This window comes from Bacillus sp. ISL-45 (genome assembly GCF_018613195.1).
In the GTDB taxonomy this organism is placed as follows: domain Bacteria; phylum Bacillota; class Bacilli; order Bacillales; family Cytobacillaceae; genus Mesobacillus.
This window is the reverse complement of the sequence record NZ_JAGGQQ010000010.1, coordinates 1-57,671: the sequence shown is the minus strand read 5'-3', so window position 1 is coordinate 57,671 and position 57,671 is coordinate 1. Positions and strand designations below refer to the sequence as shown.

The following is a 57,671-nucleotide window of genomic DNA, read 5'->3' as shown; positions in this document are numbered from 1 at the left end:
AGAAACAATTACAGGAATAAATAAAAAGGGTGCGGCCAATTGGTCCGCATCCTTTTCGTATTTTATGCCCTTGAGTTCTATCGTTATTTTAAATTCTCAGGGTTCAAGCCTTCGAGCTCAGGGATGACAAATCGTCCATCTTTACGAATCAGAACGTCATCGAAATAAATCTCGCCGCCGCCATATTCTGGGCGCTGGATGTTGACCATATCCCAGTGAATATTCGAATGGTTGCCATTGAATGCATTGTCATAGCACTGTCCAGGTGTGAAATGGAAGCTTCCGTCGATTTTTTCATCGAACAGGATATCCTGCATTGGATGGAGGATATATGGATTCACGCCAATCGCAAATTCTCCGACATAACGAGCTCCTTCATCTGTGTCAAAAATCTTGTTGATGCGCTCTGAATCATTTGCAGATGCTTCAACGATTTTTCCATCCTTAAAAGTCAGCTTAACATTTTCGAAAGTGAATCCCTGGTAAGGTGACGGCGTATTGTAGGTGATCACGCCATTGACTGAATCACGAACAGGAGCAGTATAAACTTCGCCATCAGGTATATTCAGCTCACCCGCACATTTTACAGCAGGGATATCTTTGATGGAGAAGGTCAAGTCGGTTCCGTCTCCGGTGATTCGTACCTTATCTGTACGGTTCATCAAGTCTGCCAGGCTGTCCATTGCCTTATCCATTTTTCCGTAATCGAGGTTACAGACGTCGAAGTAGAAATCTTCGAAGGCTTCAGTACTCATCTTCGCCAGCTGTGCCATAGCCGAGTTAGGGTAACGAAGAACAACCCATCTCGTTTTTGGAACGCGAATGTCCCTATGAACTTTCTTGCCAACCGTATTGCCATGAATCTTCATTTTGTCTGCTGGAACATCAGCATGTTCATTGATGTTATCTCCAGAACGAAGGCCGATGTATGCATCCATTTTACTCATCACATTAGCTTCAAACTCAGCAATCATGTCGAATTGCTCCTGCTGGGCACCCATGAGCAATGAACGATCCACCTGGTGGTCCTTCAATGATACAAATGGATAACCTCCAGCTTCGTATGCTTCTTTCACGAGAGCCGTAACAAGCTCCCGCTGAAGCCCGAAGTTCTCAATCAGGACTTTTTCCCCTTTTTGAAGCTTGACCGAATAATTGATCAGGTTCTTTGCCAGTTTTTGAATACGAGGGTCTTTCACCGAAATCACTCCTATGTATAAAAATAAAACACATAATCATATTGTAACCGAAACGCAGAACTTTGTGCTCATTCTATGGAATGCTGGATTTTTAAATTGCAGAAAGATATTCTTAATCAGGAAGGAAAAGGGTATGCTTTTATTGAAATACATATTAGACAAGGTGGTTTATGTCGTATTCTGCGGGGTAAAATGTACATATGCTAACGGAGGTGTTCAACAGTGGAAATTATTTTGTATCTAAGTGTTGCTGTTATAGCAATCGCGTTTTTGGTTTTGGTAGTCTCTTTATCCAAGACACTTAAATCATTACAATCAACTTTAGACAGTGTATCAGGCACACTTGATGGCCTGGAGAAGCAGTTGGATGGAGTGACTCGTGAAACGACGGAGCTTCTGCACAAAACAAACAATTTGGCAGACGATATTTCCAGAAAGTCTGAGAGCTTGAACGGTGTTGTTAATGCTGTGAGGGATGTAGGAAATTCTGTTCAGAGATTCAATCAATCTATTCACAATGTTCAGTCCATGGTTGATCTTCAGATTGACAAGAATAAGGACAAGATTTCACAGGTTGTTCAGTGGAGTAATGTATTCCTTGAACTGAAGGACAAGTGGCAATCAAAAAAAACAGCCAAGATTGACCATCGGCTTGAGAGCGAAGAGATGGTAACGAAGCAGCGTGAACGTGTTCGGTATTAATGAAAGGTGGAGATAGAATGAACAGGGAACAAAGCCAGTATGAGGTAAACGGATCAATGAGGGAGACAGACAGCAATTCCAGAGATTTTGTGACTGGAGCTATTGTTGGGGGGCTTGCCGGGGCACTGGCGGCACTATTGCTTGCTCCTAAATCAGGAAAAGAGTTAAGAGGCTCTCTAAATGAGCAAACTTCTTCCCTGAAGAACAAGAGTGCTGATCTTGCAACTGCAGCGAAGGAGAAGGCAAGCGGCTTGAAAGAAACGGTTTCGCAGCAGTCTTCAACCATTGTGAACAAGGTGAAGGATATGAAGAACAAGGGCGAAGATCCATCACAGAATACAGATGGCTACGAGGGAGAACTTCAAGAAGTGCCTACTTCAATGGCAGAGACAAGCTCAATGGAAAACACGCATACTGCCACTGGAGAAGAAATCCAAAAGAAGCTTGAAGAAACACAAAAAGCTTTCGATGATACAGAAAACAAGCTGAATCAGTAAAATTGTCAATGAAACGGTGAAGTGGTAAGATAACTTCACCGTTTTATTTTTTATAAAAAGCCTTTTCGCAGAAATTGCGACAATGGTATCGTAAAAAGCTAATAAAAGGAGAGAGTAGGATGAAAAAGCTTGATTCAATTGAACAATTTGACAAACTTGTCGATTCTGGAGAAACATTCTTCATGCTGAAGCACAGCACGACTTGCCCGATTAGCGCGGCTGGTTACGATGAATTCGCGAAGTTCGAAAACAATGGCAGCGATAACTTATATTATCTGACAGTCCAGGAATCTCGTGATCTGTCCAACCATATAGCTGAGAAATTTCATGTTAAACATGAATCACCGCAAGCTATCCTATTTGTGAATTCAGATGTTGCCTGGCATGCTTCCCATTTTAAAATTACTGCGAAATCATTGGCTGGCGCTAAAGAAGAAAATACAAAGTAAAAAACATCCGTGCTGGATGTTTTTTTACTTTGCTGCTATAGGGGTCTCAAAGGTTATTTTCAGCTCATCACCAGGTGCCAGACGATCGTCAAACGCCGCTTTTTCCCCATTTTTTAATAAGGTGAATCCTCGGCTGTCCTTTGGGATTTCAAACTGTATAAAGTTGAATAAATCCTGGAAGATGAAGTGCTGCACATCCTTTTGCTTAGTGGTTAAAAGGTCTCCGCTATGTATGCGTTCGTCCATTCCCAGTTTATTTTCCCCGCGGAAGAATTCGATTAATTCCTGCTTGAGCTGGACCTGTTGGCCGTTGAAAAAAATCGGCATGGATTCAGAAGCAGGGAGCCCCAATTTTTCTACTAGTCTTCCCAGGGAAGGTTCCTTCCCTTTTTCAAAACGGATATCATCTAGATGGTCAATTTTAGTTTGTAATTTTGCTTCCAGTCCATTAACATACATTTTTCCCATGAACTCTGTGACCTTGTGCTCGATTCCGTCAATCTTTATCAAAAATGGGCGAGTGTCATTAAGCAATTCTGCAAGGTTAAGTTCCTTTAGTATACTTTCGATCGTATCTGGCATTTCAAAAATGATCTCATCCCTGTCCTCAACTGGGTTGGACATCGATGCGGGGAGATTATTGCAGGTCATCTTCGCGCTGACTTCATACCTTTGGCCATTCATTATAACTATCTTGGATGGGAGCTCGCCGATTAAGTCGCCAAGACTCAATTCTGGTCTGACTCCATCCTCTCCCTTTTGGATAATGAGTTGATCTCCTCCATCCACTTGATCATCGAACGAGCAGGAAATCCCATTTTTCAGTAACACAGGCTGCTGCCCATGCTTACCTGGTATCGTCACATTTTTGCCGTTCAGGCTGACAATCATGGCGAGGCCCGGCCTGCCGTAAAGCTTATTCATCTTTATCCCGGCAGCCAGCAGACAGTCGCCCACTGTCAATTTGTTCACTTCGAAAAGCCTTACCGGCTGTCCATTCACATAAACAGTATGATATTGGACAGGAGATTGCTTGGCAGCAATGGCGATTCCAATTGGTGTGACAAGTTCTGGGCCTTTCGTAATATGTGCTGCAAAGGAAACAGAGTTGATGGCATCGAGACCACGGATGGCAACCCTGTTTTCCGGGAGGTTTAAAATAGCGGCGAGCCTTCTGGGTAAATCGGGCGTAAGACTTCCACCGCCAACAAGCATGACTGCTTTTGGCGATTTATTGCCATTCAACTTCAGGATTTCCTCCCCGATCGTTCCTGCCAAACGGTCAATCGCAGGACCAATTCGTTCAACGGCTTCATCCTTGCTGACCTCTGTTTCAAAGCCAAGTATGTCTGTGATCGAGATTGCTTGATTTACAAGCAAGTCCCGCTTTGCTTTTTCAGCAAGAGGGAAATCAAGCAGAAATTCATCACTAACAGCTTCCGTAATTTCATCTCCTGCCACTGGGACCATTCCATAGGCAATTACTGTCCCTGAGTCAGTGAGCGCGATGTCGGAAGTCCCTGCGCCTATATCAACAAGAGCGACATTCAATCTCCTCATTGAGGCAGGAATCAGCACGTTGATCGCGGCAATCGGTTCCAAAGTAAGTGCGTCCATTTCAAGTCCTGCCCTGTCCAGTGCAGCAAGCAAAGATTCAACGACAACTTTTGGCAGGAAGGTTGCAATGATTTCCACAGAGGCTTCATTTCCCCGCTGGTCAATCAGGCTGCCGATTCCTTCTCCATCAAGCTGGTAATAAAGAACGGAGTATCCGACACAATAATAGTGATGCTCATTGTTTTTTTCACCAGCAACAGCTGCTTGTGCCTGTTGGACTGCACTTAATTCAAGGTGGAGGATATCCTGCTTTGAAAACATCGGCTTGCCGGAAATATCAATTGCCGCTTTTGATTGTTCTGTTTTCAGCGCGCGGCCAGCTGCAGCGACACAGACCTTGGTCAAGGGGCCATGTGAAACTTCCAGTGCTTCTTTAATTTCAGTGATGATTTCGGAAACTGACAGGACATCATGGATTTGGCCGTCCAGCATCGACCTATCCTTGTGTTCCCGGATCATGATGTCGACCGCTTCATAATGACCATCCGTTTCCTCCAGGATTATTCCTACTACAGACCTGGTTCCTATATCTAGCGCAAACAATTTATTATTTACATGCACACCATGCACCCTCTAACTTAAGTTCTCATACGATGCTTTATCACTTAAAAGCGTTTAATTATTAAAGAATTTTGCGTGACAATCCAAATTATTTCAGATATAATTACCATTATCACATTATACAGCTTGATCCATAGTACTTTAACTGCGTTGTTGCACCACGGGCTCCTATACTAATATCGGCTTTATCATGTCATTGCTTTAGGCTGGGAGCCGCAGAAACCTGATTTTATACTTCCTGGTGCAGTAAAGAGATCAGGTTATACACAGCAGCAGTTAAAGAATTTGGTGCCTCTTTGTTTGAAAAGTCTTGGTGTCAGGGCTAAAATGTATTCCGAAAGGACGGGACAGAAAATGAGTAAAAATCTTGACCAGCTAAGAAATCGTGTGGATGAATTGAATTTAGAGCTTCTATCATTAATTAATGAAAGAGCCCTGCTCGTCCAGGAAATTGGCCGTGCAAAAGAAACTCAGGGTGTGTACCGTTATGACCCTGTGCGTGAGAGGGAAATGCTTGATTTGATCAAAGAGCAAAATAACGGCCCTTTTGAAAACTCCACAATTGAACATATTTTCAAAGAAGTTTTCAAGGCAGGACTGGAGCTTCAATCTGATGATCACCGCAAAGCACTTCTCGTTTCCAGGAAGAAAAAGCCGGAGGATACCATCATTGATATTAAGGGTTTAAAAATCGGTGATGGAACACCAGACTTTGTTTTTGGTCCTTGTTCAGTTGAATCATATGAACAAGTGGCAACCGTTGCTGAAGCAGTCAAAGCGAAAGGCTTTAAAATGCTGCGCGGCGGGGCTTTCAAGCCTAGGACCTCACCTTATGACTTCCAGGGTTTAGGAGTAGAAGGTCTGAAGATCTTGAAGAGAGTCGCAGATGAATATGATCTGGCAGTCATTAGTGAAATCGTCACACCTGCGGATATCGAAATCGCTGTCGACTACCTTGATGTTATCCAAATCGGCGCACGGAATATGCAAAACTTTGAGCTTCTAAAGGCTGCAGGTGCAGTGAATAAACCTATATTACTAAAGCGTGGACTGGCCGCGACCATTGAAGAATTTATCAATGCGGCGGAATATATCATGGCACAGGGCAATGGCCAAATCATCCTGTGTGAGCGGGGGATCCGGACGTACGAAAGAGCTACAAGGAACACACTTGATATCTCAGCAGTGCCAATTTTGAAAAAAGAAACACATTTACCAGTCATGGTTGATGTTACCCACTCTACAGGCAGGAGAGACCTGCTGCTGCCGGCAGCCAAAGCTGCACTTGCAATCGGGGCAGATGGAGTAATGGCAGAAGTTCACCCAGATCCAGCAGTAGCATTATCCGACAATGCCCAGCAAATGGATCTGAAGCAGTTTGATGAGTTTTTAGAAGGATTAAAATCCACTCCGTTCGTGAGAGTATAGAGTTCTTGAAACCTTCCTTTTTTTAGGAAGGTTTTTTTATTGTAGGTTTTAGGGTAACGTAAAAAGAAGCGATTTTAACAGAAATAGTGTTAAAAATGCATTAAATTAAGTTGTTCACATTGCGGGATTGATAAGGATGTCGTATGATTAATAACATAATTATGCTTGTACATATAATCACAAACTTAAAATATGATTATTGTGGCAATTTTTGCTGTAAACTAACTGAAAAGCGCCGTTTATTACCTTAAGGAGTGAAATAGATGAATATTACAATATATGATGTTGCACGGGAAGCGAACGTTTCAATGGCAACGGTTTCACGTGTTGTCAATGGAAACCCGAATGTAAAGCCAGCAACAAGGAAGAAAGTCATGGAGGTCATTGACCGTCTGGGCTACCGACCGAATGCTGTTGCCAGGGGACTGGCAAGCAAAAAGACGACGACTGTCGGTGTCATCATCCCTGATATTGCAAGCCCGTTTTTTGCTGAGCTGGCAAGGGGAATCGAAGATATTGCCACGATGTACAAATACAACATTATCTTGAGCAACTCAGACCAGAATATTGAAAAAGAACTGCATCTGTTAAACACAATGCTCGGCAAACAAGTAGACGGAATTGTTTTCATGGGCGGCAATATTAAGGCCGAGCATGTTGAAGAATTCAAGAAATCCCCGGTCCCGATTGTCCTTGCAGGCTCAATTGAGGAAACGGGTGAAATTCCATCAGTCAATATTGATTATGAGCAGGCAACTTTCGATGCTGTATCAACTTTTGTTGAAAAAGGCCACAAAGAAATCGCATTCGTCATTGGGCCTCAGATTGAGCCAATCAATAAGGATAAGAAGCTTGAAGGATATAAGCGAGCTTTAAAAGATGCAGGAATTCAGTATAACGAAGAGCTTGTTGTCGAAGGGGATTATACGTATGATTCAGGCCTCGAGGCAATTGAAAGAATCCTCGAGCTTAATCAGAAACCAACAGCAATCCTTGTCGGCTCGGATGAAATGGCCCTTGGGGTTATCCATGGGGCATTTGACCGCGGCTACAGCGTCCCTGATGATTTCGAAGTCATCAGTTCGGATAACACAAGGCTAACTCTTATGGTACGTCCGCAGCTTACAACAATTGTCCAGCCTTTATACGATATTGGAGCAGTTGCCATGCGCTTACTGACGAAGTATATGAACAAAGAAAACGTAGATGAGAATATCGTCGTCCTTCCGCACCGGATTGAGAACAGGAAATCAACGAAATAACAGAAGAGCCCCTTGCAGTTGATGCGAGGGGCTCTTTTCAGACAAAATCCCGAGTGGAAGCCGTAATTTTGTCTGAACTTGAGGTCACTTCAGACAAAATCGGGAGGGGAAGCCGCAATTTTGTCTGAACCTGAGGTCACTTCAGACAAAATCGGGAGGGGAAGCCGCAACTTTGTCTGAACCTGAGGTCACTTCAGACAAAATCGGGAGTGGAAGCCGTAATTTTGTCTGAACCTGGGGTCACTTCAGACAAAGTCAGGAGTGGAAGCCGTAATTTTGTCTGAACCTGAGGTCACTTTAGACAAAGTCAGGAGGGGAAGCCGCAACTTTGTCTGAACCTGTACTAATTTACTGACCTTTTTAAAAACAAACAAAAAAAACCGGGAACACAAATCTCCCGGTTACCGTACTTATACAGTTTCAGATTTTTTGTTGGACCTGATTGGATACAAGGCCTTCTCCACTGTTTGGGCATTTTTTTCCGTGATTTCCGGCTTTCGCGGAATTGGCGGATATAAATCTTCAGGATCGTCCCACTCTTGTGGCAATTTCACAGGGGCTGAATCCTTCCATTCTTCTATCCATTCCTGCGGCAAACTGCCATAAGAGTTTGAGTTTTCAATCATTTCAAGCCAGATCAGTGACCAGGCTCTTGGTACCACGCGCCAAATATCGTAGCCTCCGCCGCCTACAGCAATCCATTTGCCTCCGCAATATTTATGGGCGACTTCATGCGCAAGCTTTGGGATTTCCCGGTAGATTTTCATCGTAGCGGATAAATGAGTCAATGGGTCAAGATAATGCGCATCTGCACCATTTTGGGTAAGAATGACATCCGGTTTAAAAAACTCGGCCACTTCCATCAGAGCATGTCTATAGGCATCAAGCCAAGAGTCGTCTTCTGTGAAGGCATCGACAGGGATATTGAAAGAATATCCATAGCCTTTGCCCTGGCCGCGTTCATTCACATTTCCTGTACCTGGGAATAGGTAGCGTCCCGTTTCATGGATCGATAGAGTGCATACATCAGGATCATCGTAAAATGACCATTGTACGCCATCACCATGGTGGGCATCAGTATCGACATATAACACGCGGGCATTGTATTTTTTCTGCAGGTATTTTATCGCTACAGAACTGTCGTTGTAAATACAGAAGCCGGATGCTTTCCCACGGAAGCCATGATGAAGGCCGCCGCCAAGATTCAGTGCGTGGCTGGCTTTGCCGTTCATGACATAATCCACAGCTGTCAGGGTGCCCCCAACAAGCAGAGCACTCGCTTCATGCATATTTTCAAAAATCGGTGTGTCCTCCGTTCCCAGTCCATATCCTTCCGCGGATTCACCCTTAAGCTTTCCCTGGCCAGCAAGCTTAACAGCGTTTACAAAATTGGGATCATGAACGAGGTGAAGTTCCTCATCCGTTGCCATCCGGGGCGCAACTATATGTTCTTCATCAATGGCGCCCACTTTACGCAGCAAATCCAGCGTAAGCTTCAACCTAATCTGGTTGAAAGGATGGTGGCTGCTGAAGCGATAGTTCAGCAGCTCCTCTGAAAAGACGAATACAGAGCGATCGCTCATGATGAAACACCCGGCAGGTTTGGCCAGAGTACGTGATGTCCGGCCTTTTTCAAGTCCTCGATCACTGCGATCGGATTCATCGTCTGTATTCTTACAACAAGGATTTTATAACCTTCATCCTTTGGGTCAGGGTATACTAGCACGCTCTGGATATTGGCTTTCCTCAAGCTGATAACAGATGCAATTTCACAAAGCATGCCCGCTTTGTTTGGTACTTTCACTTCAATTTGCGATCCTGGCTGATGGGCACCTGTAAGCTCAACAAGTGTATGGAGCAAGTCCGTTTCAGTGACGATACCTACCAGTTTTTTATCCTTGGTGATCGGCAGGCAGCTGATATTATGTTCATAAAAGATTGCAGAAATTTCCTCGACAAAATCGAGGGGATGTCCAGTGATCACATTAGTCGTCATAATTGATTTGACAGGATTGTCAAGTTCACCCTTGTGCTCATCCCAATGAAAAACGGACGGAGCTGCATCTTTGATATCCCTGTCGGATACCAGGCCGATCACACCTTGGTCCTTATTCACGATCGGGATGTGGCGGATTTTTTTATCCGCCATTAGCTTAATTGCTTCGGCAATTGTATTTTCAGGAAAAAGTGTCGTGACATCCCTTTTCATAATTTCCTCGACGATCATGGTTCCTTCCTCCTTGCATGATGAGGCTTCTTATTAATCATCAATACATAAAACGGTTCATGAACCGCAGCTGGTCAAATTTCTGGATCGATTCCGGCCCAATCCTCTTGCCGATTCGCGCCATCAAACAGTTTGCTGGATGGGAGCTGATTTCCGGATCATCTGTCGCGTACCAGGTCAGGCCGCCGGCATTCATCATTTTTTCCATGACTTTGCGGTATTCCCAAACATTCAAGCCGGTTCCTTTCAGGTCCCAATGCCAGTAGTATTCAGTTGTGATAATGATATAATCTTCCATCGCGTCATCCATCATGGAAACCATCAGCAAATTCTTGCCGACTCGGCTGCCGCGGAATTCAGGAATGACCTCGATTGCACCAAGTTCTATTAAATCTTCCATTTTTCCTTCAGACCATCTTTCAAGAGGGTCAGGATAGAGATAAGTAACATAGCCGACAATCATATGGCCTGAGCGGGCTACGATGATACGTCCCTCCGGCAGACCGGCAATCTCAACCAATGCCTTGTGCTGCTGGGCAGGTGGACGAAAAGCCACTAAATCTTCATGGAATTCATAGCTTGCAAGTTTTTCCGGAGAAATCGGGCCTTCAATGATCAAACGGCCATGAGGAGTTTTTAATTCTGTTGCGTTATAAGTCTTTTTATGTTCCATTCAGTCACCACCAGTCAACAATTCAAACGATAATTCTATTATACATAAAATCTAACATATAAAAGCGCTTTCACAAAATTTTCTGTATTTAGTTTAAGACTTTCCTTGACGGAATCGCACTTCAAAGAGGAATGTTTTTATATTCTATTAATATTTTAAAAATTGAGAAAATCGAATTTTTATACTATAATGGATTTTAAATATAAAGCCAAGGGGGATGGATACATGAAAGTGGAAGCGCTACCAGTTACACAAGGGGATCATAACCTGAAAAATTATCAAGAGCTTCATGGCCAGTTTGATTGGACTGAAGCGGAGAAAGAGTTTTCCTGGTCTGAGACAGGCAGGGTCAATATGGCTTATGAAGCGATCGACCGCCATGCTGAAGGATTCAGGAAAAATAAAATTGCGCTTTATTATCAGGATGGGGTGCGCAAGGAAAAATATACTTTTAAAGAAATGAAGGAGCTTTCAAATAAAGCAGGCAATGTCTTTAAAACTTATGGTGATGTAGAAAAGGGGGACCGCGTGTTTATCTTCATGCCTCGTTCTCCAGAACTGTATTTCGCAGTTCTCGGGGCGGTCAAGCTGGGCGCGATTGTTGGCCCGCTTTTCGAAGCATTCATGGAAGGTGCTGTCCGTGACAGACTGCAGGACAGCGGGGCAAAGGTATTGGTGACAACACCTGAGCTGCTTGAGCGTGTTCCTGTTGATGAACTTCCTGACCTGAAGCACATTCTTCTTGTCGGCGATAATATTGAGGAGAATGACAAGTGCGTTGATTTCAAGCAAAAACTAGCTGAAGCCAGCAAAAAGCTTGAAATCGAGTGGGTTGACCGTACAGATGGGCTGATTTTGCATTATACTTCCGGTTCGACTGGAAAACCTAAAGGCGTCCTCCATGTCCATAATGCGATGATCCAGCATTATCAGACTGCTAAATGGGTACTTGACCTTAAAGAAGAAGATGTCTACTGGTGCACAGCAGATCCAGGCTGGGTAACAGGAACATCGTACGGAATTTTCGGTCCATGGCTTGCAGGAACGTCCAATGTCATCATTGGCGGACGTTTCAATCCAGAGACATGGTATAAGATGATCGAAGAGTACGGAGTGTCAGTCTGGTACAGTGCCCCAACAGCTTTCAGGATGCTGATGGGTGCGGGTGATGAGGTTGTAAAGAAGTTCGACCTTGGCTCACTTCGCCATATCCTGAGTGTCGGCGAACCGCTGAACCCTGAGGTAGTAAGATGGGGAATGAAGGTGTTCAGCCTGCGCATCCATGATACATGGTGGATGACGGAGACGGGGGCTCAATTGATCTGTAACTATCCAAGCATGGAAATCAAGCCTGGATCAATGGGTAAGCCAATCCCAGGCGTAAAAGCCGCAATTGTCGATGACCAGGGGAATGAATTGCCGCCATACAGAATGGGCAATTTAGCGATTAAGAAGGGCTGGCCATCGATGATGCATACAATCTGGAACAATCCTCAGAAGTATGAGTCCTACTTCATGCCTGGTGACTGGTACGTTTCCGGTGATTCAGCCTATATGGATGAAGATGGCTACTTCTGGTTCCAGGGACGAATTGATGATGTCATCATGACTTCCGGTGAGCGTGTAGGGCCATTTGAAGTAGAAAGCAAACTTGTGGAACACCCAGCAGTTGCTGAAGCGGGTGTCATTGGCAAGCCAGACCCGGTCCGCGGTGAAATCATCAAGGCGTTCATCGCCTTGCGTGACGGTTATGAGCAATCTGATGAATTGATCGAAGAGATTCGCCAATTCGTTAAAAAGGGCCTTGCTGCACATGCTGCACCAAGAGAAATTGAATTCCGCGACAAGCTTCCTAAGACACGAAGCGGTAAAATCATGCGCCGTGTATTGAAAGCCTGGGAACTTGATCTCCCAACTGGCGATTTGTCCACAATGGAAGACTAATAGAATCATACTAAAGAGCGTGAAGCTGGGCTTCACGCTCTTTAGTATTCACAGAAAAAAGAAACACCGCATCCGACAAGATGCGGTGTTTCTACTTATATTCATTTGCTAGTTTCCATTCCCATTCCCGTTACCATTCCCATTTCCATTTCCATCACCGTCGCCGTCACCATCTCCAGGTGGCGGCTCAGGAGGGTCATCCGGTTCAGGATCGGTTGGAGGAGGGTCTTTCGGTTTTGGATCCTTTGGTTTGTCTTCCGGAGGATCCTTAGGCTCTGGCTTCTGTCCGATTTCAATGATATTGGATGGAGCTGATTCTTTCCCGGCAATATCGACTGCCGTAACATAGAATGAACCGTCCCCTGCGTTGAAGCTCGAGGCTTCTCCTGCTTTAATGCTGCCGACCTTTTTCTTGTTGTTATAGATTCGGTAGCCGACAATATCATTTTCAGGGTGCTTGCTCCAGGTGATCGTTTTTCCGGAAAGCTTGATACCCAAAGCTGCTGGGGTCTTTCCGTTTTCACTCAGCTTATCATCCGCAACGAGAATATTATTCCAGGCATCATTTTTAGGGATCAGCTGCTGCGGATCTCTGATTTTATGCCCGATGATGCTTTCCATATACTCTGGATTCAATATTACTCCAGTATCCGTAAATTCAGCCGGAGTTGAATCAAGTGCTATATAGCGCTTATCGCCAACAGTAACGAATTTGTTTTCTACGAGACTGTCATCTACCTTGGTTGGTGCATACTTCGCAATGAAGTAATCCGATTCAACAAGTCCTGCTTTCGAGCAAGCGCTTGAAGGCAGCAAGCCGGATACTGCACAATAAGATCTCTTGACGATTCCGCCAGGCATCTTGAAGCGTTCTTCAGGATCGACTAGCTGAGGAGCGACATCATAAGCATCATTCATTAGGTCAGCCCAGATATATTGGGTCCGGACTCCATAAGATAGCCCCTTGTAACTTCTCTCTAGTGATTTGTTATGGTCATAACCGAGCCACACCCCGAAAGATACATTAGGGTTGGTGGCTACAAACCATGAATCATAATAATCATGACCTGTACCTGTTTTGCCGGCCCAGTCAGAGCCGAATTTCAACCGGCCTTTTAAGGCAGTAGCCGTTCCTCGGTTGATAACATCACGCATCATATCGATAGTCAAATATGAAGCTTGAGGACTAAATACATCTACAGGCTCGGCTTTATGCTGGAAAATGACATTTCCATTTTTATCGACAATTTTATCGATTAAATAGGCATCAACGAATTTCCCCATATTGCCGAAAGTTGCAAATGCATTGGTGTTTTCCTCAACGGTAACACCACCATCGATAGAGCCAATTGAAGCTGCCAGAATACCATAGTCACTTTTAACAAGGGAAGAGAATCCCATTTTATCTAAATAAGAAGCGGGTCTTTGACCCAATACGTTTTTGTATGCCAAAACAGCGGGAACGTTATATGACTTGGTTAACGCATGCCTAACTGAGGTTAAGCCCCTGTACTCTTTATCATAGTTGGTCGGCCAAGGTTTTCCCGGGCTTGCTGGGTTTAAACGAACCTCTACGTCTGGCAACACTGAACCAGGGTGCAATTTCCCCATGTCGATCGCTGGTGCATAGGCGAGTAATGGTTTCATAGTGGAACCATTCTGTCTTGGTGAATCGGTGGCGTGGTTTCTTTGTTGGATGTCAAAGTCACGTCCGCCAACAAAACTGATAATTTTACCAGTTTTGTTTTCGATCAACACAGCACCAATTTCAACCTGCTCGGAGATTGTGATTGTTTTGCTTGGATCATCCGGGTCAGGAACTTCCTGTGGTTTGTTCCTTCCATAATAAGGGTACTTATTCGCTGTTTCCTGGTGTTTTTCATAAATCTCTTTATTGATGGTCGTGTAAATCTTATAGCCATTCTGGCGGATGTCGCGGTCGGCCAGCGCGTGATACTCATCCATAAGTTTCTTATCTTTTTTCAGATCTTCAGGTTCATAGCCATCACGCTGAGCAAGAATTTCCGCCAGGATGTTAACCGAACGTTTCTCTATTTCAAACGTTAAGAATGGATATTCCTCAACAGTATTGTCACTTGGAACTTCTTTTACAAAGTCCTTTGTAATATCGTAGCTAATCGCTTCCTTGAACTCTTCATCAGAAATGAAACCAGCTCCATGCATCCTTGTGATGACTGTCTTGTATCTGGACAGGCCAGGCTCAAGTCCTTTCGGATCCTTCAGCTTGCCGCGGTCGCTGCTGAATGGAGTATAGCCGAACGGGCTTTGCGGAAGTCCGGCGATAAAAGCGGCCTGTGGCAATGTCAGGTCTTTCGCTTCCTTCCCAAAGATTCCTTTTGCTGCGGCCTGGACACCGGCAATGTTGCTGCCGTTAGCGTTACGTCCGAAGGTAGCTACATTTAAATAGGCTTCAAGAATTTCCTTTTTATCAAAGAATTTTTCGAGACGAAGGGCGAGAAGGATTTCTTTCGCTTTCCGCTCGAACGAAATTTCATTGGTCAGGATCTGGTTCTTGATGAGCTGCTGTGTTAGTGTACTTCCCCCTGAGGATGTCGCTGAATTTGTGACCTCCTGGAAAAGTGCACGCATGATTGCTTTTGGAACCACGCCGTCATGCTCGTAAAAGTACTCATCTTCGGTTGCGACTACTGCATTTACCAAATGCTTCGACATATCGTCAAGCTTCACTTCCTCACGGTAAAGGTCCGTTCGGAGCTTGCCAAGATAAACATCGTTATCAAAATATAAATCCGAGGTTTCTTCATAGTTGTATATATCTTTCCTCATATTTTCATAAGGTCGGATTTGTTCATCTTTGACAAGGGATGCGAAGTACCCGGCACCTGTGCCTGCGGCGAAGCCACCGCCGAGAACTAATACAATGATCAATAACAACAGCATGTTCCAGACAACCGAATAAGTAATCCGGGCTCCTTTTACGGTTTTTTTATTCGTAAAAAAAGCACCAAAGGATTTAAGCTTCTCTTTCCAAGCCTGTTTTCCTTCATGCATTCATATCATTCCCCCTAAAATCACATACATTATAGCATAAACAGGCTGTCGAATAGATGCTAATGTTAATTTTTCTGAAAATTACTGTCGAATTTGACAACAAGTAACGCTTTATGGTAAAAATGCTTTATTAACTTTATAGCAAAAAGCTGTGAAGGGAATGAGTAGTGCTTCTGTCACTGTTCCAGAAAGCCGGCGGCTGCTGTGAGCCGGTACAAACAGAAGGATGAATTACCTCCCCGAGCGCCGCAGTGAACTGTATACATAGTAGCCGCGGACGGTTTAACCGTTATTTTATTGAGTGGAAGACATTTTTTTGTTTTGTTTTCAAGCCGGGTGGTACCGCGCATACAGCGCCCCTGCATTTATTGCAGGGGCGTTTTTTATTGGTTCAAATCCGGTTGCGAAATATATTTTTGAATGGAGGAAGAAGAAATGGAATTACTAAAAGATCTCGAATGGCGCGGGATTATTTACCAGCAGACAGATGAAGAGGGAATGAAGGATTTGCTTTCAAAGGAGAAAATCTCTCTCTACTGTGGTGTCGATCCAACCGCGGACAGCATGCATATCGGACACCTTCTTCCGTTCCTGACGCTGCGCCGTTTCCAGAATGCGGGGCATCGTCCGATTGTTCTTGTTGGAGGAGCGACTGGCTTAATTGGCGATCCAAGCGGCAAGAGTGAGGAGCGTAAACTGCAGACGCTTGAACAAGTACAGGTAAATGTAGACGGAATCAGAAAGCAGCTGGAGCAAATTTTCAGCGTAGAAGGTGAAAACGGAGCGATGATGGTCAACAACTACGACTGGGCCGGTTCCATGGATGTCGTTACATTCCTGCGTGACTTCGGAAAGCATGTTGGCGTGAATTACATGCTGGCAAAGGATACAATCGCTTCAAGACTTGAAACAGGTATCTCGTTCACAGAATTCACTTACACAATCCTGCAAGCGATGGATTTCTTCCATTTATACGAAAAGCACGACTGCAAGCTCCAGATTGGCGGAAGTGACCAGTGGGGCAATATTACGACAGGTCTCGAATTGATCCGTAAAATGTCTGCAGAAGGGTCCAAGGCTTTTGGACTGACAATTCCGCTTGTCACAAAAGCAGACGGAACTAAATTCGGAAAGTCAGAAAGCGGAGCTGTATGGCTTGATCCAGAAAAAACGTCACCATACGAGTTCTACCAGTTTTGGATCAACACTGCTGATGCCGATGTAGTGAAGTACTTGAAATTCTTCACTTTCCTAGTTAAAGAAGAAATCGAAGCGTTGGAAAAGGCGGTTGAGGAAGAGCCGCATCTACGCAAAGCACAAAAAGCCCTTGCTGAAGAAATGACACGAATGATCCACGGCGAAGAATCCCTTCAGCAGGCAATCAGGATCTCAGCGGCACTTTTCAGCGGCGATATCAAAAATCTTAGCGCTGACGAAATCAAGCAAGGCTTCAAGGACGTTCCTTCTTTTACAGTAGAGGGGGGAGAAGAACAAGGGTTAGTCGACTTGCTGGTTGCAGCAAAAATCTCGCCTTCTAAGCGCCAGGCACGTGAAGATGTTGCAAACGGCGCTGTCTCCCTGAACGGAGAACGCGTCACGGACACTGCTTACGTACTAAGCGATGCAGACAAAATCGAAGGCCAGTTCACGATCGTCCGCCGCGGCAAAAAGAAGTACTTTATGATTAAGTACTAGAATGGACCGAAGTTAGGGCTATTCCAGGTATGACGGACAAAAATCGCTGGTGGAACGAGAAAACTGTCCGTCATCAGGGTATGACGGACAAAAATCACTGGTGAAACGAGAAAAACTGTCCGTCATCCAGGTTATGACGGACAAAAATTGCGGGTGGAACGAGAAAAACTGTCCGTCATCCAGGTTATGACGGACAAAAATCGATGATGAAACGGAAAAATTGTCCGTCATCAGGCTTACCACCGGATATAAGATTAATAAAACGGCCTTCCTGGTAAAACAGGGGGCCGTATTTTAGTTAAGTTATGAAGAATGCGAGATCAGAAAAAGAATATTTATAAAACAAAAACCCCAGCCAAGTCGGCTGGGGTTCTTTAAGCACTTTATTAACGAGAGTAGAATTCAACGATAAGAGCTTCGTTGATTTCAGCTGGAAGTTCAGAACGCTCAGGCATGCGAGTGAAAGTTCCTTCTAGCTTGTCTGCGTCGAAAGTCAAGAAGTCAGGTACGAAGTTGTTTACTTCGATTGCTTCTTTAACTACATCAAGGTTGCGAGACTTTTCACGAAGTGTGATTGTCTGGCCAGGAGCTACGCGGTAAGATGGGATATCTACACGTGCGCCATCAACCATGATGTGGCCGTGGTTTACTAACTGGCGAGCTGCACGACGAGTGCGAGCAAGACCAAGACGGTAAACAACGTTGTCAAGGCGTGCTTCAAGAAGAATCATGAAGTTTTCGCCGTGCTTACCAGGCATTTTGCCTGCTTTGTCGAACAAGTTACGGAACTGGCGCTCAGTAACTCCGTACATGTGGCGAAGCTTTTGCTTCTCTTGAAGTTGCAATCCGTATTCGGAAAGCTTTTTACGCTGGTTAGGACCATGAGGACCTGGTGCGTAAGGGCGTTTTTCTAATTCTTTACCTGTACCGCTTAGTGAAATTCCAAGACGGCGGGATAGTTTCCAGCTTGGGCCGGTATAACGAGCCATGAATGACTCCTCCTTAGTTTTTATTTTGTAAAATAAAAACAGATTGTGATTAAACATTTATGGGTATTTTGTTTTCATGTACCTTCGCCCTAGCAGCAGCGGGTTACGAGATACACCATCAAACCTTGTTTGAGGAACAAAATACATACATAATGTAGACCACATAGGCTGCGATATTTTACACAAAGAGTATTATATAATTTATTTTGTATTGAAGTCAAGTCTATATTGAAAATAAAGCCTCTTATTATCGATCTTTTCCTCTGAAAAGATTGTCTTTTATATCATACTATTTTACTAGGCCTATGGTATAATGAATAGTAATTGTTTTATTTTGGATATTACCTTGCCACGTGATGAATCATTTTAGTTTATTCAGGCTGCTGCCTGTCAAAACAGCTACTTACAAATCGCTGTTAAGTGATTTTAAAACAGGTGATATATATGGAAGAATTATTAGAACGGGAAATTATATTAGAACTGAAAAGCAAATTTTTCGATTTGATCAGCACAGGCAGATTATCTTTTTCTTCCTCAGATGTTCTCTCGCAAATGACGTCTATTTTAAAAGAACTCCTGCAAGCGGATGTGGTCGACTTTTACACCTGCCAGGAATGGAAGCAAAGGATGTTCCTGGAGGCTACAACCCGTCTCTCGACTAATGACGGTGAGTTGAAGACTATTCCTAATTGTCTGGTGAATGAACTGGCAGCGAAACCCTATGCCTTCATTAGATATCCAGAGTCCATGCCTCAGCATGAACTGTTGCTGGTTTTGACAGCGAATGAAAAACCAAAGGGCCTGTTTGGATTCCAAATGAACAGTGACTTTCTAAACCGATTATCAGACCGCTTCTTCAACAAACTATCTTATGAATGCAATGTGTTCGTTGAGAAAGTGCGCAGCCTGGCGGAAACAATGGAAGAAGAAAAAAGGTATAAGCAATTATTCCGGGTGACGAAGAAATTTCACTCAACTATGGACATGGATGCAGTGCTCGGTGAAATCATTTCCACCCTGAGGGAAGTTTATCCTTCCTTCACCTATTATCTGCTGTTGTCTCATGACCACAAGGGATATGGAGGGTTACCGGTTAGAGACCTTGAATACGATAGCGATAACCTGACTGCGATGCAGTCGTATGTAAGCGGGCAGATTCAGTTTGAGGACTCTGTTTTAGAGAAGAATTCAATCATGTACGCTCCTTTGAAAGGAAAACAGGGTGTTTACGGTGTTTTGCAGGTCATAGCTCCAAACTCACTGGTTTTTCCGCAAAATGAAGTAGAGTTCATCAAGCTGCTCGCCTATACTGCAGGTAGTGCGCTGGAAAATGCCAAGCTTTATGAGCAATCCAGGAAATTAATCGCTGATTTGCAGTTGATCAATGAAACTTCCCATCAGTTGAATACGAGTTTGCGCCTGACAGATACAATGAAATTTATCTGCGGGCAAATCATCAAGTCCTTTAATGCCCAGGAAGTCGGTTTCATTATGCTTGACGAGGAACATGATGATTACTCCGTCCTTCAGGGCAGCACAAGCTTTTTCTTTTCAAAGGATGCTTCCAACTATATATTGAACGTTGCCCATCGAATCCGACAGGATATGGAGCCATTGTTCCTGGGAGATATTTCTTCAGAGCGTGAGGACGCTCCCTTGCATTTCCACTCGATAATGGGTGTTCCGATGATCCAAAGCGGTGAACTAAAGGGATTTGCGCTTGTCATGCATGAAGAGCCTTATCACTTTGCGTTTGATACATTCAAGCTGCTCCAGTCTCTTATTCACCATTCAACTTTGGCTTTTACCAATTCGATGCTTCGAGAAGAGCTGGAGAAAATGGTTGTGACGGATCATTTGACGAAGCTGTATTCCCGAGGGTATTTGGATGAAAAGATGAATCTTTCCATGCTTGAAGATCAACAGGGAACCTTTATTTTGATTGATGTCGATAATTTTAAAAGTGTTAATGATCAATATGGCCACCAGGTTGGAGACGAAGTACTAATCCAGCTGGCTCGCCAGATTGCCAAAAATATCCGCGGAACAGACATAGGTGCAAGATGGGGCGGTGAGGAGCTGGCGATTTATTTGCCAGGTACCCCTCTCGAGACTGGTGTCAAAATCGCGAATAGGCTGGTAGATAAAGTTGAAAAAAATACGAGCCCAAATGTAACTGTTTCATGCGGTGTCTCCACATGGATCAAGGGACAGGATGACACTACCAAGACAGTGTTCAAAAGGGCCGACCAGGCTTTATATCTGGCAAAGGGATCAGGTAAAAATAAAGTAGTCGTCCAGAATGAAGAACAATTTACTTTTAACAGCACTCAGGAATGAGTGCTTTTTTCGTGGTTAAGGCATTTATAAAATTACTAAGTTGTTGACAACTCTATGAAGTTTTCTTAATCCAGCTCCAGCGCTTTTTGTTCTTTAATGAACCACAGGACTTTTTGTCGATGTGTGAGAGAAATTACTTTCAATAAAGGGGTAAATGTCATATCCTGATAATGGGGGTAAATTGTAAGCGTTTACAGAATATATAGGAGGAATCATAATGGGAGAGAAAAGATTCGAAACAGAAGTGATCCATTCCGGATATAAATCGGACGAATTCAGGGGCAGCCTTGCGCCTCCATTATTTCAGACTAGTACCTTCACTTTCGATACTGCTGAACAGGGAGAAAGGCGCTTTGCCGGGGAAGAGGAAGGATTCATCTATTCACGTCTTGGAAACCCTACGGTTGCGATGCTTGAAGAAAGGATGGCGACGATTGAAAAAGGGGAAAAAGCCCTTGCGTTCGCTTCAGGGATGGCTGCTGTCTCTGCGATACTGGTATCGCTGACACGCACAGGGGACCATATTCTCTGCTCACAGGGAGTGTATGGGTGTACGTTTGGACTTCTCCAGCTCATGAAAGAAAAATATAAGATCAACCATGATTTTTCGATGATGTCGACGAGAGAAGAAGTATTGGCTGCCATTACCCCAGAGACAAGAGTCATCTATATCGAGACGCCGATTAATCCAACAATGAGACTGGTTGACCTGGAGATGGTCGCGGACGTCGCCAGGGAAAAGGGAATTCCGGTAGTTGTTGATAACACATTCAGCTCACCTTATCTTCAGAATCCAATCGAGCTTGGCTGTGATTTCGTCATCCACAGCGCAACGAAGTATATTTGCGGACATGGTGATGTCATAGCGGGTGTAGCAGTCGGCCCGAAGGAAATTATGTCTAAAATCGCCATGACAACGCAAAAGGACATTGGCGGCGTAATATCGCCATTTGATGCGTGGTTATTGCTTCGCGGGTTGAAAACACTGCCGGTCAGGATGGACCGCCATTGTGACAATGCCGAAAAACTGGCAGCCTATCTTTCTGATCATCCCGCAGTCGAAGAAGTCATTTTCCCAGGCGACCCAAAACATCCTGATTACGCAATTGCGAAAAAGCAAATGCGCAAGCCGGGCGGTCTTATTTCCTTCAATATAAAGGGAGGCCAAAAGGAAGCTCAGGCATTCATCAACAAGTTAAAGCTCATTAAAATTGCGGTTAGCCTTGGAGATGCAGAAACATTGATCCAGCACCCGGCGACAATGACTCATGCCGTAGTGCCAAAAGAAGCAAGAGAAAAAATGGGCATCAAAGACAATATGCTAAGGCTTTCAGTCGGATTGGAAGCATGGCAGGATATCAGAGATGACCTTGAAGCAGCATTCGAAGCTGTAAGGAAAGAAAGTACCATGGAGACTGGATTGATTTAAGAGATTCATTACAAAAACCCTCCCGTGAATGGGAGGGTTTTTCAATGTCAGCTTATATACTGTAACAGCATGTCAACGAATTCCTCGAGTTTTTGCTGGTCCAATTCATCAAAGCGATTTTTTTCCGGTGAATCAATATCAAGAACGCCGATGACTTGACCGTCTTTGACCATCGGAACGACGATTTCTGATTGTGACGCGGCATCACATGCGATGTGGCCCGGGAAGGCATGGACATCTTCAACTCTTAATGTTTCCTGGCTCGATGCGGCTGTACCGCAGACGCCTTTGCCAAGCGGGATTCTCACACAGGCTGGAAGGCCCTGGAATGGTCCGAGGACAAGCTCTCCATCCTCCATCAGATAAAAGCCGACCCAGTTGACGCGATCGAGAAATTGGTTCAATAAAGCTGATGCGTTGCTGAAATTTGCTATCGCATTTTTTTCATCCTCCACCAATGCTTTAAGCTGCTTTATCAACAAATCATAATCTTTTTCACGGTTGTCGCTGTATGTTTCGACTTTAAACACAGTTTTTCCCCCTCATTCTTGAAGTTTTAATCTACATTGTATCAAAAATCGGCGAAACAATGGAGACTTTGTCGAGCTTTTTTTAAAGGAAATTTAAATGATTTCCAGAAAGGTAAACAGTAAGGTTAATTGCGGAAAGTGAGGGGCGGAGCAATGAGAAAAAATTCAAAAGCTGCGATTATTGATGCGGCCATCTACTTATTCAATACGAAGGGGTTCAATGGGACATCAGTAAGGGATATTGCAGCAAAGGCAGACGTAAATGCAGCGAATATCTCATACTACTTCCGGAACAAAAATGGACTCCTCGAAAATTGTTTTACCGTTTTTTTCGAAAGCTATATGGAAGAATTGGAAAAAGGCTTTTCATTGCTGGAATACGGTGCAGAATTATGCCTGAACGCAATGGTTGACAATGTATTGAGATACCAATGCCAGAACATCCAATTGACAAGGTTCATTTTAAGAGAAATGACGATCGATTCTCAGGTTGTCAGGGAGATTATGTCCACCTATCATGTAAAAGAACGCTATATGTTTAAAAAGGTGCTTGAGGCTGGGATGGAGAATGGGGAATTCAAAAAGCATTCCATCCAGTTCAGCATTTTACAGTTAAAAGGGCTGCTGTCGATGCCGTTTCTGAATACCCATTATGTGACAGAGGTTCTGCATGTACAGCCGCATGAAAAATACTTTGCTGACAAGTACAACCATGAGATCTCACAATGGATCAAGGGAACCCTTGGTAAAGGCCATCAAATGCATGAAAAAATGTTGATTAATATATAGGAAACCGGTCAAACTGCCGGTTTCCTTATTTTGTCACCATCATCAAATCAAGTCCCTGTCCCAATTCCTTCGCCTGATGCGCATCAGAGCCGTACACAAGCCTGATCCCGAGCTTTTTGGCTTCGCTGACTACCCAATCCGGCGGATATGGCTCACGGCATAAAGGCTTTGCGGTTCCCGCCCCGTTATAATCCAGCTCATAGCCATGCTTCGAAACGGTCTCCAGTATTTCAATGATTTCGTCAGCACATTCCTGCGCAATTGGATATTTTAAGCGGAATTTATTCGCAAGGGTAATATGCCCGATTCGTTTAGGCTTATATGGCCCCAGATCAGCATGAATGGATTTTAAGACGGTCTGATAGTAGTGTCGATGGATCAGTTCCGCAGAACCATACTCTTTAACCATCTTCCCGAAGTTATCTGGGCTGTAATCAAGACAATCATATTCCCCGGCAGGACTTTTCAAAAAATGCACCGATAGAACGGCATCGTCTAGCCGAGGTCCGAATTCACTGAGGAAATTGGCCGTTTGAACCTCGTATCCTTCGATAAAATCAATCTCGAAACCAGTATTGATTTTTATTTTTCCGCGATATCTTTCCTTTGCTTCTTCGATACTCTGAAAATATGCTTCCAAATCCTCAAAACGCATTGCGCTATCCTGTAATGGTGTAGGATCTGTGAATCCTTCTGGTAAAGGGGCGTGCTCGGCAAAGGTGATTTCCTTGCAGCCAAGCTCAAGTGCTCTCTGGACGTAGTCATCTAACGAATCTTTCGTTCCATGCGGGCAAAAAGATGTGTGGACGTGGCCATCCCTCATGATTCCCGACCTCCTAAAGTAATATCTAAGGCAAAATTTCAAGTTAAATCGGCTTATTTCGGATAATTTCAACAAAAAATATGAATTTATTAGTCAAAAATTGTCGGTTACATGGTAATATAAATACATTATACACGCATTTATAAATTCATTTTAAATAGAAGGATTCAGAACTTGGAAATTGTGAGGCCAGGGGGATAACAATGGAGTACATAATTGGCGGAATAGCTTTATTAATAATTCTTTTTTTAAGCGGATATTTTATGAAACGCAAGTATTACAGTGAGGTCGACAGGTATGAATCATGGAAAATTGATATCATGAACCGTCCTGTACTTGATGAAATGTCAAAGGTGAAACAGTTGAACATGACTGGCCAGACAGAGGAGCTTTTCGAGCGCTGGCGGCAGGAGTGGGATGAACTTGTGACATCCAAGCTGCCCGGCATCGAAGATTATTTATTTGACGCTGAAGAGTATATCGATAAGTACCGGTTCAAGAAGGCGAAGGAATCTCTGGCAGTCATTGAGCGAAGGCTTACGGAGACAGAGGATAAGATTAAAAAGATCCTCGGCGAATTAAATGAACTTGTTGGAAGTGAAGAAAAGAACCGTGAGGAAATCGATGGCCTCAAGGAGCAATACAGGGATAACAAGAAAAACCTTCTTTCGCACCGTCACAGCTTCGGAAGCGCTGAGGCAAGTCTTGAGGCGATGCTTGAAAACATCCAGGTAAAGTTCGTTGAGTTTGATGAAAAAACAGAGAATGGCAACTACCTTGAAGCAAGGGAAATTGTGCTGTCCATCCAGGCAATGCTTGAACAGGTATCCAGTAAAATGGAATCGATTCCCGTGCTGCTGCATGACTGTCAATCAGTCATACCTTCCCAGGTCAGCGAGCTGAAGGACGGAGTCAGAGAAATGACTGTACAAGGATATGTTCTTGACCATCTGAACGCTGATAAAGAGGTTGAGGAAATCAGCAAAGAATTGACTGAATATATAGCTTATCTGGAAAAAGGCGATGTTGAAGCCGCTGAACAGGGTATCCAGGGGTTGAAGGAACGTGTCGAGAACCTATTCGATATCCTTGAAGAGGAAGTCATGGCTAAACAATACATTACGAAGACGGAACATGAAGCGAAGGAAATCCTCGTAAAAGCAATAACAGAAAGCAAGACGTTAAAAGAAGAGACAAAGCATATACAGGAGAGCTACCACCTTAATGATAAAGAGCTCTCAGCACAAACGAATGTAGAGCAGCAGCTCAAGGGCCTGTTAAAGCGGTTCGAGCTGATCGATCACAGAATCACCGAAAACGATACAGCGCAAAGCCTGATTAAACAGGAGCTTGAAGAAGCGAAAGAGCAGCTTGATAAGCTGGTCGAAGAGCAAAAAGTATTGATGGAGAAGCTGAGTGCCCTCAGGAAGGACGAAATGGCGGCAAGGGAAAAAGTCAGGGACCTTTCCAAAAAGATTTCTGAGCTGATCCGCACCGTCTCAAAAAGCAATATGCCTGGTCTATCACAGGAATATAAATACCTTCTTGAAGATGCCAATGAGAGCATCAAACAAGTCAATGAAAAGCTTGAGCAAAAGCCGCTTGATATTCCTGTTGTCCAACAGTATCTTGAAATCTCTGTGCTGACAGTTGAAAAGCTGGAAGCATCGACTGAAGAAATCGTTGAGACCGTCATGCTGGCCGAGCGGGTCATCCAATATGGCAACAGATACCGAAGCCGATATCCTTCGGTTGACCGCGGACTTCGGGAAGCAGAAGAACATTTCCGCAATTACGATTATCGTGAAGCCCTTGAACAGGCGGCCACTTCAATCGAAGAAGTGGATCCTGGTGCCTTGAATAGAATTGAACAAATGATATCTGAAAAAGAGTGATGGGTCTCCGGATGGAGGCCTGTTTTTTTGGGTGACAACTGCTTCAGGGCATACTAATCAAAATGTCCATTCCATTTATTTTTCAAGGCTGTTTTCGTATAGATTGTTGTACGTGACAAAAAGCCAATTTGTAGAAGTTTGCAAGCTCTTTTCTTATAATAAGCTTTAATTTTATAGAGAAACATTGGTCATTCAATCCTATTTTGTAGTCACTAGCAACAAAGTTTGAGAAAAGAGCGTTTTTCAATGATTACTTCTTATGATAAGATTTTTAGTTAGCATGAACGACAAGGGGGGGGATACGATGATTTACTTAGACAATAGTGCCACAACGAAACCCTATAAAGAAGTATTGGACTCATTTGTAAAGGTCTCAGAGGAATTTTTTGGGAATCCTTCATCACTCCATAAAATCGGCGGCCAGTCGGAAAAGCTGCTGCAGCAGGCACGTTCCCAGGTCGCCAGGCTGCTGAATGTAAAAGAAGCAGAAATCCTGTTCACATCCGGAGGAACGGAAAGCAATAATCTAGCGGTAAAAGGAATCGCTATGGCCCACCGCGAAAGAGGAAGGCATATCATTACCACAAGCATTGAACATGCTTCAATCCAAAATGCCATGGGACAGCTAGAATCGCTCGGCTTTGAGATCACGTATGTGAAACCCGATGGCAATGGCTTTATCAGCGCGGATTCCATCGAGAGAGAAATTCGTGATGATACCATCCTCGTTTCCGTGATCCATGTCAATAATGAAGTCGGCACAATTCAGCCTATAGAGGAAATTGGAAGCTTGCTTAAAAAGTATCCAAAAGCATTTTTCCATGTTGACTATGTTCAGGGAGCAGGGAAGGTGCCATTAAACTTTTACGAAGCCGGGATCCATTTGTCCACCATCTCTGGCCATAAATTCCATGGCCTGAAAGGGACAGGCGCTTTGTTCATCAAAGAAGGGGTCACCCTCTCCCCACTATTTTCCGGCGGGAATCAGGAATGGAAGCAGCGGAGCGGCACAGAAAATGTAGCTGGCATTGTTGCGATGTCAAAGGCACTAAGAATGACATTTGAACATAGAAAAGAAAATCTGAATCAAATGGTTGCCGCAATGGAAACATTAAGAAGTGGCATCAGCCAGATCAAGGAAATAACCATTCACACTCCAAAAGAAAATAGCGCGCCCCATATCCTTAACTTTTCAATCCATGGATTGAAGGCAGAAACATTTGTGCATGCGCTGGAAGAAAAGAATATTTATGTATCGACAACAAGCGCTTGCTCTTCTAAGAAGAAAGCTGCAAGCAAGACTTTGCTGGCAATGGGGGTGCCTCTGGCGGAAGCGGAGAGCGCGATCAGGGTCAGCCTGACATACAGCAATACAGTGGAAGAAGCAGAAATAGCCGCAAAGGCAATTGCTGATACAGTAAAACATTTAAGCGAGGTAGTAAAGAAATGATGTATGACCGTATTTTAGTTCGGTATGGAGAAATATCGACAAAAGGAAGAAACAGGAATAAATTCATCGATCGTCTCAGAAAAAATGTCAAGAGAGCTTTAAGTGACTATCCGAATGCAGCCATCAAGGCAGAACGCGACCGCATGTTCATCCTTCTGCACGGTGAAGATAGCGATGGGATTGGCGAGAAACTGAAAGGGATATTCGGAATCCAATCCTTCAGCCCGGCAATTAAAGTTGAAAAAGATCTCGAAAAAATGAAAGATGCGGCGCTGGGACTTTTCAGAAAAATCCATAAGCCTGGCATGACTTTTAAAATAACCGCTAAACGGTCGGACAAGACATTCGAATTGGACACAAACGGGATCAACTTTGAATTTGGAGGTCATATCTTAAGGAATGTTGAAGACTTGAAGGTGGACGTACGAAAGCCTGATATAAATCTCCAAATCGAAATCAGGAAAGAAGCTGCCTATATCTCTGCCGAAACGATCAAGGGTGCCGGGGGTCTTCCTGCTGCATCGGGCGGGAAAGGTATGCTGATGCTTTCCGGCGGGATTGACAGCCCTGTTGCAGGCTATCTGACGATGAAAAGAGGACTCGAAGTGGAAGGTGTCCATTTTTTCAGCCCGCCTTTTACAAGTGAACGCGCCAAGCAGAAGGTGATCGACCTTTCTGAGAAGCTTGCCGAGGTTAATGGCCACTTTGCGCTTCATATTGTGCCATTCACTGAAATCCAACAGGCCATCCATAAGCAAATACCGGAAAACTATACGATGACTACTACAAGAAGATTGATGTTGCGAATCACGGATGCCATCCGTGAAAAGCAGGGCGGCCTTGCGATCATCACTGGTGAAAGTCTAGGCCAGGTTGCCAGCCAGACGCTTGAAAGCATGTATGCCATCAATGAAGTGACAACTACGCCAATCATCCGGCCATTAATAACAATGGACAAGCTGCAGATCATGGATATCGCCCATGAAATCGATACCCACGACATTTCAATCCGCCCGTATGAGGATTGCTGTACGGTCTTTGTTCCTTCATCGCCTAAAACAAAGCCGAAGCTTGATAAAGTCCAGAACTTTGAAAGCTTTTTCGACTTCGAGGAAATGATCCAGAGAGCAGTTGAAGGAACTGAGCGTATGGTTCTCAAACCCGCTTCGGAACGAGTGGATGATGCAATGGATGACCTATTTTAGATTATGATAAATTTGTGAACAATTACCAATTAAAGTTTTGAATTAAGCCATGTGTTTCTACACACTCTATACTCACAAGGAGGTGAAACACATGGCAAACAACAACAGCTCAAATCAACTTCTAGTACCTGGAGTATCACAAGCTCTTGACCAAATGAAGTACGAAATCGCTTCTGAATTTGGTGTACAGCTAGGCGGAGAAACTACTTCTCGCGCTAATGGTTCTGTAGGAGGAGAGATCACTAAGCGTTTGGTTCAAATGGCTGAACAGCAACTTGGTGGCGGATTCTCTCGCTAATTAAAAATGAATAATATGGCTACAAAGAGTAGGGCAGATGCCCTGCTCTTTTTTGTGTGCGAAATCATTATATTAAAAAAGTGTTATCATATAATTTAAAATTTTTAAATAATTTTGTATAATGAAAAGTGGGGATAGACAGGCAATGATTCGCTATGCGGAACAGCCTAAAAAACATGATTAGGGGGAAGAGTATGAACAGGGAACAATTGATTGCACCGCAAAAGTATAATCTGGTATCTGAAATGGAGCGTTACGCACAGGATCAGGAAAGAAAAGCGATTCTCTGGGAAAATGAGGAAGGCAGTACAAAAGAGATTACATACCGTGAACTTCTTAATAATGCGAATAGAATTGGAAACGTTTTCTTGAAACATGGTTTGCATCAGGGGGATGTCGTGCTGGTTGTAGTGCCAAGATTGATTGAGGCCTACCAGGTATATATTGCGTCGTTGAAAATGGGATTGGTCGTCATTCCTAGTTCGGAAATGCTAAGAACGAAAGATTTTCAATATCGAATCAACCATGGTGATGTAAAAGCAATTGTCAGCTATGCACCTTTTACAAATGAATTCGCTGGAATCGAGGAAGCCGATAGCCTGCCAAAGTTCGTGATTGGAGACGAGAAAGAAGGCTGGATCCATCTCGATGGAGAAATGAAAACAGAATCCGAAGAGCTTCAACTGGCAAATACAGAACGAGATGACATGGCATTCCTCAGTTACACCTCCGGAACAACCGGCAATCCAAAGGGAGTCGTCCATACACATGGATGGGCATATGCGCATCTTCGCACAGCAGCAACAAACTGGCTCGGTATCCAGGATGGTGACACGGTCTGGGCCACTGCGGGTCCTGGCTGGCAAAAGTGGATCTGGAGCCCGTTTTTATCCGTTATGGGGACAGGAGCAACCGGCCTGGTTTACCAGGGCAAGTTCGAGCCCCAAAAATACTTATCACTTCTACAAAAATACAATGTGAATGTCCTCTGCTGTACACCGACGGAATACCGTCTGATGGCGAAGGTAGAAAACTTAAGTGACTTTAATCTGCCAGGGCTCCACAGTGCGGTTTCTGCAGGAGAACCACTTAACCGTGAAGTAATTGATACATTTAAAAAACATTTCAATGTCGATGTTCGCGATGGATATGGACAGACGGAGAACACTCTGCTTGTCGGCGTAACTAAAGGCATGGAACTAAGACCGGGTTCGATGGGCAAGCCAACGCCTGGAAACCGAGTCGAAATTATCAATGAAAACGGTGAGCCTTGTCCTCCAGGAGAAGTAGGGGATATCGCTGTCCATGTTGAAACACCAGCGTTATTCAAGAACTATTACAAGGATCCAGAGCGAACGGCAATGCAGTTCCGCGGCGATTACTATGTAACAGGGGACAAAGCGAGCAAAGATGAAGAAGGCTATTTCTGGTTTGAGGGACGCGGCGATGACATCATCATCAGCTCTGGTTATACGATCGGGCCATTCGAAGTTGAGGATGCACTTGTAAAACACCCTTATGTAAAAGAATGTGCTGTAGTCGCATCACCTGATGAGATTCGCGGCCATATCGTCAAAGCCTTTGTTGTCCTGCGTGACGGCGTCAGTCCTGAACAGGAGAACCTTGTTGCTGAGCTGCAGCAGCACGTGAAGGAATTGACCGCACCATATAAGTATCCTCGGAAGATTGAGTTCCTTGAAGAGCTCCCTAAGACAACTTCCGGTAAAATTCGCCGCATAGAATTACGCAAGAAGGAATTGGAAGGCGCAAAATAAAGAGTGAAAACAAAGGGCAGGCCGATATGGTCTGCTTTTTGTAATTCATTATGTGTTTATTCCGTGCGCATAAAAATCAAGTATGCGTTGGAAATGAAAATTTGGGTATATTTATTTTAGAAAGGGTGGTTCATAATGAAAATTGAAATCAGGGAGGCTGCATTGGAAGAGTTACGTAAGGTCCAATTCGGCAATGGTGAAGGAATAAGAATTCTGGCAGAATTTGTTGGAACATGTTCGATCGCGACGGACATCCAACTGCAAATAGAGGAAAAGAAGGCTAGTGATGAAGTGATGACAGAAAGCGGCATAAACTTTTTCGTGCCGGAAAAATCACTGGAGTCCCTCCCAGATAAAATATTCCTGGATTTTAAGCCAGGGTTTGGCTATAAAATTTCCTCTGCTGAAGAGACATTTGGCTATAACTTCAAGCTGAAGCCGCGAAACGAAAAATAACCCAGTCATTTAGGGTTATTTTTTTTATGTCATAACAGATCAGAAACCATCGCCCTAATGGAGACAGAATAAGAAGCGAAACCAGAAAAAGCGTCATCCATTGGAATTATGGAGGCGCAGGATCAGAAGAAAGCGTCATTCATTACCCTTATGGAGACACAAAAAGAAGCTATGTCCGCAAATTTTGTCTGCAATTAAACCCAAAAAATGATTGTCAGTCCTGGCTTCCGCCTTTATAATGATATTATTTCGAGTCTAGAAAGATTAGGGGGCTGTTCGGATGGATAAAAGGACCGAACAACAAGCTGGAGTTTTGTACGCAGCTTTTTCTTATATATTATGGGGTGTCCTTCCTGTTTATTGGAAGCTGTTGAATCATGTAAATGCTGATGAAATCCTGGCTAACCGTGTGTTTTGGTCGTTTTTCTTCATTGCTGTCATTTTAATCCTTAACAAGAAATGGGGACTTTTCACTGGGACATTGCTTGGGTTGGCCCAAAATAAGAAGCAGCTTGCCGCCCTGGCTGTGGCATCGATGCTAATTAGTATTAACTGGTTCATGTATATCTGGGCAGTCAATACAGACCAGATGATCGAAGCAAGCCTTGGTTATTATATCAATCCGCTCGTAAGCGTCCTACTGGGAATGGTATTCCTGAAGGAACGTCTTTCTATGCTGCAATATATATCATTTGCGCTTGCAGGAATCGGTGTGCTGATCATGACAATTTCCTACGGACAATTCCCATGGATCGCTTTAACACTTGCAATCTCCTTTGGCCTGTACGGATTGGCTAAGAAGCTGATAAAGGTGGATTCTGCTGTCGGTCTCGCTCTCGAAACACTGGTCGTTATGCCGCTCGCAGCTATCTACATTGGCTACCTTATTACCCAGGGAACGAACTCCCTGTTTGCGGGTTCATTGCCGACTACCCTGCTGCTTGCAGGTGCAGGGGCGGCTACGGCAGTTCCTTTGCTGTTTTTCTCGAAAGGAGCGCAAAGGATTCCACTCGCAACACTGGGGATTTTGCAGTATATTGCTCCAACATTGACGCTCATTCTCGGAGTTTTCGTCTATCACGAAACTTTCTCGTCTGTCCACCTGCTGGCCTTTACCTTTATCTGGTCGGCATTGATTCTCTACTCCTTATCAAGGACTAAGATGGCCGCAGCATTGACGGTTAAGTGGAAAAAAGAAAAAGGAATGCCTATGTAAAAAAGAGAGCTGCGGAAAATTCTGCAGCTCTTTTCTCATTGTAAAAGACGGCATATTCAAATTAAGGTAAAATATGTTAAAATATTTACAGGATAGATTGCTGAGTCAGGAGTGATGGAATGAAGGAGAATTTAAGGTTTGCCTGGATTGCTACTTGGTTTGCGCTTGTTGGACAGCTTGTTTTCTTTCTTGGTGTCTCTGTTTTCACAGGAGAATGGAGATATGTAATGTGGAGTTTTATGGTGAGTTTATTAGCCGGAGTTCCAAGCCTGGTCAATACCTGGCAGGCTCAGAAAAGAATGAATCTCAGTAAAGCGGATCAATAGTTTGTCGCTAATGTTTAACAAAAAGCCCAGAGTTCACTCTGGGCTTTCTTGGTCTCTGCGGCTTGCCGCTTATAAAAAGGTCCTCTTCACTTTTTCCCAGAAAGAGTTGTCCTTGAGTTTGACAGTCTTGATGATTTTGTTGCTCAGCTGCACATCGAATTTTTCGACATGCTGGATGCTCACCGCTTCGTTGTCTATTCCCATGATTGGATAATCATTGCCGTCCTGGGCAACCTTGAAGGTAAGCTTGCGGTCACCGCCTAGGATGAAAGATGAGCCGAGTGTACGGTAATGATTGTTGTTGACTGAAGCGAGCTCGCTCACCTGCATGCAAGGAAGCAGCGGATCGACTACCGCTCCATTGACCGACTTGTTATAAGCTGTACTTCCCGTAGGAGTAGCGACGATCATCCCGTCCCCGCGGAATGTTTCAAAATGCTTGTCGTCGATGAATACATCCATCACAAAAGCTTTGATGATCGCTGACCGGACACTGAACTCATTCAGGCAGCCAAATGTTGTTTCCTCATCGATTGTTACCTCGATGGTCGGGTAACGCCTGACCTCGATTTGTGCAGTTGTGATGGCTTCAATCATTTTATCTGTGTCTTCAAGATGGAAATCGCAGTACATATTCAGGGAGCCGGTAACCGAAATGCCGGCATAAAGACAATCATCACGGAAGCCTGTCTTTCTGACAGCCTGAAGGAATGTACCGTCATCCCCAATGCTTACGATGATATTTGCGGTACGATGGTCAGTCACGATATTGAATTCATAGCGGCGAGCCAGCTCATATAAAGGCTCAACTTTTTCCAGCATGGTTGTGTCTGGTGTGTGGTGAAAATAAATATTACGGCGATCTGGCATATAAATTCCTCCAAACATTATGTAATTCTTCCATATTTTTACCCACTTTTAAAAACTTTTGCTAAAATAAATGTTATTGACATCAGTTTATCATTTTTTCATAAGGTTTTGAAAGTGCAGAAACTTACAAGGGGGCTTCAACATGAATGGTAAAAGGTGGGCGGCTTTAGGGATTGCCGTCGGATTATTCATTGCATCAACAGTTATCAATCTTCTGTCTACATTCGCTTTCAGTGACGCAGAAAGTGCTTTTACGGATATGTTTGCAGTATCGGAGGAAATGTTTGCGGAAGAAATTATCGAAGAAGGTGACATGCTCTCTAAAATAGCAGTATTGTCGATCAATGGAGTGATCCAGGATACCGGGGATGCTGAATCATTTTTTGAAAGTCCGCTCTATAATCACAGGGCGTTCATGGAGCAGCTTGATTATGTCAAAGAAGCAGATGATGTTAAGGCAATCATCCTGCAAGTGAACTCTCCTGGCGGCGGCGTCGTGGAAAGTGCTCAAATCCATGATAAAATCAAAGAAATCCAGAAGGAAACGAAAAAGCCAGTTTATGTGTCGATGGGGTCAATGGCCGCTTCTGGAGGTTATTATGTTTCTGCGCCTGCAGATAAAATTTTTGCCAGCCCTGAAACACTTACTGGATCGCTGGGTGTCATCATGCAGGGAGTGAATTATGCCGGTCTTGCAGAAAAGTATGGAGTCGAATTCACAACAATTAAAAGCGGGCCATACAAGGATATCATGAGCCCGTCTAGACCGATGACAGAGGAGGAGCGTGAAATCCTCCAATCGATGATCGACAACTCCTATGAGGGATTCGTAAAAGTCATTTCGGAAGGACGCGATATGTCTGTGGCACGGGTCAAGGAAATTGCCGATGGCCGGATTTATGATGGACGCCAGGCAAAGCAGCTGAATTTGATCGACGGATTTGGTTATCTTGAGGATGTCATCGAAAGTGTCAGGAAAGACAAAAAACTTGGCGATGCTACTGTCGTTAAATACACAGAAAGCATGGGCTTTGGTTCATTTTTCAGCATGGGTGCTCAAAAGATCATGGGGAAAGATGCAGAAATGGCCGGCTTAATGAAGATATTGTCCCAGCCTAATTCTCCACGCCTCATGTATTTATATGCAGTATAAGGAGGGAGAAAAATGAATTCTGATGACTTTAAAGATCAGGAAAATGTACCATCTCAAACGGAAGATGGTAACGATATCATGGATAGTTCTGAACCCTCTGATAACAGGTCGGGTTATCAAAAAGAGACCGCCCGTCCAATACTACAGTCTGATCCGGGCAATTTACCTGGTCAGGGAAATCCCGAAGCTGACACTTATGAAAAAGGCAGGATTGAACCGGAGAATCATATATATGCCGGTCTCTATGCCGGTTTCTGGACACGTTTTTGGGCGTATTTGCTTGATTTGATTGTAATCGGAAGCGTCAACCGGATGATCATCAATCCTGTATTCCGGGCATTGGATTTATCGTTGATTGAGGATGGAATTTTTTCGCCAATGGCCATCGCGACTGCAGTCGTATTCTATTTGTATTTTGTGTTAATGACAAAATTCTTCGGCCAAACTCTTGGAAAAATGGTCTTTGGTTTGAAAGTAGTCGAGCTGGATGGAAAGGGCCTTACATGGGGAACCGTTATTTTCCGCGAGTGGGTCGGCCGCTTCATTTCAGCGACTATCATGATTTTGTATGTGGTCGTTGCTTTTACGAAAAAGAAACAGGGGCTGCATGACCTGTTCGCAGATACAACTGTCATATATGAACCACGTTAGAGTGAACCTGCTGCGGCAGGTTTATTTTTTTGCCTTTTTGTTGATAATAATAAGCTGAAAGGTTGTGGAGGACGATGAAATGGGTGCTGCTTGCCATACTGCTTCTCACGGTGCTTGTACTTATAATCCTTTTTACAAAAGTTAAGATTTTTTTAGATTATTTCCACGGCAATGATAATGATCATTTTAAGGTAACAATTAAATCGTGGGGCGGCTTAATCAAGTTCAAGATAGAGGTGCCGGTTGTAAAAATCGATGATAATTCTCCCACTATCGTTGCTGAGCAAAAAGTCAAAGCAGGTCCCGATGAAAATATGAAACAACAAAAAACCACTCAGGTTGATAAAAAGGATTTACTTGATAGCCTGCATGATTTTAAGCAGCTGATCACCCATATCGCCGGTCTCCATAATATCGTACGGAATTTTTTAAAGAAGGTAACGATACGTAATATTGAGTGGCACACAATGGTTGGAGTATCGGATGCAGCAGCCACAGGAGTCATTACAGGTGCCTTTTGGGCAGTCAAAGGCGGAGTGATCGGGCTTCTGAGCAACAATATGAAAATGAAAGAGATGCCTGTCATGACAATCACACCGAGCTTTCAGCAAACCGTATCAATTACTAGTTTTAAATGTATGATACAAGTCCGAGTCGGGCATGCTATTTTAGCAGGAATAAAGCTGGTTAAATATTGGAGAGGCGGCTGGCCTGAATTTAAATCAAAGCCATTATCCGCTCTTTCCGGTGATAATTCTAATTCTGTCTAAAATAAGGAGGAAACAGGAATGTCCGACCATCCAATTCAAGGACTAATGACAACTGCCATGGAAAGCTTGAAAGAAATGATTGATGTCAACACAATCATTGGGGACCCCGTAGAAACACCGGATGGAAGTGTAATCCTGACAGTTTCAAAGGTAGGTTTCGGTTTTGCTGCCGGTGGAAGTGAATTTGTTCTGGAAAGCTCAAAGGGAGGATCTGGCGGATCTGGCGGCTCTGGGGGACAATCCGGAGGAGCACAGCACCCGTTCGGAGGAGGAAGCGGCGGCGGTGTGTCGATCACACCAATTGCTTTCTTGATCGTCAACTCAAAGGGTGTTAAAATGCTTCATCTTGACGAAAATACACATTTGTATGAGAAGATACTGGACCTTGCCCCTCAGGCAGTGGAAAAAATCCAGCAAATGATGTCAAAGAAAGACCAGAACAGCCAGGATAGCAGCCAGAACAAAAACCAGGGCCAATCTCAGTCACAGTCTGAATACAACGGTCCAAAAACAGATCTTGAATTTTAAGCAGATCGATGTCACAGTTTCATTTCACGAAAATTTCCATCACCAATGATCAGTGGGAAGCTGTCTTTTCGAACGGAAAGGCAGCTTATCTATGTAAGTTTGGTACGCTGTCCTTTAGTAAAATAATTGCAAAAAGATTCTTTAAAAGATATATTTACACTGTACATATAATGGACAAGGAGGATGAGCAGGTATGGCATCTGTTACATTTAAGGGGAACCCAGTTACATTGCTAGGAAATGAAGTAAAGGTTGGAGACCAGGCACCAGATTTTAAAGTGCTTGCAAACGACCTTTCAGAAGTGACACTTCAGGATTCAAAGGGACAAGTACGTTTGATCAGTGTTGTTCCTTCACTGGACACAGGAGTTTGTGACGCGCAGACTCGCCGTTTCAATGAGGAAGCTGCCAACCTTGATAACGTTAAAATTCTGACAGTCAGCGTTGACCTTCCATTCGCTCAAAAGCGCTGGTGCGGAGCGGCTGGAATCGAGAATGTCCAGACTCTATCTGACCACCGCGAGCTTTCATTCGGAGAAGCTTACGGAGTAGCAATCAAGGAACTACGCCTGCTCGCTCGTGCAGTATTTGTTGTTGATTCAAACGACAAAGTAACATACGTCGAGTATGTAAGCGAAGCAACTGACCACCCGAATTACGAAGCAGCAGTGGAAGCTGCAAAGCAAGCAAACTAAAACACACAACATTAGGACAAGCCGCAGAAAGGAACTGCGGCTTGTTTTACTTTGAATACAGGTTTCTTTTATGCCCCGCTTCGCTTCCTATCGGACAAACGGGAAGCGGAAAGCGAGAAAGTGCCCGATAGGAGAGCTTTATCGGACAAACAGAAGGCGGAGAACGGGAAAAGTGTCCGATAAAATTTCTGTTCACATGCATGGATCGCAAGGTTGCCCAATTGCTTTCCAGTCATATGCCTTGTACCCAATGCGAAACACGGCTAAAATATATAAATATCTATTCAAATCAGGAGGAAGAAAAGTGAGTATGACTCCGGTCGAACAATTATTTACTGCATTCAATACAACAGCAGATATTTTAAAAGAAGAGTTATCTTGTACATATTTAGAGGCGCTTGCGGAAAGCGGGGAAAACATGTTCCAGGGCACAGTGCTCCAGGACGAACTGAATGAAGTCACAACAAAACGGCTTGAAAAAGTATATAAGGAGACTAACCTTGATTCTTTTAGCAAAGAAGAAATCCGCAAAGGCTTCCAGCTTGCGATTTTGAAAGGAATGAAGGAGCATGTTCAGCCGAATCATCAAATGACACCTGATTCTGTCGGCATGTTCATTGGCTACCTGGTCAATAAGTTTGTCGACAAGAAGTCATTTAGGCTGCTTGACCCTGCGGTCGGAACTGGGAACTTGCTGGCGACGGTATTGAACCAGCAGACGGATAAGGAAATCGAGTCTGTCGGTGTTGAAATTGATGACCTGCTGATCCGGCTGGCTTTTGTAAATGCTAATCTCCAAAAGCATCCGGTCGAGTTTTTCAATCAGGACAGCCTTGAACCATTGTTTGTTGATCCGGCGGATGCAGTCATTTGTGACCTTCCAGTCGGTTACTACCCGAATGACCTTCGAGCGGAGCAATATGAGGTAAAAGCAAAAGATGGCCATACATACTCTCATCACATGTTCATTGAGCAAAGTACGAAGCATGTAAAAGAAGGCGGATATTTGTTCTTCATGATACCCAATGGCCTTTTCGAAAGTGAACAAGCCCCAATGCTGCATGAGTTCATTAAAAACAATCTGATTGTCCAGGGTATTTTACAGCTTCCGGCTTCTCTGTTTAAAAACAAGCAGGCAGCTAAAAGTATCCTTATTCTGCAAAAGAATGGTGAAGAAGTGAAAGCGCCAAAGCAGGCACTCCTTGCCGAGCTTCCAAAGCTATCCGACGGCCCAGCGGTGAACAGGATGCTGAATAAAATCGATCAATGGTTTAAAGATAATAAAACGGAACAGCAATAGAACCGGATCAATACCCGGTTCTTTTTTCATTTGTTTGTGGTATATAAAACATGGCAATGTTTTTTTCTAATCCTTAGAAGTGTCTGAATAAAAACTCATTTCTCCTTTGGAAAAGCTTTGCTTGAAATGTGAAAAAGACAGTGTTTAAATGAGAAAATGAGAGATATAATTGCGGCCTGTGGCACACAATAAATGTGTACTATTTCACTGTATTTTTAACCAGGTTGTTATATAAAAGGAGCGGTACAAATGTCTAAAATAATTGCAATCAATGCCGGCAGTTCGTCACTAAAGTTTCAATTGTTCGAAATGCCCAGCGAAGAAGTGATCACTAAAGGAATCGTGGAAAGAATCGGCCTTAAAGATTCTATTTTCACTATCTCAGTAAATGGAGAAAAGAATAAGGAAGTTACTGATATCCCGAATCATGACGTTGCGGTAAAAATCCTTCTTGATAAACTTACTTCATTGGGAATCATTCAGTCACTTGATGAAATCGAAGGAATCGGCCACCGTGTCGTTCACGGCGGTGAAGAATTCAGTGATTCCGTATTGATCACCGATGCGGTTTTAGAAAAAATCGAGGAACTTTCTGAGCTTGCGCCACTGCACAATCCAGCTAACTTAACTGGTATCCGCGCATTCCAGCAGGTGCTTCCAAATGTTCCTGCGGTTGCTGTATTTGATACAGCTTTCCACCAGACAATGCCAGAGAACTCTTTCCTTTACAGCCTTCCATACGACTACTACAAGAAGTACGGAATCCGTAAATATGGCTTCCATGGTACTTCACATAAGTATGTTTCCCAGCGTGCAGCTGAAATGCTTGGCCGCCCGGTTGAGCACCTCCGCTTGATTTCATGTCACCTTGGAAACGGTGCAAGTATCGCGGCTATCGAAGGCGGAAAATCAATAGATACATCCATGGGCTTCACTCCACTTGCGGGTGTGACGATGGGGACTCGTTCAGGTAACATTGATCCGGCCTTGATTCCATATATCATGGAAAAAACAGATAAGAACGCTGATGAAGTTTTAGATGTCCTCAATAAAGAGAGCGGTATGCTTGGTGTATCTGGTTTCTCCAGCGACCTTCGTGACATCGAAGACGAAGCAGAAAAAGGGAATGACCGAGCTGAGCTTGCTTTGAAAGTTTTTGCGGACAGAATCCATAAATACATCGGTTCATATGCAGCACGCATGTGCGGTGTCGACGCTATCATCTTTACGGCAGGCATCGGGGAAAACAGTTCAGCAATCCGTGCCCGCGTCCTGCAGGGCCTTGAATTCATGGGCATCTACTGGGATCCAGCTTTGAACAAAGTGCGCGGCGAAGAAGCTTTCATCAGCTACCCGCACTCTCCTGTAAAAGTAATGGTTATCCCGACAGATGAAGAAGTCATGATCGCCCGTGATGTCGTGCGTTTGGCTCAATAAATCATACTTTTTAAGGCAGAAGCGAAGATGCTTCTGCCTTTTTGTATAGTGGGAGTTTTGATCGTGTCCAGCTAGTCGCTTCGCTCCTCCCAATGAAGTCAAAGAACGACGCCCTCTAAGGCACAGGACGTGCAAATCCGCCAGCCGCACGATGTGGCGTTTTAAGCGGACAGCGCTTGTCGGGGCTGACCGAGGCGCTTCCGCTTTTCTTGTGCTATACTGGAAGAAAATTCAGATATGCTGGAGGTTTTTCAATGCCTTTGACTCAACGGGAACAAAAGGTGCTGGACGAATTAAGTGCTTGGGAAAACAATCTCTACGATTATGAACCGAATGATTTTGAATTGGCGTATGACCGATATCTTGAACGGTCTTTTTCGCTTTTGCCAGAAGAGGTGCAGGAACGCTTTTTCACTTTATTCGACGGCTGGCTTTTCCATCTCCACTCTCTAATTCAGGGTTCACAGCTGCAGATGGATGCCAAGGAACGTATTCTTTCTGCCGGGCGGGTTTTCCAGCCTGACCTTGAAACGATTGAGGATTTAAGGGAGCTGCCGATTGAACAGCTTGAATTCATTGCCAGACAGCAAATTGCCCGCCACAGACTCTATTCCTTCGTCCAGGGCGGCATGTCGGGAAGCGGTGGAAACCTTGTACTAGGGGCAGATATCCCGGCGATGGCTGTCATAAATTTGCGGATTGTCCAGCTGGTTGCGATGACGTATGGATTTGAAGTAAATACTCCATTTGAAATGATGGTCGCTTTGAAGGTTTTCCATACGGCGACAATGCCTTCAAGGATGCAGAGCGCTGGCTGGGAAGAGTTGAAAAATGACCTCGAACAGGCAGACGACTATTATTTCTATGAAGGCAATGATGACCTGACAGACGTAACATGGCTGGAACAGCCAATCAAACAGATTTTCAAGGGTATGGCGATCCTGATGTTCCGCAAAAAGCATGTCCAGGGCATGCCGGTGATCAGCATGGCGATTGGAGCAGGAGCAAACTATCAATTGACGAGAAGGGTCACTGACTTCGCCCATAAATTTTACCAAATGAGATATTTCAAAGAAAAAGGAGCTCTGTAGGGGTATGAGTACTCAGGAACACAAGCAGGCTGCACCGAGCCAGGTCCGCTGCAAAGTCATAACAGTAAGCGATACAAGAACGCCGGAAACAGATAAAAGCGGCAAGCTGATGATGGAAATGCTCGAGGCCGCAGGTCATAAGATCGTCGATTATGTGATTGTTAAAGATGAGGCAGAACCGATTAAGTCTGAAGTGCTGAAGGGCTGTAGCCAATCTGATGTGGATGTCGTGCTTACCAATGGAGGCACAGGGATCGCCAAACGTGACGTCACAATCGAAACAGTCCAGGCCCTCTTCGAAAAAGAAATACCTGGATTTGGCGAGATTTTCCGCATGCTCAGCTATACCGAGGATATTGGTTCGGCTACCCTGCTATCGCGTGCCGCAGCCGGAGTCGTGAATGATCGCGCTGTCTTCTCAACACCAGGATCAACAGGTGCTGTACGCCTGGCAATGGAAAAGCTGATCATTCCAGAGATTGGGCATGTGGTAAGAGAATTGACGAAGGATTTATAACGAATTGTGGATGGAATCTTAACAGATTTCATCTTTTTTTGTTTTTTAAAAGAATCTGGGGTGATTGCTCGAATAAGATGTATTGGTTTTTTAGTAGCAGCATCAAGTTCAGACAGGTTTGAGTGGGAAACAAGGAAAAGTTGTCAAGAAAACAACGGAATCGTGACAGATTTGGTAAACACAGGAAAAGCTGTCAAAATACCAGTGGAGCTTAACCAGGAATGGCCGGAATAAATTTAATCATAAAGCAGACAAACAAAAAATAGCCCGGAGCAGCTCCAGGCTATTTTTTATGCAAATGAAAGTATTATCGATGGATCTTCTCTGATGAAATGTCCTGCTGGGTGCGATACCAGAGCCAGAGATCGTTGATGATGGACGCAAGCTCGGAAATTTCGCTGTTCAGTTTACAGGAGCGGATGAAGTCGCTTTCATCGGAAAGCTGGGCTTGCTTCAGGTTGATTGTTTTTTCAAGCTCTGCGATCCGGTCAGGTATGCTGCCGCGAATTTTTTCCCAATGGAGGAGAATCGCGTGCCGTGTATCAAGGTCGTAATCTTCCCAGTTTCCTTGCAGGTCTGGCAGGGGAATGCCCAGTCGGCTGTTAAAAAGAAAAAATTGTTCCATTTCTGATGGTGCCCCCATTCCGGTAATCTTGCTTACATTCTACTATACTTTTAATCCTGCTTCCATACCAGTCTGATACATGAGCAGATTCACGGGATCAATTAAAAAAAACATATTTTATCTTGAAATGTGCTCAAAAACCTGTTACCTTTATAAACGTGAATAAAAATTTATAAGTATGAATAAATATTCGACTAAAAGGAGCATGAAAAAATGGCTGAAAATAAAGTGGTGCTTGCCTATTCTGGCGGGCTTGATACATCTGTTGCGATCAAATGGCTGAAGGACCAGGGTTACGCGGTAATTGCTTGTTGTCTTGATGTTGGTGAAGGAAAGGATCTTCAATTCATAAAAGAAAAAGCGTTGAAGGTCGGCGCAATCAAATCATATGTTTTGGATGTCAAAGAAGAATTCGCCAATGATTATGCACTGTTCGCCCTGCAGGCCCATGCATTATACGAGGGAAAATATCCGCTGGTATCAGCATTATCGCGTCCCTTGATTTCTAAGAAACTAGTGGAAGTAGCAGAAATGGAGGGTGCAACAGCTGTTGCGCATGGCTGCACAGGAAAAGGAAATGACCAGGTGCGATTTGAGGTATCAATCAAAGCATTGAATCCCGATCTGAAGGTCATTGCTCCTGTCCGTGAGTGGAAATGGTCGCGTGAGGAAGAAATTGCTTATGCAGCCAACAATGGCATTCCGATTCCAATCAATCTAGACAGCCCGTTCTCCATTGACCAGAACCTTTGGGGAAGAAGCAATGAATGCGGAATTCTTGAGGATCCCTGGCAGGCACCTCCAGTAGAGGCTTATGAACTGACAGCAGAGCTTGAAGACACACCGGATTCACCGGATATCATCGAGATTGAATTTGTTGAGGGTGTTCCAACAGCGATTGATGGCAAAACTTATCCTCTTTCAGAATTGATTCTTGAGCTTAACAGTATTGCAGGCAAGCATGGTGTCGGAAGGATTGACCATGTGGAAAACCGTCTGGTCGGCATCAAATCACGCGAGGTATACGAAGCTCCTGCTGCGATGACTTTGATCAAGGCTCATAAGGAACTGGAGGATATCACGCTTGTTAAAGAGGTAGCCCATTTCAAGCCGGTTATTGAGAAAAAGCTGACCGAATTAATTTACGAAGGGCTCTGGTTTTCACCGCTTCAGGATGCGCTGGCAGCGTTCTTGAAATCAACACAGAAGCATGTGACGGGTACTGTCCGTGTCAAGCTTTTCAAAGGGCATGCAATCATTGAAGGCAGAAAATCTCCATATTCTTTATACAATGAAAAACTGGCGACTTACACTGCTGACGATGAGTTCGACCATAATGCTGCTGTTGGATTCATCAATCTATGGGGACTGCCAACAGTTGTCCACAGCATGGTCCAGGGCAAGAAGGTGACAGTGTGAAGAAATTATGGGGAGGCAGATTCACCGGCTCTGCTGAGGATTGGGTCGATGAATTTGGGGCATCGATCGGTTTTGACCAGGAACTGGCGAAGCAGGATATCGAGGGCAGTATCGCCCATGCAACTATGCTTGCGAAGTGCGGAATCGTAACAGAAGCTGAAGCAGATAATATTATTCAAGGACTAAGGAAACTGGAGCAGCAAGCAAGTAATGGCGAACTCAAATACTCAGCCAAACTCGAGGATATCCATCTGAACCTTGAACATCACCTGACAGAATTGATTGGTCCAGCAGGCGGCAAACTTCACACGGCACGGAGCAGGAACGACCAGGTGGCGACCGATATGCATTTATACCTGAAAGATCAGGTATCTGAAATCATCGAGCTGATTTCTGAGTTCCAAAAAGCTCTGGTTGAACAGGCAGAACAAAATATTGAGACATTGATGCCCGGGTATACTCACTTGCAGAGGGCACAGCCAATTTCTTTTGCCCATCATCTCATGGCATATTATTGGATGCTTGACCGCGATAAACAGCGTTTTATGGATAGCATGAAAAGAATCAATCTTTCTCCCCTTGGGGCGGGAGCGCTTGCGGGAACTACTTTTCCGATTGACCGCCATATGACAGCAGAAATTCTGGGGTTTGAGGGCATCTATGAAAACAGTCTGGATGCTGTGAGTGACCGTGATTTTATTCTCGAGTTCCTCTCAGACAGCTCGATTTTAATGATGCATCTGTCACGATTGTGCGAAGAACTTATCCTCTGGTCGAGCGAGGAATTCCAGTTCATTGAGCTTTCAGATGCATTCACGACAGGCAGCAGCATCATGCCGCAAAAGAAGAATCCGGATATGGCTGAACTGATCCGCGGTAAAACAGGCCGTGTCTATGGAAGCCTGATGGGACTCTTGACGGTATTGAAAGGCTTGCCTCTGGCGTATAACAAGGATATGCAGGAAGATAAAGAAGGCATGTTTGATACGGTCAAAACAGTGAAGGGCTCCCTGAAAATTTTCGCTGGCATGGTCAGTTCGATGAAGGTGAGAACGGAGGAAATGGCAGAATCAGTCAAGAAGGATTTTTCGAATGCAACTGAGCTGGCTGATTATCTGGCGGCAAAAGGCGTACCTTTCCGTGAAGCACATGAAATCGTCGGCAAGCTTGTCCTTGATTGCATCCAAAAAGGCTGCTACCTTGCAGACCTGTCATTAGAAGCCTACAAGTCCATGAACCCGTTGTTCGAAGATGATATTTTCGAGGCATTGAATCCTTATAATGCCGTGAAAAGACGAAACAGTGCTGGAGGCACCGGCTTCTCACAAGTGAAATTTCAGATCGAGAAAGCAAAAATAACATTATAAAAGGCTGTTTTGGCATGGATTGTTGCTATTGTTCTAAAATCGCGCTAAAAAAGAGGGTCTTTTCGAGGAGACTTCTGAATAAAGATTGCTTTAGTATGGTTGAGAAAGCAACAAAATTTAAGAAAAGAGCCTTATAAATGGAAAAAAGCACGAAGTATCAATAAAAAGATACTTCGTGCTTTTTGTATGGTGTGTCATTAGATTAATTCTCTTTGTCAGTCCGGACAACCAGGACATCACAAGATGCATAGCGGGTGATATGCTCGGAGACACTTCCGATGAAGAAGCGTTCCACTGCGTTCATTCCTGTTGCTCCGCAAATAATCAGGTCGGCGTTATATTTTTTTGCAACATCTTTCGCAATCTTGACCTTTGGTGAACCATAATCGATGTCATATTCCACGTCTTTGATACCAGCTTCGATTGCCTGCTGTTTGTAGCTTTCCATCAGCTCTGTAGCAAACTGTGTCGCCCGCTCTGAGATGGTGCGGTCATATGCCTCTACAGTAGCAAAGGTGCGTAAATCGATTATGTGGGTCATGACCAGACTCGCGTCGTTTCTTTTTGCGATTTCAATGGCTTTTTTAAAAGCCCATGCTGCTTGTTTAGAACCATCAACGGCAACTAAAATGTTCTTATAATAAAGTGCCATAGTTCTCGCCTCCTTTACCTATATTATACAACAGTTTCATTGGTATAGCTGTGACAATCCAACGAAAACTATAGATGCAAGCATCATATTGAAGGAGGATTTCACATGGATAAAAAGGAACAGCGCGGCCAGTCATTTTATGATTACGATGATCAGGGTGTCATGCAGGTAAGCCAGCAAATCATGGATTCATACAACAGCGGAGTAGTCCCGCAGGATCAGATGAAAGCAGCAGCAGAAAACAATGAGGAACATAGATAAAGCTGTATTCGCATCGTTACAGGCTATAATAATGCCTGCTAACTTCTCTATTAAAAATGAAAAATAATCTGGCTTAATGGATAGGGTGGCTTGCTGAGAACCATTGCTCGGCAAGCCTTTTTATTTTCCATTCCTACTTCCTGTAAAATTAAAAATATACAGAATAGTATATTTTAGGGAAATTTGTACGAATTGTTTTGCCAAAAGCATTTTTTTCTACTAAAATGAAAGTGTTTTCATCTTGCCGCAATATTTCTTTACTCATTGAAAAAATGATATAGTGATGGCAGGGCTGAAATGGTAGGGCAATTATTATATAGGAGGTATGCAAAAATGCGTATCGGTGTACCTAAAGAGATAAAAAATAACGAAAATCGTGTGGCTATGACGCCTGCAGGAGTAGTTAATCTAGTAAATTTCGGGCATGAAGTTTTCATTGAGACTGGAGCTGGAATTGGCTCAAGTTTTACAGATGAAGACTACAAGGCTGCCGGTGCTCTGATCGTTGGAAGTGCAGAAGAAGCATGGGCACAGGATATGGTCATGAAGGTTAAAGAACCTCTCGCAGAAGAATACGGGTATTTCCGTGAAGGCTTAATTTTATTTACATATTTGCATCTTGCACCAGAACCGGAACTGACTAAGGCATTGATCGAGAATAAGGTTGTTGGAATTGCCTATGAAACAGTACAGCTGGCTAACGGTTCGCTTCCATTGCTTACTCCTATGAGTGAGGTTGCTGGCCGTATGTCTACACAAATCGGTGCGCAATTCCTTGAAAAAGTTCACGGAGGAAAAGGAATCCTGCTTGGAGGCGTTCCAGGTGTACAAAGAGGAAAAGTAACAATCATCGGCGGCGGTGTAGCTGGCACGAACGCAGCTAAAATGGCTGTCGGCCTTGGTGCTCAGGTCACAATGATCGACTTGAACCCAGACCGTCTTCGTCAGCTGGATGATATCTTCGGTTCTGACATTACAACGCTAATGTCCAATCCTTTGAACATTGCTGAAGCAGTCAAAGCATCTGACCTGGTTATCGGCGCTGTATTGATTCCAGGCGCGAAGGCGCCAAAGCTTGTGACAGAAGAAATGATCCAGTCGATGAACCCAGGTTCAGTCGTTGTCGATATCGCAATCGACCAGGGTGGCATCTTCGAAACAACAGACAGAATCACAACACATGACAACCCTACTTATGAAAAGCACGGCGTTGTTCACTACGCAGTTGCCAACATGCCAGGTGCAGTTCCTAGAACATCAACAATCGCCTTGACGAACGTGACAGTGCCGTACGCTGTCCAGATTGCGAACAAAGGCTACAAGCAGGCTTGCCTGGACAATGAAGCATTGCTCAAGGGAATCAACACGCTTAATGGCTATGTGACTTACCAGGCAGTAGCAGAAGCGCATAACCTTGTATACTCTGAAACAAAAACATTATTAGAGCAAATTTAATTTTTCTAGATCCGGATGAAATATTCCGGATCTTTTATTGTTGAGATAGGTAAAGCAACTCTAATTAACACAAAGCAGTTTAAAATCTTTCAATTTTAGCGTATATTATTTATGGGATATACGGGTTCTAGTTGCTAGAATGTCCGTGTTAATTTGTTATTGAGGAGTGTCATGATGGAAAAAGTACTTGTTTTTGGACATAAAAATCCTGATACGGATACAATCTGCTCTGCTATTGCCTATGCTAATTTGAAGCAAAAGCTTGGTGTCGATGCGGAAGCGGTACGTTTGGGCCAGGTTAATGGAGAAACTCAGTATGCTCTTGATTACTTCAAAGCTGAAGCGCCACGCCTTGCAGGTAGAGTTTCAGAAGAAGTGGACAAGGTTATCCTTGTTGACCACAACGAACGCCAGCAGAGCGCTGATGACATTACAGATGTTCAAATCGTGGAAGTCATTGACCACCACCGTGTGGCGAATTTCGAGACGAGTGATCCGCTTTATTTCCGTGTTGAGCCAGTAGGCTGCACAGCCACAATCCTAAATAAGATGTACAAAGAAAACAATGTGGAAATCGAAAAGAATATCGCTGGACTAATGCTGTCGGCGATCATCTCTGATTCTTTATTGTTCAAGTCCCCGACTTGCACAGACCAGGATGTTGCAGCTGCACGTGAATTGGCTGAAATCGCAGGAGTGGATGCTGAGGAATACGGTCTTGAAATGCTGAAGGCTGGTGCGGATCTCAGCAGCAAAACAATCGAAGAGCTTATTTCCCTTGACGCGAAGGAATTCCAGATGGGAGAATCCAAGGTTGAAATCGCACAGGTAAACACAGTGGATATCAACGATGTTCTTTTGCGTAAGGTAGAGCTTGAAGAAGCATTGATCAATAAGATAACTGAAAAGAACCTGGATCTGTTCTTGCTGGTCATCACTGATATATTGACGAATGATTCTGCAGCGCTTGCGATTGGTAAAAAGGCTGCAGCTGTTGAGGAAGCGTTCAATGTAACTCTCGAAGATAATACTGCGACACTTAAGGGCGTTGTTTCCCGTAAAAAACAGGTCGTTCCAGTACTGACGAATGTACTTGCGAAATAAATCCTAATAAAGAACCTTCCTGGCCATTTGGGCAGGAAGGTTTTTTGATTTTACGCGAATTTCTCTGTTCGGGCAGAAGATCTTTTCAGCTTTAATGTAATATAAGCAAAGTAGACAAAAGCAGCAATTGAGAAGTAAATCCAGGCATTGACTACCTGGTCTGTTTTCCATAAGCCAGTCATTGACAGGAGTGCCGGGAAGGTCAATGTCAGCCATGACTGGACCATGGCAACTTTCCCGACATATGCATCTATTTTCTTGTTCAATCCCATTGATAAGAAGAACAGGAACCAAAGGTAGGCCCACATCAGCCATGTAAGCGCGTTGACAATATCATCAAAATGGACAAAGGCAACCGCTGCATAAATGATGGCGAGAACAGCAACCCAGAGGGAATACCATCCAAGCCCGGTGCCATCAAGGTTGTTCCACAAGGTCAACCCGACATATAAATAGGTAAAACCAAAGAGAAAGATGCTTGCCAGACTGTAGACCGTCCAATTGCTCTGGTCGGATACGGCAATCAAGTAAAAGGGCACGATCACTTGTAATGCCCCGATGAATAAATTGAATACTGCCACACTTTTAGCGTTTGCCTTTCCTAAAAGCATTAAGCTGTTCAGGAAGAGTGCTGCACCTGATAGTAATAAACCTGCGTCTCCCATGATGTATGCCGCCCAATAATTGGGGCAGCTCTGTCCTCCTTAAACGTTCAAATAAGAAAGAGCAACTCTTTAGGAGTTGCCCCTTGTTAACTTAAATAATCAATTTAGACCATTTTCTTGGACATGTCTACTTTCTCCATGTCTTTGGATGTGAAGTATCCAGGAAGGATTTCGCTGATTGTCGTTTCCTTTACATCGCCATTCAGATTGGCAAGGTAAATTTTTGTATCGTCAGTTGCGAACTCCGCAATCACCTGGCGGCAGGCACCGCAAGGTGAAACAGGACCTTCAGTGTCAGCGACTACTGCAATCGCCTTGATTTCGGTATCCCCTTCAGAGACTGCCTTGAAAATGGCTGTTCTTTCAGCACAGTTTGTCAATCCGTAAGATGCGTTTTCGATATTGCAGCCCAGGAATAGATTATCGTTACTAGTTATGATTGCAGCGCCAACCTGAAATTTAGAATATGGAACGTATGCTGTGCTTCTTGCTTCTATTGCTTTTTCCACAAGCGTGTGTTTATCCATCGTCCATTCCCCATTCCCAATGATATTATTTGAGCCCGTATGAATAATTTAGTATGAAGATTCCGAAGTCAGGCCATTGATAATTGCCACTCCAGAACTTGCGCCAATTCTTGTTGCGCCAGCTTCGATCATGTTCTGTGCATCCTCAAGGCTTCTGACTCCGCCGGAAGCTTTAACCCCAACATCAGGGCCGACGGTTTTTCTCATTAGAGCGATATCTTCTACAGTCGCTCCGCCTGTTGAGAAACCAGTTGAAGTCTTTACGAAATCTGCTCCAGCTTTAACAGAAAGCTTGCATGCGATTTCTTTTTCCTCGTCGTTAAGAAGGCAAGATTCGATGATGACCTTTGTCAGTGCTTTGCCTTTTGCAGCGTCAACTACCGCTTTAATATCCTTTTCAACTAGATCATATTGCTTGTCTTTCAATGCACCGATATTGATGACCATATCGACTTCAGTCGCGCCGTTTTCGATTGCATTCTTTGTTTCGAATGCTTTTGTTTCTGAAGTTGTAGCGCCCAGAGGGAAGCCGATTACTGTGCAAACTTTTACTTCTTCAGCATCCTTAAGAATTTCAGCAGCCTTCTGTACCCACGTCGGGTTAACGCAAACAGAAGCAAATTTATATTCTTTTGCTTCCTCAGCCAGCTTTACAATCTCTGCTTCGGTTGCATTTGCTTTAAGTAATGTGTGGTCGATCATTCTTGCTAAATCGTTTGTCATTAAGTTCAAACCCTTTCCGTATAAAAATAGTTGAAACGCTTTCATTCAGAATAAAAAATATATAACCCAAATTTATTATGTGTCACTTACATGAATAATATATCAGGTAGGTGAACATATGTAAATAACCTAATGAACAAATGTAAAAATAAAAAATGGAAATACATGAATTTGTCATATCTTATAACAAAAATTTTCTTTTGACTTTGGAAGGGCATTTCTTTATAGTTGCTATATAAAAATGAATAAATCATCCTGCAATCGCGGGAGAGGTTCATAGCGGACACCCTCTATAAAAAACTATGGCTTTGAAGAATTTCAACCATATCCCAGAGGATATGGTTTTTTATTTGATAAGCAGAGTTCATGGGCCTCAAAAGCGTTTGCAGATCAAATAGGAGGCTTTAAAATGGCTGGAAGAAAAGATGAAGAAATGAAAGATTTGACACTGCTAGGCAATCAGGGAACAAAATACTTGTTTGAGTACTCTCCTGAAATCCTTGAAACGTTTGAAAATAAGCACCCATATCGAGATTATTTTGTTAAATTCAATACCCCCGAATTCACGAGTCTTTGCCCGATCACAGGCCAGCCTGATTTTGCATCGATTTATATCAGCTACATTCCTGACAAATTGATGGTTGAAAGCAAAGCGCTGAAATTATATTTGTTCAGCTTCAGGAACCACGGTGATTTTCACGAAGACTGCATGAACATCATCATGAATGACCTGATCAAACTGATGGATCCAAGGTATATTGAGGTTTGGGGCAAATTCACTCCAAGAGGCGGCATCTCAATTGATCCGTATACTAACTACGGCAAGCCCGGAACGAAGTATGAAGAAATGGCAAACTACCGGATGATGAACCATGATATGTATCCGGAAAAAGTGGATAATCGCTAATTAGAGGAAGAGCAGCTGCTTGTGCTGCTCTTTTTTAACTGGAAAAAAAGATGGATTTTTTCCAATTCGCTATAAAAATGATTTTTTCGCTATAAAAAACTGAAACTCGCTATAAAAAATTAAAACTCGCTATAAAAAAGAAATTACTGCTATAAGAAAGCTGAAGCGGATTGTTTACGCCTTTGGAAACTAGCTTTTTCACTAAAACAAACCGCCTGGATCCGGGATCGCAGGCGGTTTTGATTCTTTTTACGATACAAAGACCAATTCTTTAGGGAATTTCGTTAGGATTTCGATTCCATCCTCGGTGATAACGACATCATCTTCAATTCTCACTCCCGCAACGCCAGGTACATATATACCAGGCTCAGCGGTGAACACCATTCCTTTTTCCATTAATAAAGGATTCGTGCTGGTCAATGATGGATATTCGTGGACGCTGACTCCGAGTCCGTGCCCAAGGCGGTGAGGGAAGTAGTCGCCGTATCCAGCTTCTTCTATCACATTGCGTGCAGCAAGGTCGACCTCTGAGCAGGCAACACCAGCCCGTGCAGTATCCAGGGCTTTAAGCTGTGCTTTTAAAACGGTGTTATAAATTTCTTCCTGCTGTTTATTGATCTCACCGTACGCAACGGTCCGTGTGATATCAGAGCAGTAGCCATCCATCACAACGCCAAGGTCGAACAGGACGAGGTCACCTTTCTTGATCTTCGTCAGCCCAGGTGTCCCGTGCGGTGCTGCTGCATTTTTACCAGTAAGGACCATCGTTGAAAACGACATTTCCGTTACGCCCTTTTTCTTCAATTCAAATTCAATTGCTGCAAGGACATCTAGCTCGGTTTTGCCTTCCTGGATTTCATTTACCCCTGTCTCTATGGCAAAGTCGGCCAGCTCACACGCTTTTCTCAGTTTCTGCAATTCAGCTTCTGTTTTGATCATTCGCATCTGGCGCAGTTTTTCCTCTGCTGAAACAAATTCAGAGCCGCCAAACAGGCCAGCCATTTTTTCATAACGCTCTACATTCAATTGTTCCTTCTCAATCGCGGTTTTCTTGATTGAAGGAACGCGGTTCTTAATCGCATTGTAAGCAAGCTCCATGGAATCATCCGTATCACTGTAGCCGATGATTTCAAGTTCCCATCCGGCATTTTTAGCATTTTCTTTATCCATTGCCGGGCAAATCATGAACGGCTCGGCATCCTGGAATACAGCAACTGCCAGCAGTCTTTCGTGAGGATTGCTTAAAAATCCGCTTAGGTAAAATACATTATCAGGAGATGTAACAAAAGTGACGTCGACACCATTGTCCTTCATCCAGCCTGATAACGCAGCCAATCTTTCCGTCATAGAAATTCCTCCTCTGATATGTACATCACACTATGAGAGTAGCAATTCGCAGGTGAAAAGTAAAACTTTTAACGAGAGAGGTTGTTGGGTAAAAAGAAAATGGAAGAAGGAGATAGGCAAAGAGTGTTGAAATAAATTATTAGGATGGCTTTTTGCAGAGGCTGCAGGTCAGCGGCGGCATGATGCCTAAAACTGCAGCGGTTTATTGCCCAAAAAAAGCCTTGAATGAAAGGAGCGATAATATGAAAGTATCTTATCACGGACATTCGGTTGTAAAAATCGAAACAAATGGGAAGACAATCCTGATTGATCCATTCATTACAGGCAATGACCTGACCGATCTGAAGGTGGAAGATGTAAAGCCTGACGTCATCATCCTTACTCATGCCCATGGCGACCATCTTGGGGATACGGTCGAACTGGCGAAGAAGCATGATGCGCTTGTAATCGCCAATTTCGAAGTGGCTACATATTTAAGCTGGAAGGGCTTGAACACGCATGGCATGTCGATTGGCGGTGCGTATGAATTTGATTTTGGCAAGGTCAAAATGACTCCTGCCTTCCATGGAACAGGAATGGTAACTGAGAACAATGAAATCATTTATGGCGGCATGCCTGCTGGGATTCTGTTCATGGCAGAAGGGAAGACCGTGTTCCATGCAGGTGACACGGGTCTGTTTTCAGACATGAAGCTTATTGGGGAGAGACATCCGATTGACCTGGCATTTCTGCCGATTGGCGACAATTTTACAATGGGCCCGGAAGATGCGGCATTGGCAGCGGAATTCCTGGATGCGAAGGAAGTTGTTCCGATTCATTTCAACACATTCCCGCCAATCAAGCAGGATCCGCATGCTTTTGTTAAAATGCTTAAGAAAAATAAAGGCACTGTTCTTGAAGCAGGAGAGGCAATTGAATTATAGAAGTCAAGAGCTGCACAAAAAGTTGTGCAGCTTTTTCTATTTGGCCATGCTAATTTTTGTCCTGGAAGCATAGATATAAACCAAGACAACCTGTAGGAGGGGGAAGATGAAGAAGAACCGTTACTTGTTATACTTGCTGTTGTGCGGCATGATGCTTTACATAGGAATGCCGGAGCTCAACTTCCAGATGGGAGGAAAAGAGGCTTTATTTGCCGGTTCGTGGCTGTTCCTGGCCTTGCTGGTCTTCGCGGGAAATCTGGCAGCCTTTTTATACACGCCGAAAAAACGTTCCAGGGCAGGCAGCAGGAAGATGGAAAGCAGTTTGAAAAGGAAATCACGTGTTTACACTGGCTGAGAATCAGCCAGTTTTTTCTATATAAAGGACTTCCATCCTAATTAAATTGAATCCAACCCTTTTAAACCTTATAATAATAATGGATAGAACTACTTTGTACGGAAAATTATTAAAAAGGGTGAAAGTCTTGGCAACTAAGCATGAACAAATACTTCAATATATAGATGAATTGCCAATAGGAGAAAAAATCTCGGTACGCCAAATCGCCAAGGCGCTGAACGTAAGCGAAGGAACTGCATATAGAGCAATTAAGGATGCTGAAAATAAAGGGTATGTCAGCACGATTGAACGTGTCGGCACCATCAGGATTGAGCGGAAAAAGAAAGAGAACATTGAAAAACTTACTTTTGCCGAAGTTGTCAATATCGTTGATGGGCAAGTGCTGGGCGGCCGTGCCGGGCTTCATAAAACATTGAACAAGTTCGTCATCGGGGCGATGAAGCTTGAGGCGATGATGCGCTATACGGGTGCAGGCAACCTGCTGATCGTCGGGAACCGCGACAAAGCACATGAGCAGGCGCTGCGGGCAGGAGCAGCTGTTTTAGTGACCGGTGGTTTTGATACTGAAGACCATGTAAAGAAACTTGCCGATGAATTGCAGCTGCCGATCATCTCCAGCAGCTATGATACTTTTACAGTAGCGACGATGATCAACCGTGCGATTTACGATCAGTTGATCAAAAAGGAAATTATCCTTGTCGAGGATATCCTGACCCCGGTTACGGAAACGATCTTCCTTAAGGCTAATGACCGGGTATCAGATTGGTATCGGCACAAGGATGAAACGCTTCACAGCCGTTTTCCGGTTGTGGACCAGAATATGAAAGTAATCGGGATGATCACATCGAAGGATGTCATGGGGCATGAACAGGATACAGTGATTGAGAAGATCATGACAAAACAACCGATGACCGTAAGCGGTTCGACGAGTGTAGCATCCTCCGCTCACATGATGGTGTGGGAGGGCATTGAAGTCTTGCCAGTTGTGGACGATGCCAACAGGATTCAGGGCATTGTCAGCAGACAGGATGTGTTGAAGGCTCTGCAAATGATCCAGCGACAGCCGCAAGTAGGGGAAACACTTGATGATACGGTTACGAACCAGCTTGTTCTGGCAAAAGGAAAAACAAAGGATGAAGACATTTTCCGCTGCCAGGTGACTCCGCAGATGACAAACCACCTTGGGACGATTTCATATGGCGTGTTTACAACAATCGTCACAGAAGCCGCGAACCGTGTGCTGCGAGGGTATAAAAAAGGTGACCTGGTTGTCGAGAATATGACGATTTATTTTATCAAGCCAGTGCAGATTGACAGTGTCATAGAGATCTACCCGAAGGTTCTAGAGGTGGGAAGGAAGTTCGGTAAGGTCGATATCGAAGCCTTCAATGACGGCGTTCTCGTCGGTAAGGCTATGATGATGTGTCAGCTGATCGACAGACATTAACAGTTGAAAGAAGCCGATCCTTAATAACAGGGTCGGCTTTGTTGTACTCTAATTTTCCTGGGCTTCCTTGGCAGCGTGTGGAAGGTAGAACTTATATGCTTTGATCCCGCCCCAGACGCTCAATGAACCAATGACAATGAAAATAGCACCTACGATGTATGTGACAGCAGTCTGGAAAAGGAACAATTGGTTGATCCCGAAAAGGGCGACGAACAAACCCAGGGCGATGCTTGATTTTGCAGAAAGCCAGCTTCGCTCTGCAGGCCTTTTGCTGCGGACATATTTAATCTTGTAAAAGATATAGAAGACAAGTGAAAGAATGATCAATAAAACGAGAATAGGCATTGCAATTCCTCCAAATTCATAATCTACTCTATTTTACAGCTTATCCATGGAGATTGCCAAGCAAAGGTTGAAGACTGGGAGAGAATGCCGGTACCCTGCCAGTTAAGGTTCCTGCTTTTCTTTTCCAAAAAATATGTTCATAATTAAGATATGAAAAAGATGGAGGAGCATTTTGATGAAAGAGCAAATACTTGAGACTATTGAAAACTATGAAACGATCATTATCCATCGTCATGTAAGGCCGGATCCTGATGCATACGGTTCGCAGGGAGGGCTTGCTGAAATCCTGAAGGCTTCGTACCCTGAAAAGAATATTTACACTGTAGGCACAGAGGAGCCATCGCTTAACTATTTGAGAAGGCTTGATTCTATCTCGGACGATACTTTTAAAGGCGCGCTAGTGATTGTCTGTGATACAGCGAATGCCGAGCGAATTTGTGATGAACGTTACCGTTTAGGGGAGCAACTTGTGAAAATTGACCATCATCCGAATGAAGATCCGTACGGCGATCTTCTATGGGTGGAGACTTCAGCAAGCTCTACAAGTGAAATGATTTATGAGTTTTACCTTACTTTCAAGGATAAGGGCCTGAGGATGTCAGATGAGGCAGCCAGATTGCTGTATGCCGGAATTGTTGGCGACACTGGCCGATTCCTGTATCCGAGCACCACTAACAAAACTTTTGCATATGCAGGAGAATTGATCCACTATAACTTCTCGCGTACAGAGCTTTATGACAGAATGTATGAGCTGGCGCCGAATGTGGTGAAGTTGAACGGATACATCCTCCAGAACTTTGAACTGCTGGAAAATGGTGCGGCCAAGGTAGTGATGAAACGGGAGCTGCTTGATCAGTATTCCGTCAAGCCATCTGAAGCATCATTACTTGTAAGTGAGCTGGGGAATGTCAGGGGAATTAAGGCCTGGGTATTTTTCATTGAGGAAGAAGATCAAATCAGGGTTCGCCTTCGTTCCAAAGGGCCTGTAATCAATACAATCGCCAGAAATTACAATGGCGGAGGCCATCCGCTGGCTGCAGGTGCATCCATTTATTCATGGGATGATGTCGACCGGGTTCTTGGAGACTTAATCAAAGCATGTGAGGAATAGAGATCCACAAAAAAGGTGCGTTTCAATACTGAAGCGCACCTTGCTTATTGAACATTATCTATTATTAAAATAAACCTTTAAAGCATCCGTGATTTCCGCATTCAATCCATCGGTCTGGATCTTGTAGTGGTCACCGTCAAGGGAAGCTGTAAAATCAGTGATTCCCTGCTGTTTTAAGAAGTCATCGATGTCAGAAAGATGTTCCCCCTGATTCTTAAGGCTTTTTTGACCGACAAAATCATCATTCACATATATATCATACTGATCCTCATTCAATTTCACCTGGTTTTCACCATTTGCGTTGTTCATGGCGTACGCCGGGAAAACTCCTCCGCCAACACCACTGCCGCTGTTTCCTGCTCCATTGTTAAAACTCATATGAATCCCTCCTGTCTATAATTAGGCATATGCTTTATAATTCCCGTTTTTATCAGGAGTCACACAAACTGGAGGGAATTCCCTTTATTTACTGGCAGGTATTAGACAGCTACTACATAGAACTTCTCAATGCAAAGCCGGAATCGTGACAGCTTTCAAGAGGAACCCATTAAGCTGTCATGAGAAAGCCAGAATCGTGACAGCTTTTGTGTGGCAAGCTTCAAAGCTGTCAAGAAAACGC

The 57,671-nt window shown here is 43.9% G+C and carries 57 protein-coding genes and 1 other annotated feature (1 of these 58 running past the window's edge); of the genes, 39 read left to right on the top strand and 18 right to left on the bottom strand.

Annotated elements, in window-relative coordinates:
• Positions 1 to 20, top strand: the end of a protein-coding gene (gene murC / locus J7E35_RS14115; RefSeq protein WP_214780768.1) for a UDP-N-acetylmuramate--L-alanine ligase. It extends 1,282 nt beyond the left edge of the window; 20 of the gene's 1,302 nt are visible here — the last part of the coding sequence; the start codon falls outside the window, past its left edge; the stop codon is at positions 18 to 20.
• 63 nt (positions 21 to 83) lie between these two features.
• Here the strand turns inward: murC and J7E35_RS14110 are convergent, their stop codons facing one another.
• Positions 84 to 1,199 (bottom strand): aminopeptidase, encoded by a 1,116-nt coding sequence (locus J7E35_RS14110; protein ID WP_214780766.1) that lies wholly within the window; start codon positions 1,197 to 1,199, stop codon positions 84 to 86.
• Positions 1,200 to 1,421: 222 nt separating this feature from the next.
• Here J7E35_RS14110 and J7E35_RS14105 point away from each other — a divergent pair, with 222 nt between their 5' ends.
• From J7E35_RS14105 to ytxJ, 3 genes are all read left to right on the top strand, one after another.
• Positions 1,422 to 1,901 carry a DUF948 domain-containing protein gene (locus J7E35_RS14105; protein ID WP_214780764.1) on the top strand — a complete coding sequence of 160 codons (480 nt, stop codon included), beginning with the start codon at positions 1,422 to 1,424 and terminating at the stop codon, positions 1,899 to 1,901.
• Between the two features lie 17 nt (positions 1,902 to 1,918).
• Positions 1,919 to 2,398, top strand: coding sequence for a YtxH domain-containing protein (locus tag J7E35_RS14100; protein ID WP_214780762.1), 480 nt, complete (start codon positions 1,919 to 1,921; stop codon positions 2,396 to 2,398).
• Positions 2,399 to 2,517: 119 nt separating this feature from the next.
• Entirely contained in the window at positions 2,518 to 2,847 is a 330-nt protein-coding gene (ytxJ, locus tag J7E35_RS14095; protein ID WP_214780761.1) for a bacillithiol system redox-active protein YtxJ, read from the top strand.
• 24 nt (positions 2,848 to 2,871) lie between these two features.
• Here the strand turns inward: ytxJ and J7E35_RS14090 are convergent, their stop codons facing one another.
• Positions 2,872 to 5,025, bottom strand: a complete 2,154-nt coding sequence (locus J7E35_RS14090; protein WP_214780760.1) for a cell division FtsA domain-containing protein — start codon at positions 5,023 to 5,025, stop codon at positions 2,872 to 2,874.
• Positions 5,026 to 5,379: 354 nt separating this feature from the next.
• On the opposite strand from J7E35_RS14090, the gene J7E35_RS14085 reads away from it, so the two are divergent.
• Complete coding sequence (locus J7E35_RS14085; RefSeq protein WP_214780759.1) at positions 5,380 to 6,453, top strand: bifunctional 3-deoxy-7-phosphoheptulonate synthase/chorismate mutase; 1,074 nt, start codon at positions 5,380 to 5,382, stop codon at positions 6,451 to 6,453.
• Positions 6,454 to 6,716: 263 nt separating this feature from the next.
• Entirely contained in the window at positions 6,717 to 7,715 is a 999-nt protein-coding gene (gene ccpA, locus J7E35_RS14080; RefSeq protein ID WP_214780758.1) for a catabolite control protein A, read from the top strand.
• Positions 7,716 to 8,125: 410 nt separating this feature from the next.
• Here ccpA and J7E35_RS14075 read toward each other — a convergent pair whose 3' ends face one another.
• Genes J7E35_RS14075 through J7E35_RS14065 form a run of 3 tightly spaced genes read right to left on the bottom strand, consistent with a single transcriptional unit; the run spans position 8,126 to position 10,615 of the window.
• Entirely contained in the window at positions 8,126 to 9,298 is a 1,173-nt protein-coding gene (locus J7E35_RS14075; RefSeq protein WP_214780757.1) for an acetoin utilization protein AcuC, read from the bottom strand.
• Entirely contained in the window at positions 9,295 to 9,942 is a 648-nt protein-coding gene (locus J7E35_RS14070) for an acetoin utilization AcuB family protein (RefSeq protein WP_214780756.1), read from the bottom strand. The genes J7E35_RS14075 and J7E35_RS14070 overlap by 4 nt, the downstream gene beginning before the upstream one ends.
• A gap of 40 nt (positions 9,943 to 9,982) precedes the next feature.
• Positions 9,983 to 10,615, bottom strand: coding sequence for a GNAT family N-acetyltransferase (locus tag J7E35_RS14065; RefSeq protein WP_214780754.1), 633 nt, complete (start codon positions 10,613 to 10,615; stop codon positions 9,983 to 9,985).
• 225 nt (positions 10,616 to 10,840) lie between these two features.
• Here J7E35_RS14065 and acsA point away from each other — a divergent pair, with 225 nt between their 5' ends.
• Positions 10,841 to 12,559: an acetate--CoA ligase gene (gene acsA / locus J7E35_RS14060; RefSeq protein ID WP_214780752.1), complete on the top strand. Its 1,719-nt coding sequence runs from the start codon at positions 10,841 to 10,843 to the stop codon at positions 12,557 to 12,559.
• A gap of 108 nt (positions 12,560 to 12,667) precedes the next feature.
• On the opposite strand, the gene J7E35_RS14055 is transcribed toward acsA, so the two are convergent.
• A complete protein-coding gene (locus J7E35_RS14055; RefSeq protein WP_214780750.1) occupies positions 12,668 to 15,592 on the bottom strand; it encodes a transglycosylase domain-containing protein in 2,925 nt (974 codons plus the stop codon).
• Between the two features lie 142 nt (positions 15,593 to 15,734).
• Positions 15,735 to 15,956: a binding site (T-box leader), on the top strand.
• Between the two features lie 71 nt (positions 15,957 to 16,027).
• Between J7E35_RS14055 and tyrS the strand changes: the two genes are divergently transcribed.
• Positions 16,028 to 17,287: a tyrosine--tRNA ligase gene (gene tyrS, locus J7E35_RS14050; protein WP_214780748.1), complete on the top strand. Its 1,260-nt coding sequence runs from the start codon at positions 16,028 to 16,030 to the stop codon at positions 17,285 to 17,287.
• 386 nt (positions 17,288 to 17,673) lie between these two features.
• Here the strand turns inward: tyrS and rpsD are convergent, their stop codons facing one another.
• Positions 17,674 to 18,276: a 30S ribosomal protein S4 gene (rpsD, locus tag J7E35_RS14045; RefSeq protein WP_079510073.1), complete on the bottom strand. Its 603-nt coding sequence runs from the start codon at positions 18,274 to 18,276 to the stop codon at positions 17,674 to 17,676.
• Positions 18,277 to 18,720: 444 nt separating this feature from the next.
• Here rpsD and J7E35_RS14040 point away from each other — a divergent pair, with 444 nt between their 5' ends.
• Together J7E35_RS14040 and megL are read left to right on the top strand one after the other, a co-directional pair.
• A complete protein-coding gene (locus J7E35_RS14040) occupies positions 18,721 to 20,616 on the top strand; it encodes a sensor domain-containing diguanylate cyclase (protein WP_214780746.1) in 1,896 nt (631 codons plus the stop codon).
• Between the two features lie 217 nt (positions 20,617 to 20,833).
• Positions 20,834 to 22,045 (top strand): methionine gamma-lyase, encoded by a 1,212-nt coding sequence (gene megL, locus J7E35_RS14035; RefSeq protein ID WP_214780743.1) that lies wholly within the window; start codon positions 20,834 to 20,836, stop codon positions 22,043 to 22,045.
• Positions 22,046 to 22,092: 47 nt separating this feature from the next.
• Here the strand turns inward: megL and J7E35_RS14030 are convergent, their stop codons facing one another.
• On the bottom strand, positions 22,093 to 22,575 hold the full coding sequence (locus J7E35_RS14030; protein WP_214780741.1) for a GAF domain-containing protein: 483 nt from the start codon (positions 22,573 to 22,575) through the stop codon (positions 22,093 to 22,095).
• 153 nt (positions 22,576 to 22,728) lie between these two features.
• On the opposite strand from J7E35_RS14030, the gene refZ reads away from it, so the two are divergent.
• A complete protein-coding gene (gene refZ / locus J7E35_RS14025) occupies positions 22,729 to 23,364 on the top strand; it encodes a forespore capture DNA-binding protein RefZ (protein WP_214780739.1) in 636 nt (211 codons plus the stop codon).
• 25 nt (positions 23,365 to 23,389) lie between these two features.
• Here refZ and hisJ read toward each other — a convergent pair whose 3' ends face one another.
• The gene (gene hisJ, locus J7E35_RS14020) at positions 23,390 to 24,187 is read right to left on the bottom strand and encodes a histidinol-phosphatase HisJ (RefSeq protein ID WP_214780736.1); all 798 of its coding nucleotides are present in this window, start codon (positions 24,185 to 24,187) and stop codon (positions 23,390 to 23,392) included.
• A gap of 203 nt (positions 24,188 to 24,390) precedes the next feature.
• On the opposite strand from hisJ, the gene ezrA reads away from it, so the two are divergent.
• The 8 genes from ezrA to J7E35_RS13980 all read left to right on the top strand — a co-directional run bounded on the left by ezrA (position 24,391) and on the right by J7E35_RS13980 (position 32,808).
• Positions 24,391 to 26,082 carry a septation ring formation regulator EzrA gene (ezrA, locus tag J7E35_RS14015; RefSeq protein ID WP_214780734.1) on the top strand — a complete coding sequence of 564 codons (1,692 nt, stop codon included), beginning with the start codon at positions 24,391 to 24,393 and terminating at the stop codon, positions 26,080 to 26,082.
• Between the two features lie 304 nt (positions 26,083 to 26,386).
• Positions 26,387 to 27,532, top strand: a complete 1,146-nt coding sequence (locus J7E35_RS14010; RefSeq protein ID WP_214780732.1) for a cysteine desulfurase family protein — start codon at positions 26,387 to 26,389, stop codon at positions 27,530 to 27,532.
• Entirely contained in the window at positions 27,529 to 28,737 is a 1,209-nt protein-coding gene (gene thiI / locus J7E35_RS14005; RefSeq protein WP_214780730.1) for a tRNA uracil 4-sulfurtransferase ThiI, read from the top strand. Before J7E35_RS14010 ends, thiI begins: the two co-directional genes overlap by 4 nt.
• Before the next feature lie 91 nt (positions 28,738 to 28,828).
• Entirely contained in the window at positions 28,829 to 29,035 is a 207-nt protein-coding gene (locus tag J7E35_RS14000) for an alpha/beta-type small acid-soluble spore protein (protein WP_023626976.1), read from the top strand.
• 194 nt (positions 29,036 to 29,229) lie between these two features.
• Entirely contained in the window at positions 29,230 to 30,810 is a 1,581-nt protein-coding gene (gene mbcS, locus J7E35_RS13995) for an acyl-CoA synthetase MbcS (protein ID WP_214780727.1), read from the top strand.
• Positions 30,811 to 30,945: 135 nt separating this feature from the next.
• The gene (locus J7E35_RS13990; RefSeq protein ID WP_214780725.1) at positions 30,946 to 31,266 is read left to right on the top strand and encodes an iron-sulfur cluster biosynthesis family protein; all 321 of its coding nucleotides are present in this window, start codon (positions 30,946 to 30,948) and stop codon (positions 31,264 to 31,266) included.
• 280 nt (positions 31,267 to 31,546) lie between these two features.
• Positions 31,547 to 32,482 carry an EamA family transporter RarD gene (rarD, locus tag J7E35_RS13985; protein ID WP_214780723.1) on the top strand — a complete coding sequence of 312 codons (936 nt, stop codon included), beginning with the start codon at positions 31,547 to 31,549 and terminating at the stop codon, positions 32,480 to 32,482.
• A 119-nt stretch (positions 32,483 to 32,601) separates the two neighbouring features.
• A complete protein-coding gene (locus tag J7E35_RS13980) occupies positions 32,602 to 32,808 on the top strand; it encodes a hypothetical protein (protein ID WP_214780721.1) in 207 nt (68 codons plus the stop codon).
• 69 nt (positions 32,809 to 32,877) lie between these two features.
• On the opposite strand, the gene J7E35_RS13975 is transcribed toward J7E35_RS13980, so the two are convergent.
• Positions 32,878 to 33,678 carry an NAD kinase gene (locus J7E35_RS13975; RefSeq protein WP_214780719.1) on the bottom strand — a complete coding sequence of 267 codons (801 nt, stop codon included), beginning with the start codon at positions 33,676 to 33,678 and terminating at the stop codon, positions 32,878 to 32,880.
• A gap of 142 nt (positions 33,679 to 33,820) precedes the next feature.
• Between J7E35_RS13975 and sppA the strand changes: the two genes are divergently transcribed.
• The 10 genes from sppA to J7E35_RS13925 all read left to right on the top strand — a co-directional run bounded on the left by sppA (position 33,821) and on the right by J7E35_RS13925 (position 42,053).
• Positions 33,821 to 34,831, top strand: a complete 1,011-nt coding sequence (sppA, locus tag J7E35_RS13970) for a signal peptide peptidase SppA (protein WP_214780717.1) — start codon at positions 33,821 to 33,823, stop codon at positions 34,829 to 34,831.
• A 210-nt stretch (positions 34,832 to 35,041) separates the two neighbouring features.
• Positions 35,042 to 35,482: an RDD family protein gene (locus J7E35_RS13965; protein WP_353050013.1), complete on the top strand. Its 441-nt coding sequence runs from the start codon at positions 35,042 to 35,044 to the stop codon at positions 35,480 to 35,482.
• 74 nt (positions 35,483 to 35,556) lie between these two features.
• On the top strand, positions 35,557 to 36,252 hold the full coding sequence (locus J7E35_RS13960; RefSeq protein WP_214780713.1) for a DUF2953 domain-containing protein: 696 nt from the start codon (positions 35,557 to 35,559) through the stop codon (positions 36,250 to 36,252).
• Between the two features lie 18 nt (positions 36,253 to 36,270).
• A complete protein-coding gene (gene ytfJ, locus J7E35_RS13955; RefSeq protein WP_214780710.1) occupies positions 36,271 to 36,780 on the top strand; it encodes a GerW family sporulation protein in 510 nt (169 codons plus the stop codon).
• A gap of 193 nt (positions 36,781 to 36,973) precedes the next feature.
• Positions 36,974 to 37,474 (top strand): thiol peroxidase, encoded by a 501-nt coding sequence (gene tpx, locus J7E35_RS13950; RefSeq protein WP_214780708.1) that lies wholly within the window; start codon positions 36,974 to 36,976, stop codon positions 37,472 to 37,474.
• Positions 37,475 to 37,778: 304 nt separating this feature from the next.
• Positions 37,779 to 38,774: a class I SAM-dependent methyltransferase gene (locus J7E35_RS13945; protein ID WP_214780707.1), complete on the top strand. Its 996-nt coding sequence runs from the start codon at positions 37,779 to 37,781 to the stop codon at positions 38,772 to 38,774.
• A gap of 249 nt (positions 38,775 to 39,023) precedes the next feature.
• A complete protein-coding gene (locus J7E35_RS13940; RefSeq protein ID WP_214780706.1) occupies positions 39,024 to 40,211 on the top strand; it encodes an acetate kinase in 1,188 nt (395 codons plus the stop codon).
• 254 nt (positions 40,212 to 40,465) lie between these two features.
• Positions 40,466 to 41,302: an EcsC family protein gene (locus J7E35_RS13935; protein WP_214780705.1), complete on the top strand. Its 837-nt coding sequence runs from the start codon at positions 40,466 to 40,468 to the stop codon at positions 41,300 to 41,302.
• A gap of 4 nt (positions 41,303 to 41,306) precedes the next feature.
• Positions 41,307 to 41,819: a MogA/MoaB family molybdenum cofactor biosynthesis protein gene (locus J7E35_RS13930; RefSeq protein ID WP_214780704.1), complete on the top strand. Its 513-nt coding sequence runs from the start codon at positions 41,307 to 41,309 to the stop codon at positions 41,817 to 41,819.
• 6 nt (positions 41,820 to 41,825) lie between these two features.
• Positions 41,826 to 42,053 (top strand): hypothetical protein, encoded by a 228-nt coding sequence (locus tag J7E35_RS13925; RefSeq protein WP_214780703.1) that lies wholly within the window; start codon positions 41,826 to 41,828, stop codon positions 42,051 to 42,053.
• Positions 42,054 to 42,126: 73 nt separating this feature from the next.
• On the opposite strand, the gene J7E35_RS13920 is transcribed toward J7E35_RS13925, so the two are convergent.
• Complete coding sequence (locus J7E35_RS13920; RefSeq protein ID WP_214780702.1) at positions 42,127 to 42,444, bottom strand: hypothetical protein; 318 nt, start codon at positions 42,442 to 42,444, stop codon at positions 42,127 to 42,129.
• Positions 42,445 to 42,657: 213 nt separating this feature from the next.
• Between J7E35_RS13920 and J7E35_RS13915 the strand changes: the two genes are divergently transcribed.
• Both J7E35_RS13915 and argH read left to right on the top strand, forming a co-directional pair.
• Positions 42,658 to 43,863 carry an argininosuccinate synthase gene (locus J7E35_RS13915; RefSeq protein WP_214780700.1) on the top strand — a complete coding sequence of 402 codons (1,206 nt, stop codon included), beginning with the start codon at positions 42,658 to 42,660 and terminating at the stop codon, positions 43,861 to 43,863.
• Positions 43,860 to 45,230 (top strand): argininosuccinate lyase, encoded by a 1,371-nt coding sequence (argH, locus tag J7E35_RS13910; protein ID WP_214780698.1) that lies wholly within the window; start codon positions 43,860 to 43,862, stop codon positions 45,228 to 45,230. Before J7E35_RS13915 ends, argH begins: the two co-directional genes overlap by 4 nt.
• A 202-nt stretch (positions 45,231 to 45,432) precedes the next feature.
• Here the strand turns inward: argH and J7E35_RS13905 are convergent, their stop codons facing one another.
• Positions 45,433 to 45,882: a universal stress protein gene (locus J7E35_RS13905; RefSeq protein ID WP_214780695.1), complete on the bottom strand. Its 450-nt coding sequence runs from the start codon at positions 45,880 to 45,882 to the stop codon at positions 45,433 to 45,435.
• 105 nt (positions 45,883 to 45,987) lie between these two features.
• On the opposite strand from J7E35_RS13905, the gene J7E35_RS13900 reads away from it, so the two are divergent.
• The 3 genes from J7E35_RS13900 to J7E35_RS13890 all read left to right on the top strand — a co-directional run bounded on the left by J7E35_RS13900 (position 45,988) and on the right by J7E35_RS13890 (position 48,702).
• The gene (locus tag J7E35_RS13900; RefSeq protein WP_214780693.1) at positions 45,988 to 46,143 is read left to right on the top strand and encodes a hypothetical protein; all 156 of its coding nucleotides are present in this window, start codon (positions 45,988 to 45,990) and stop codon (positions 46,141 to 46,143) included.
• Between the two features lie 333 nt (positions 46,144 to 46,476).
• The gene (gene ald / locus J7E35_RS13895; RefSeq protein WP_167832692.1) at positions 46,477 to 47,598 is read left to right on the top strand and encodes an alanine dehydrogenase; all 1,122 of its coding nucleotides are present in this window, start codon (positions 46,477 to 46,479) and stop codon (positions 47,596 to 47,598) included.
• 174 nt (positions 47,599 to 47,772) lie between these two features.
• On the top strand, positions 47,773 to 48,702 hold the full coding sequence (locus J7E35_RS13890) for a manganese-dependent inorganic pyrophosphatase (RefSeq protein ID WP_214780691.1): 930 nt from the start codon (positions 47,773 to 47,775) through the stop codon (positions 48,700 to 48,702).
• 50 nt (positions 48,703 to 48,752) lie between these two features.
• On the opposite strand, the gene J7E35_RS13885 is transcribed toward J7E35_RS13890, so the two are convergent.
• The 3 genes from J7E35_RS13885 to deoC all read right to left on the bottom strand — a co-directional run bounded on the left by J7E35_RS13885 (position 48,753) and on the right by deoC (position 50,617).
• Positions 48,753 to 49,367, bottom strand: coding sequence for an AmiS/UreI family transporter (locus J7E35_RS13885; protein ID WP_214780689.1), 615 nt, complete (start codon positions 49,365 to 49,367; stop codon positions 48,753 to 48,755).
• 104 nt (positions 49,368 to 49,471) lie between these two features.
• Positions 49,472 to 49,894: a cytidine deaminase gene (locus J7E35_RS13880; protein ID WP_214780687.1), complete on the bottom strand. Its 423-nt coding sequence runs from the start codon at positions 49,892 to 49,894 to the stop codon at positions 49,472 to 49,474.
• Between the two features lie 48 nt (positions 49,895 to 49,942).
• Entirely contained in the window at positions 49,943 to 50,617 is a 675-nt protein-coding gene (gene deoC, locus J7E35_RS13875) for a deoxyribose-phosphate aldolase (RefSeq protein WP_214780914.1), read from the bottom strand.
• A 409-nt stretch (positions 50,618 to 51,026) separates the two neighbouring features.
• Here deoC and queF point away from each other — a divergent pair, with 409 nt between their 5' ends.
• Positions 51,027 to 51,524 carry a preQ(1) synthase gene (queF, locus tag J7E35_RS13870; RefSeq protein ID WP_167832694.1) on the top strand — a complete coding sequence of 166 codons (498 nt, stop codon included), beginning with the start codon at positions 51,027 to 51,029 and terminating at the stop codon, positions 51,522 to 51,524.
• Between the two features lie 249 nt (positions 51,525 to 51,773).
• Here the strand turns inward: queF and J7E35_RS13865 are convergent, their stop codons facing one another.
• Complete coding sequence (locus J7E35_RS13865; protein ID WP_214780685.1) at positions 51,774 to 52,871, bottom strand: M24 family metallopeptidase; 1,098 nt, start codon at positions 52,869 to 52,871, stop codon at positions 51,774 to 51,776.
• Positions 52,872 to 53,113: 242 nt separating this feature from the next.
• On the opposite strand from J7E35_RS13865, the gene J7E35_RS13860 reads away from it, so the two are divergent.
• The 3 genes from J7E35_RS13860 to J7E35_RS13850 all read left to right on the top strand — a co-directional run bounded on the left by J7E35_RS13860 (position 53,114) and on the right by J7E35_RS13850 (position 55,596).
• Complete coding sequence (locus J7E35_RS13860) at positions 53,114 to 53,794, top strand: metal-dependent hydrolase (protein ID WP_214780912.1); 681 nt, start codon at positions 53,114 to 53,116, stop codon at positions 53,792 to 53,794.
• 106 nt (positions 53,795 to 53,900) lie between these two features.
• Complete coding sequence (locus tag J7E35_RS13855) at positions 53,901 to 54,149, top strand: hypothetical protein (protein ID WP_214780683.1); 249 nt, start codon at positions 53,901 to 53,903, stop codon at positions 54,147 to 54,149.
• Between the two features lie 127 nt (positions 54,150 to 54,276).
• A complete protein-coding gene (locus tag J7E35_RS13850) occupies positions 54,277 to 55,596 on the top strand; it encodes a CBS domain-containing protein (RefSeq protein WP_214780681.1) in 1,320 nt (439 codons plus the stop codon).
• A 48-nt stretch (positions 55,597 to 55,644) separates the two neighbouring features.
• Here J7E35_RS13850 and J7E35_RS13845 read toward each other — a convergent pair whose 3' ends face one another.
• Complete coding sequence (locus tag J7E35_RS13845) at positions 55,645 to 55,941, bottom strand: YtpI family protein (protein WP_214780679.1); 297 nt, start codon at positions 55,939 to 55,941, stop codon at positions 55,645 to 55,647.
• A gap of 175 nt (positions 55,942 to 56,116) precedes the next feature.
• On the opposite strand from J7E35_RS13845, the gene J7E35_RS13840 reads away from it, so the two are divergent.
• Positions 56,117 to 57,052, top strand: coding sequence for a DHH family phosphoesterase (locus J7E35_RS13840; RefSeq protein ID WP_214780677.1), 936 nt, complete (start codon positions 56,117 to 56,119; stop codon positions 57,050 to 57,052).
• Positions 57,053 to 57,106: 54 nt separating this feature from the next.
• Here J7E35_RS13840 and J7E35_RS13835 read toward each other — a convergent pair whose 3' ends face one another.
• Complete coding sequence (locus J7E35_RS13835; RefSeq protein ID WP_214780675.1) at positions 57,107 to 57,430, bottom strand: hypothetical protein; 324 nt, start codon at positions 57,428 to 57,430, stop codon at positions 57,107 to 57,109.
• Positions 57,431 to 57,671: the final 241 nt, after the last annotated feature.

Bases quoted from the DNA above. Each gene is read 5' to 3' on its own strand.
- J7E35_RS13905 (WP_214780695.1), bottom strand. From the start codon at position 45,882: ATGGCACTTTATTATAAGAACATTTTAGTTGCCGTTGATGGTTCTAAA.
- J7E35_RS13935 (WP_214780705.1), top strand. From the start codon at position 40,466: ATGCCTTTGACTCAACGGGAACAAAAGGTGCTGGACGAATTAAGTGCT.
- J7E35_RS13855 (WP_214780683.1), top strand. From the start codon at position 53,901: ATGAAGAAGAACCGTTACTTGTTATACTTGCTGTTGTGCGGCATGATG.
- mbcS (WP_214780727.1), top strand. From the start codon at position 29,230: ATGAACAGGGAACAATTGATTGCACCGCAAAAGTATAATCTGGTATCT.
- J7E35_RS14070 (WP_214780756.1), bottom strand. From the start codon at position 9,942: ATGATCGTCGAGGAAATTATGAAAAGGGATGTCACGACACTTTTTCCT.
- J7E35_RS13930 (WP_214780704.1), top strand. From the start codon at position 41,307: ATGAGTACTCAGGAACACAAGCAGGCTGCACCGAGCCAGGTCCGCTGC.
- J7E35_RS13835 (WP_214780675.1), bottom strand. From the start codon at position 57,430: ATGAGTTTTAACAATGGAGCAGGAAACAGCGGCAGTGGTGTTGGCGGA.
- J7E35_RS13975 (WP_214780719.1), bottom strand. From the start codon at position 33,678: ATGCCAGATCGCCGTAATATTTATTTTCACCACACACCAGACACAACC.
- J7E35_RS14000 (WP_023626976.1), top strand. From the start codon at position 28,829: ATGGCAAACAACAACAGCTCAAATCAACTTCTAGTACCTGGAGTATCA.
- tyrS (WP_214780748.1), top strand. From the start codon at position 16,028: ATGGAATTACTAAAAGATCTCGAATGGCGCGGGATTATTTACCAGCAG.
- J7E35_RS13880 (WP_214780687.1), bottom strand. From the start codon at position 49,894: ATGGATAAACACACGCTTGTGGAAAAAGCAATAGAAGCAAGAAGCACA.
- J7E35_RS13980 (WP_214780721.1), top strand. From the start codon at position 32,602: ATGAAGGAGAATTTAAGGTTTGCCTGGATTGCTACTTGGTTTGCGCTT.
- megL (WP_214780743.1), top strand. From the start codon at position 20,834: ATGGGAGAGAAAAGATTCGAAACAGAAGTGATCCATTCCGGATATAAA.
- refZ (WP_214780739.1), top strand. From the start codon at position 22,729: ATGAGAAAAAATTCAAAAGCTGCGATTATTGATGCGGCCATCTACTTA.
- J7E35_RS14065 (WP_214780754.1), bottom strand. From the start codon at position 10,615: ATGGAACATAAAAAGACTTATAACGCAACAGAATTAAAAACTCCTCAT.
- J7E35_RS13885 (WP_214780689.1), bottom strand. From the start codon at position 49,367: ATGGGAGACGCAGGTTTATTACTATCAGGTGCAGCACTCTTCCTGAAC.
- J7E35_RS13920 (WP_214780702.1), bottom strand. From the start codon at position 42,444: ATGGAACAATTTTTTCTTTTTAACAGCCGACTGGGCATTCCCCTGCCA.
- J7E35_RS13915 (WP_214780700.1), top strand. From the start codon at position 42,658: ATGGCTGAAAATAAAGTGGTGCTTGCCTATTCTGGCGGGCTTGATACA.
- J7E35_RS14085 (WP_214780759.1), top strand. From the start codon at position 5,380: ATGAGTAAAAATCTTGACCAGCTAAGAAATCGTGTGGATGAATTGAAT.
- ald (WP_167832692.1), top strand. From the start codon at position 46,477: ATGCGTATCGGTGTACCTAAAGAGATAAAAAATAACGAAAATCGTGTG.
- J7E35_RS14055 (WP_214780750.1), bottom strand. From the start codon at position 15,592: ATGCATGAAGGAAAACAGGCTTGGAAAGAGAAGCTTAAATCCTTTGGT.
- J7E35_RS14040 (WP_214780746.1), top strand. From the start codon at position 18,721: ATGGAAGAATTATTAGAACGGGAAATTATATTAGAACTGAAAAGCAAA.
- J7E35_RS13900 (WP_214780693.1), top strand. From the start codon at position 45,988: ATGGATAAAAAGGAACAGCGCGGCCAGTCATTTTATGATTACGATGAT.
- acsA (WP_214780752.1), top strand. From the start codon at position 10,841: ATGAAAGTGGAAGCGCTACCAGTTACACAAGGGGATCATAACCTGAAA.
- hisJ (WP_214780736.1), bottom strand. From the start codon at position 24,187: ATGAGGGATGGCCACGTCCACACATCTTTTTGCCCGCATGGAACGAAA.
- J7E35_RS13990 (WP_214780725.1), top strand. From the start codon at position 30,946: ATGAAAATTGAAATCAGGGAGGCTGCATTGGAAGAGTTACGTAAGGTC.
- rarD (WP_214780723.1), top strand. From the start codon at position 31,547: ATGGATAAAAGGACCGAACAACAAGCTGGAGTTTTGTACGCAGCTTTT.
- J7E35_RS14010 (WP_214780732.1), top strand. From the start codon at position 26,387: ATGATTTACTTAGACAATAGTGCCACAACGAAACCCTATAAAGAAGTA.
- rpsD (WP_079510073.1), bottom strand. From the start codon at position 18,276: ATGGCTCGTTATACCGGCCCAAGCTGGAAACTATCCCGCCGTCTTGGA.
- ezrA (WP_214780734.1), top strand. From the start codon at position 24,391: ATGGAGTACATAATTGGCGGAATAGCTTTATTAATAATTCTTTTTTTA.
- J7E35_RS14100 (WP_214780762.1), top strand. From the start codon at position 1,919: ATGAACAGGGAACAAAGCCAGTATGAGGTAAACGGATCAATGAGGGAG.
- J7E35_RS14075 (WP_214780757.1), bottom strand. From the start codon at position 9,298: ATGAGCGATCGCTCTGTATTCGTCTTTTCAGAGGAGCTGCTGAACTAT.
- J7E35_RS13840 (WP_214780677.1), top strand. From the start codon at position 56,117: ATGAAAGAGCAAATACTTGAGACTATTGAAAACTATGAAACGATCATT.
- ytxJ (WP_214780761.1), top strand. From the start codon at position 2,518: ATGAAAAAGCTTGATTCAATTGAACAATTTGACAAACTTGTCGATTCT.
- J7E35_RS13890 (WP_214780691.1), top strand. From the start codon at position 47,773: ATGGAAAAAGTACTTGTTTTTGGACATAAAAATCCTGATACGGATACA.
- thiI (WP_214780730.1), top strand. From the start codon at position 27,529: ATGATGTATGACCGTATTTTAGTTCGGTATGGAGAAATATCGACAAAA.
- sppA (WP_214780717.1), top strand. From the start codon at position 33,821: ATGAATGGTAAAAGGTGGGCGGCTTTAGGGATTGCCGTCGGATTATTC.
- queF (WP_167832694.1), top strand. From the start codon at position 51,027: ATGGCTGGAAGAAAAGATGAAGAAATGAAAGATTTGACACTGCTAGGC.
- J7E35_RS13960 (WP_214780713.1), top strand. From the start codon at position 35,557: ATGAAATGGGTGCTGCTTGCCATACTGCTTCTCACGGTGCTTGTACTT.
- J7E35_RS13845 (WP_214780679.1), bottom strand. From the start codon at position 55,941: ATGCCTATTCTCGTTTTATTGATCATTCTTTCACTTGTCTTCTATATC.
- tpx (WP_214780708.1), top strand. From the start codon at position 36,974: ATGGCATCTGTTACATTTAAGGGGAACCCAGTTACATTGCTAGGAAAT.
- ccpA (WP_214780758.1), top strand. From the start codon at position 6,717: ATGAATATTACAATATATGATGTTGCACGGGAAGCGAACGTTTCAATG.
- deoC (WP_214780914.1), bottom strand. From the start codon at position 50,617: ATGACAAACGATTTAGCAAGAATGATCGACCACACATTACTTAAAGCA.
- J7E35_RS13860 (WP_214780912.1), top strand. From the start codon at position 53,114: ATGAAAGTATCTTATCACGGACATTCGGTTGTAAAAATCGAAACAAAT.
- ytfJ (WP_214780710.1), top strand. From the start codon at position 36,271: ATGTCCGACCATCCAATTCAAGGACTAATGACAACTGCCATGGAAAGC.
- J7E35_RS13940 (WP_214780706.1), top strand. From the start codon at position 39,024: ATGTCTAAAATAATTGCAATCAATGCCGGCAGTTCGTCACTAAAGTTT.
- J7E35_RS13865 (WP_214780685.1), bottom strand. From the start codon at position 52,871: ATGACGGAAAGATTGGCTGCGTTATCAGGCTGGATGAAGGACAATGGT.